General features: G+C 60.8%; 58 protein-coding genes and 2 pseudogenes (2 of these 60 cut by a window edge). 31 read left to right on the top strand and 29 right to left on the bottom strand.

Annotated features, from left to right (window positions below):
• A pseudogene (locus FHT76_RS10685) lies at positions 1-1,013 on the top strand (FAD-dependent monooxygenase); it begins 554 nt to the left of the window's first position.
• Between the two features lie 58 nt (positions 1,014-1,071).
• On the opposite strand, the gene FHT76_RS10680 reads toward FHT76_RS10685, so the two are convergent.
• Positions 1,072-1,572, bottom strand: a complete 501-nt coding sequence (locus FHT76_RS10680) for a GFA family protein (RefSeq protein ID WP_183859740.1) — start codon at positions 1,570-1,572, stop codon at positions 1,072-1,074.
• 233 nt (positions 1,573-1,805) lie between these two features.
• Here FHT76_RS10680 and FHT76_RS10675 point away from each other — a divergent pair, with 233 nt between their 5' ends.
• Positions 1,806-2,486, top strand: a complete 681-nt coding sequence (locus FHT76_RS10675) for a redoxin domain-containing protein (RefSeq protein WP_183859738.1) — start codon at positions 1,806-1,808, stop codon at positions 2,484-2,486.
• Between the two features lie 164 nt (positions 2,487-2,650).
• Here the strand turns inward: FHT76_RS10675 and ilvD are convergent, their stop codons facing one another.
• From ilvD to FHT76_RS10660, 3 genes are all read right to left on the bottom strand, one after another.
• Positions 2,651-4,324 carry a dihydroxy-acid dehydratase gene (gene ilvD / locus FHT76_RS10670; RefSeq protein ID WP_183859735.1) on the bottom strand — a complete coding sequence of 558 codons (1,674 nt, stop codon included), beginning with the start codon at positions 4,322-4,324 and terminating at the stop codon, positions 2,651-2,653.
• Positions 4,325-4,443: 119 nt separating this feature from the next.
• Positions 4,444-5,007 carry an AAA family ATPase gene (locus FHT76_RS10665; protein ID WP_183859734.1) on the bottom strand — a complete coding sequence of 188 codons (564 nt, stop codon included), beginning with the start codon at positions 5,005-5,007 and terminating at the stop codon, positions 4,444-4,446.
• 86 nt (positions 5,008-5,093) lie between these two features.
• A complete protein-coding gene (locus FHT76_RS10660; RefSeq protein ID WP_183859732.1) occupies positions 5,094-5,864 on the bottom strand; it encodes a 2-keto-4-pentenoate hydratase in 771 nt (256 codons plus the stop codon).
• On the opposite strand from FHT76_RS10660, the gene FHT76_RS10655 reads away from it, so the two are divergent.
• The 3 genes from FHT76_RS10655 to FHT76_RS10645 all read left to right on the top strand — a co-directional run bounded on the left by FHT76_RS10655 (position 5,848) and on the right by FHT76_RS10645 (position 8,481).
• Positions 5,848-6,252, top strand: coding sequence for a hypothetical protein (locus tag FHT76_RS10655; RefSeq protein ID WP_183859730.1), 405 nt, complete (start codon positions 5,848-5,850; stop codon positions 6,250-6,252). The genes FHT76_RS10660 and FHT76_RS10655 overlap by 17 nt on opposite strands.
• Positions 6,253-6,824: 572 nt before the next feature.
• The gene (locus tag FHT76_RS10650) at positions 6,825-7,094 is read left to right on the top strand and encodes a hypothetical protein (protein ID WP_183751975.1); all 270 of its coding nucleotides are present in this window, start codon (positions 6,825-6,827) and stop codon (positions 7,092-7,094) included.
• A 43-nt stretch (positions 7,095-7,137) separates the two neighbouring features.
• Complete coding sequence (locus FHT76_RS10645) at positions 7,138-8,481, top strand: hypothetical protein (protein WP_183859728.1); 1,344 nt, start codon at positions 7,138-7,140, stop codon at positions 8,479-8,481.
• Positions 8,482-8,581: 100 nt separating this feature from the next.
• Here the strand turns inward: FHT76_RS10645 and FHT76_RS10640 are convergent, their stop codons facing one another.
• From FHT76_RS10640 to FHT76_RS10625, 4 genes are all read right to left on the bottom strand, one after another.
• On the bottom strand, positions 8,582-9,382 hold the full coding sequence (locus tag FHT76_RS10640; protein WP_183859726.1) for an ATP-dependent Clp protease proteolytic subunit: 801 nt from the start codon (positions 9,380-9,382) through the stop codon (positions 8,582-8,584).
• A complete protein-coding gene (locus FHT76_RS10635) occupies positions 9,379-10,680 on the bottom strand; it encodes a hypothetical protein (protein WP_183859724.1) in 1,302 nt (433 codons plus the stop codon). Before FHT76_RS10635 ends, FHT76_RS10640 begins: the two co-directional genes overlap by 4 nt.
• Positions 10,681-10,871: 191 nt before the next feature.
• The gene (locus tag FHT76_RS10630) at positions 10,872-12,359 is read right to left on the bottom strand and encodes a hypothetical protein (RefSeq protein WP_259126736.1); all 1,488 of its coding nucleotides are present in this window, start codon (positions 12,357-12,359) and stop codon (positions 10,872-10,874) included.
• Between the two features lie 210 nt (positions 12,360-12,569).
• Positions 12,570-12,899, bottom strand: a complete 330-nt coding sequence (locus FHT76_RS10625; RefSeq protein ID WP_183859720.1) for a hypothetical protein — start codon at positions 12,897-12,899, stop codon at positions 12,570-12,572.
• A 200-nt stretch (positions 12,900-13,099) separates the two neighbouring features.
• Here FHT76_RS10625 and FHT76_RS10620 point away from each other — a divergent pair, with 200 nt between their 5' ends.
• From FHT76_RS10620 to FHT76_RS10610, 3 genes are all read left to right on the top strand, one after another.
• The gene (locus tag FHT76_RS10620) at positions 13,100-13,702 is read left to right on the top strand and encodes a superoxide dismutase (RefSeq protein WP_016553204.1); all 603 of its coding nucleotides are present in this window, start codon (positions 13,100-13,102) and stop codon (positions 13,700-13,702) included.
• Between the two features lie 104 nt (positions 13,703-13,806).
• Positions 13,807-14,661, top strand: coding sequence for a metallophosphoesterase (locus FHT76_RS10615; protein WP_183859718.1), 855 nt, complete (start codon positions 13,807-13,809; stop codon positions 14,659-14,661).
• Between the two features lie 80 nt (positions 14,662-14,741).
• On the top strand, positions 14,742-14,891 hold the full coding sequence (locus tag FHT76_RS10610; protein ID WP_016553206.1) for a hypothetical protein: 150 nt from the start codon (positions 14,742-14,744) through the stop codon (positions 14,889-14,891).
• Positions 14,892-14,942: 51 nt separating this feature from the next.
• Here the strand turns inward: FHT76_RS10610 and FHT76_RS10605 are convergent, their stop codons facing one another.
• From FHT76_RS10605 to FHT76_RS10595, 3 genes are all read right to left on the bottom strand, one after another.
• A complete protein-coding gene (locus FHT76_RS10605; protein ID WP_183751961.1) occupies positions 14,943-15,212 on the bottom strand; it encodes a cyclase in 270 nt (89 codons plus the stop codon).
• 186 nt (positions 15,213-15,398) lie between these two features.
• Positions 15,399-15,614, bottom strand: a complete 216-nt coding sequence (locus FHT76_RS10600; protein ID WP_183859716.1) for a hypothetical protein — start codon at positions 15,612-15,614, stop codon at positions 15,399-15,401.
• 186 nt (positions 15,615-15,800) lie between these two features.
• The gene (locus tag FHT76_RS10595; RefSeq protein ID WP_310503126.1) at positions 15,801-17,225 is read right to left on the bottom strand and encodes a DUF1254 domain-containing protein; all 1,425 of its coding nucleotides are present in this window, start codon (positions 17,223-17,225) and stop codon (positions 15,801-15,803) included.
• Between the two features lie 227 nt (positions 17,226-17,452).
• Here FHT76_RS10595 and xth point away from each other — a divergent pair, with 227 nt between their 5' ends.
• From xth to FHT76_RS10580, 3 genes are all read left to right on the top strand, one after another.
• Complete coding sequence (xth, locus tag FHT76_RS10590; RefSeq protein ID WP_183860729.1) at positions 17,453-18,253, top strand: exodeoxyribonuclease III; 801 nt, start codon at positions 17,453-17,455, stop codon at positions 18,251-18,253.
• A gap of 57 nt (positions 18,254-18,310) precedes the next feature.
• Positions 18,311-18,649 carry a putative quinol monooxygenase gene (locus FHT76_RS10585; protein ID WP_183859712.1) on the top strand — a complete coding sequence of 113 codons (339 nt, stop codon included), beginning with the start codon at positions 18,311-18,313 and terminating at the stop codon, positions 18,647-18,649.
• Between the two features lie 66 nt (positions 18,650-18,715).
• Entirely contained in the window at positions 18,716-18,931 is a 216-nt protein-coding gene (locus FHT76_RS10580) for a dodecin (protein WP_016553212.1), read from the top strand.
• A 56-nt stretch (positions 18,932-18,987) separates the two neighbouring features.
• Here FHT76_RS10580 and FHT76_RS10575 read toward each other — a convergent pair whose 3' ends face one another.
• Positions 18,988-19,896, bottom strand: coding sequence for an AraC family transcriptional regulator (locus FHT76_RS10575; RefSeq protein ID WP_183859710.1), 909 nt, complete (start codon positions 19,894-19,896; stop codon positions 18,988-18,990).
• A gap of 165 nt (positions 19,897-20,061) precedes the next feature.
• On the opposite strand from FHT76_RS10575, the gene FHT76_RS10570 reads away from it, so the two are divergent.
• A complete protein-coding gene (locus FHT76_RS10570; protein ID WP_259126742.1) occupies positions 20,062-20,841 on the top strand; it encodes an SDR family NAD(P)-dependent oxidoreductase in 780 nt (259 codons plus the stop codon).
• A gap of 5 nt (positions 20,842-20,846) precedes the next feature.
• On the opposite strand, the gene FHT76_RS10565 is transcribed toward FHT76_RS10570, so the two are convergent.
• Entirely contained in the window at positions 20,847-21,548 is a 702-nt protein-coding gene (locus FHT76_RS10565) for a YafY family protein (protein ID WP_183859708.1), read from the bottom strand.
• A 129-nt stretch (positions 21,549-21,677) separates the two neighbouring features.
• Between FHT76_RS10565 and FHT76_RS10560 the strand changes: the two genes are divergently transcribed.
• From FHT76_RS10560 to FHT76_RS10545, 4 genes are all read left to right on the top strand, one after another.
• Positions 21,678-22,316: a LysE family translocator gene (locus FHT76_RS10560; protein ID WP_183859706.1), complete on the top strand. Its 639-nt coding sequence runs from the start codon at positions 21,678-21,680 to the stop codon at positions 22,314-22,316.
• A gap of 146 nt (positions 22,317-22,462) precedes the next feature.
• Positions 22,463-22,915 carry a cytochrome c gene (locus FHT76_RS10555; RefSeq protein WP_183751944.1) on the top strand — a complete coding sequence of 151 codons (453 nt, stop codon included), beginning with the start codon at positions 22,463-22,465 and terminating at the stop codon, positions 22,913-22,915.
• Between the two features lie 96 nt (positions 22,916-23,011).
• Entirely contained in the window at positions 23,012-23,929 is a 918-nt protein-coding gene (locus tag FHT76_RS10550) for a cytochrome c (RefSeq protein ID WP_183859704.1), read from the top strand.
• Positions 23,930-24,057: 128 nt separating this feature from the next.
• Entirely contained in the window at positions 24,058-25,023 is a 966-nt protein-coding gene (locus FHT76_RS10545; protein WP_259126747.1) for a hypothetical protein, read from the top strand.
• Positions 25,024-25,035: 12 nt separating this feature from the next.
• Here FHT76_RS10545 and FHT76_RS10540 read toward each other — a convergent pair whose 3' ends face one another.
• Both FHT76_RS10540 and FHT76_RS10535 read right to left on the bottom strand, forming a co-directional pair.
• Complete coding sequence (locus tag FHT76_RS10540; protein ID WP_183751938.1) at positions 25,036-25,614, bottom strand: type 1 glutamine amidotransferase family protein; 579 nt, start codon at positions 25,612-25,614, stop codon at positions 25,036-25,038.
• A 40-nt stretch (positions 25,615-25,654) separates the two neighbouring features.
• The gene (locus FHT76_RS10535; protein WP_183751935.1) at positions 25,655-26,149 is read right to left on the bottom strand and encodes a GNAT family N-acetyltransferase; all 495 of its coding nucleotides are present in this window, start codon (positions 26,147-26,149) and stop codon (positions 25,655-25,657) included.
• Between the two features lie 420 nt (positions 26,150-26,569).
• Between FHT76_RS10535 and dmeR the strand changes: the two genes are divergently transcribed.
• The 3 genes from dmeR (at position 26,570) to bla (ending at position 28,817) form a co-directional block, all read left to right on the top strand.
• Entirely contained in the window at positions 26,570-26,842 is a 273-nt protein-coding gene (dmeR, locus tag FHT76_RS10530; protein ID WP_183859700.1) for a Ni(II)/Co(II)-sensing transcriptional repressor DmeR, read from the top strand.
• Between the two features lie 24 nt (positions 26,843-26,866).
• A complete protein-coding gene (dmeF, locus tag FHT76_RS10525) occupies positions 26,867-27,859 on the top strand; it encodes a CDF family Co(II)/Ni(II) efflux transporter DmeF (protein ID WP_183859698.1) in 993 nt (330 codons plus the stop codon).
• Between the two features lie 67 nt (positions 27,860-27,926).
• A complete protein-coding gene (bla, locus tag FHT76_RS10520; protein WP_183859696.1) occupies positions 27,927-28,817 on the top strand; it encodes a class A beta-lactamase in 891 nt (296 codons plus the stop codon).
• Between the two features lie 95 nt (positions 28,818-28,912).
• On the opposite strand, the gene FHT76_RS10515 is transcribed toward bla, so the two are convergent.
• The 3 genes from FHT76_RS10515 to FHT76_RS10505 form a co-directional block, all read right to left on the bottom strand.
• Positions 28,913-30,022 carry a sulfite oxidase gene (locus tag FHT76_RS10515; protein WP_183859694.1) on the bottom strand — a complete coding sequence of 370 codons (1,110 nt, stop codon included), beginning with the start codon at positions 30,020-30,022 and terminating at the stop codon, positions 28,913-28,915.
• Positions 30,023-30,428: 406 nt separating this feature from the next.
• Positions 30,429-31,256: a dienelactone hydrolase family protein gene (locus tag FHT76_RS10510; RefSeq protein ID WP_246712544.1), complete on the bottom strand. Its 828-nt coding sequence runs from the start codon at positions 31,254-31,256 to the stop codon at positions 30,429-30,431.
• A gap of 379 nt (positions 31,257-31,635) precedes the next feature.
• Positions 31,636-33,291, bottom strand: a complete 1,656-nt coding sequence (locus tag FHT76_RS10505) for a winged helix-turn-helix domain-containing protein (RefSeq protein WP_183859692.1) — start codon at positions 33,289-33,291, stop codon at positions 31,636-31,638.
• A gap of 69 nt (positions 33,292-33,360) precedes the next feature.
• On the opposite strand from FHT76_RS10505, the gene FHT76_RS10500 reads away from it, so the two are divergent.
• Complete coding sequence (locus FHT76_RS10500; RefSeq protein WP_183751925.1) at positions 33,361-33,804, top strand: cupin domain-containing protein; 444 nt, start codon at positions 33,361-33,363, stop codon at positions 33,802-33,804.
• A 128-nt stretch (positions 33,805-33,932) separates the two neighbouring features.
• Here FHT76_RS10500 and FHT76_RS10495 read toward each other — a convergent pair whose 3' ends face one another.
• Positions 33,933-35,489 (bottom strand): DUF1254 domain-containing protein, encoded by a 1,557-nt coding sequence (locus FHT76_RS10495; RefSeq protein ID WP_259126749.1) that lies wholly within the window; start codon positions 35,487-35,489, stop codon positions 33,933-33,935.
• A gap of 286 nt (positions 35,490-35,775) precedes the next feature.
• On the opposite strand from FHT76_RS10495, the gene FHT76_RS10490 reads away from it, so the two are divergent.
• Entirely contained in the window at positions 35,776-36,267 is a 492-nt protein-coding gene (locus FHT76_RS10490; protein ID WP_183859688.1) for a GNAT family N-acetyltransferase, read from the top strand.
• A gap of 253 nt (positions 36,268-36,520) precedes the next feature.
• Here the strand turns inward: FHT76_RS10490 and FHT76_RS10485 are convergent, their stop codons facing one another.
• The 3 genes and pseudogenes from FHT76_RS10485 to FHT76_RS10475 form a co-directional block, all read right to left on the bottom strand.
• Positions 36,521-36,976, bottom strand: coding sequence for a hypothetical protein (locus FHT76_RS10485; RefSeq protein ID WP_183859686.1), 456 nt, complete (start codon positions 36,974-36,976; stop codon positions 36,521-36,523).
• A 140-nt stretch (positions 36,977-37,116) separates the two neighbouring features.
• Positions 37,117-37,726 (bottom strand): annotated as a pseudogene (locus FHT76_RS10480) (membrane-bound PQQ-dependent dehydrogenase, glucose/quinate/shikimate family); the annotation flags it as partial.
• Between the two features lie 87 nt (positions 37,727-37,813).
• Positions 37,814-39,316 (bottom strand): YdiU family protein, encoded by a 1,503-nt coding sequence (locus tag FHT76_RS10475; protein ID WP_259126750.1) that lies wholly within the window; start codon positions 39,314-39,316, stop codon positions 37,814-37,816.
• A gap of 250 nt (positions 39,317-39,566) precedes the next feature.
• Between FHT76_RS10475 and FHT76_RS10470 the strand changes: the two genes are divergently transcribed.
• Entirely contained in the window at positions 39,567-41,018 is a 1,452-nt protein-coding gene (locus tag FHT76_RS10470) for a DHA2 family efflux MFS transporter permease subunit (RefSeq protein WP_183859682.1), read from the top strand.
• A gap of 3 nt (positions 41,019-41,021) precedes the next feature.
• Here the strand turns inward: FHT76_RS10470 and FHT76_RS10465 are convergent, their stop codons facing one another.
• The gene (locus FHT76_RS10465) at positions 41,022-41,978 is read right to left on the bottom strand and encodes a homocysteine S-methyltransferase family protein (RefSeq protein WP_259126752.1); all 957 of its coding nucleotides are present in this window, start codon (positions 41,976-41,978) and stop codon (positions 41,022-41,024) included.
• 216 nt (positions 41,979-42,194) lie between these two features.
• On the opposite strand from FHT76_RS10465, the gene FHT76_RS10460 reads away from it, so the two are divergent.
• Positions 42,195-42,818 (top strand): TetR/AcrR family transcriptional regulator, encoded by a 624-nt coding sequence (locus FHT76_RS10460; protein WP_183860725.1) that lies wholly within the window; start codon positions 42,195-42,197, stop codon positions 42,816-42,818.
• 7 nt (positions 42,819-42,825) lie between these two features.
• On the opposite strand, the gene FHT76_RS10455 is transcribed toward FHT76_RS10460, so the two are convergent.
• Both FHT76_RS10455 and FHT76_RS10450 read right to left on the bottom strand, forming a co-directional pair.
• Positions 42,826-43,350: a DUF1697 domain-containing protein gene (locus FHT76_RS10455; protein ID WP_183859678.1), complete on the bottom strand. Its 525-nt coding sequence runs from the start codon at positions 43,348-43,350 to the stop codon at positions 42,826-42,828.
• Positions 43,351-43,366: 16 nt separating this feature from the next.
• Entirely contained in the window at positions 43,367-45,475 is a 2,109-nt protein-coding gene (locus FHT76_RS10450; protein WP_259126754.1) for a S9 family peptidase, read from the bottom strand.
• Positions 45,476-45,711: 236 nt separating this feature from the next.
• On the opposite strand from FHT76_RS10450, the gene FHT76_RS10445 reads away from it, so the two are divergent.
• Positions 45,712-46,101: a DUF930 domain-containing protein gene (locus tag FHT76_RS10445; RefSeq protein WP_183751907.1), complete on the top strand. Its 390-nt coding sequence runs from the start codon at positions 45,712-45,714 to the stop codon at positions 46,099-46,101.
• Between the two features lie 184 nt (positions 46,102-46,285).
• Positions 46,286-47,095 carry a polysaccharide deacetylase family protein gene (locus tag FHT76_RS10440; protein ID WP_183859674.1) on the top strand — a complete coding sequence of 270 codons (810 nt, stop codon included), beginning with the start codon at positions 46,286-46,288 and terminating at the stop codon, positions 47,093-47,095.
• A 46-nt stretch (positions 47,096-47,141) separates the two neighbouring features.
• Here the strand turns inward: FHT76_RS10440 and FHT76_RS10435 are convergent, their stop codons facing one another.
• The 3 genes from FHT76_RS10435 to FHT76_RS10425 form a co-directional block, all read right to left on the bottom strand.
• Positions 47,142-48,434, bottom strand: coding sequence for an FAD-binding oxidoreductase (locus FHT76_RS10435; RefSeq protein WP_183859672.1), 1,293 nt, complete (start codon positions 48,432-48,434; stop codon positions 47,142-47,144).
• Positions 48,435-48,453: 19 nt separating this feature from the next.
• Positions 48,454-49,623: an AI-2E family transporter gene (locus tag FHT76_RS10430; protein ID WP_183859670.1), complete on the bottom strand. Its 1,170-nt coding sequence runs from the start codon at positions 49,621-49,623 to the stop codon at positions 48,454-48,456.
• Between the two features lie 195 nt (positions 49,624-49,818).
• Entirely contained in the window at positions 49,819-50,679 is an 861-nt protein-coding gene (locus FHT76_RS10425; protein ID WP_183859668.1) for a VOC family protein, read from the bottom strand.
• Between the two features lie 291 nt (positions 50,680-50,970).
• On the opposite strand from FHT76_RS10425, the gene FHT76_RS10420 reads away from it, so the two are divergent.
• The 5 genes from FHT76_RS10420 (at position 50,971) to FHT76_RS10400 (ending at position 53,738) form a co-directional block, all read left to right on the top strand.
• Positions 50,971-51,387 carry a universal stress protein gene (locus FHT76_RS10420; RefSeq protein ID WP_183751897.1) on the top strand — a complete coding sequence of 139 codons (417 nt, stop codon included), beginning with the start codon at positions 50,971-50,973 and terminating at the stop codon, positions 51,385-51,387.
• A gap of 36 nt (positions 51,388-51,423) precedes the next feature.
• Positions 51,424-51,741 (top strand): TraR/DksA family transcriptional regulator, encoded by a 318-nt coding sequence (locus FHT76_RS10415; RefSeq protein ID WP_016553248.1) that lies wholly within the window; start codon positions 51,424-51,426, stop codon positions 51,739-51,741.
• Positions 51,742-51,929: 188 nt separating this feature from the next.
• Entirely contained in the window at positions 51,930-52,598 is a 669-nt protein-coding gene (locus tag FHT76_RS10410) for a hemolysin III family protein (RefSeq protein ID WP_183751895.1), read from the top strand.
• Positions 52,599-52,740: 142 nt separating this feature from the next.
• Complete coding sequence (locus tag FHT76_RS10405) at positions 52,741-53,247, top strand: GNAT family N-acetyltransferase (protein ID WP_183859666.1); 507 nt, start codon at positions 52,741-52,743, stop codon at positions 53,245-53,247.
• Positions 53,244-53,738, top strand: coding sequence for an AAA family ATPase (locus FHT76_RS10400; RefSeq protein ID WP_183751891.1), 495 nt, complete (start codon positions 53,244-53,246; stop codon positions 53,736-53,738). Before FHT76_RS10405 ends, FHT76_RS10400 begins: the two co-directional genes overlap by 4 nt.
• A gap of 35 nt (positions 53,739-53,773) precedes the next feature.
• Here FHT76_RS10400 and msrB read toward each other — a convergent pair whose 3' ends face one another.
• Positions 53,774-54,184, bottom strand: a complete 411-nt coding sequence (gene msrB, locus FHT76_RS10395) for a peptide-methionine (R)-S-oxide reductase MsrB (protein WP_183753827.1) — start codon at positions 54,182-54,184, stop codon at positions 53,774-53,776.
• A 387-nt stretch (positions 54,185-54,571) separates the two neighbouring features.
• Between msrB and FHT76_RS10390 the strand changes: the two genes are divergently transcribed.
• Positions 54,572-54,620 carry the beginning of a putative monovalent cation/H+ antiporter subunit A gene (locus FHT76_RS10390; protein WP_183859664.1) on the top strand. The gene runs 2,330 nt beyond the window's last position, so the window shows 49 of its 2,379 coding nt (coding positions 1-49); it begins with the start codon at positions 54,572-54,574; its stop codon lies off the right edge, out of view.

The following is a 54,620-nucleotide window of genomic DNA, read 5'->3' as shown; positions in this document are numbered from 1 at the left end:
TCGTCGGTTGCGATGGTGGCCGCAGCACCGTGCGCAAGGCCGCCGGCTTTGAATTCGTCGGTACCGATCCCGAGTTCACGGGCTATTCCGTCGAGGTTGAAATGGCCGATCCGGACAAGCTCCAGCTCGGCCGTCACTATACGCGGACGGGCATGTACACGTACTCCCGCCCCGGGACGATCGCGATGGTCGAGTTTGACGGGGGCGCTTTCCACCGCACGCAACCGATTACGCTCGAGCATGTGCAGGCGGTTTTGCACCGGATCTCAGATGCCAACGTGACGATAACAGCACTCCAGCTTGCCACCACCTGGACGGATCGCGCCCATCAGGCGACAGAGTACCGCAACGGCCGAGTGCTGCTCGCCGGCGACGCAGCGCACGTCCATTCCCCCCTGGGCGGCCAAGGCCTCAACCTCGGGCTTGGCGACGCGATGAACCTCGGATGGAAGCTTGCCGCCACCATCCGCGGCGATGCGGCGGACGGCCTGCTCGACACCTATGCAAGCGAGCGGCACCCTGTCGGGGCTCAGGTCCTCGACTGGTCGCGCGCCCAGGTCGCGCTCATGCGGCCGAACCGCAGTTCGCGAGCGCTCGAAGCCATCATCCGTGATCTGATCGAAACTCGAGACGGGGCGACATATTTCGCGGAGCGGGTATCGGGCGTTTCTCTCCGCCAGGATCTAGGCGGCAGCCATCCGCTGGTCGGTCGTAGCGCGCCCGACTTCGAGCTCGCCGACGGGACGAAACTCGGCGAACGCCTCAGGCGTGGGCAAGGCCTGCTGCTGGACTTTGGCCCTGGCTCTCCCCTTCAAGCCTTGGCAAACGGTTGGAGTGAACGCATGACCTACGTCGCGGGCACCGCGAAAGACCGGCTGGGTTTGAGTGCTTTGCTCGTGCGCCCGGATGGAGTCGTCGCCTGGGCCTCGGACACTGCCCCTGATCTTGAGGACGCCGCACAGGCCGCCTCGCGATGGTTCGGCGAAGCAAAGCCGGTCGCTGAATCTGCCTGAAGCCTTGTTCTCTAACGCCGCGCCCGGCAGAGCCGCAATCGCTTGCAGCCGCCCGAACTCAGCGATCGCGCGCCCTCACTGCCCATGAGGTGGTATCGTGATCGGGATGCTGGTTGTTGCTCTCCTTGATTGCTGCGGCCCAGTCGGCGCCGTTGTTCTCGGTCACACCGGCGTTTTCGATGCCCGTGATCGTATCGAACCACGCCACCATGTTTTCGGTGCACGTATTGGCAAGCGGCGGGAATGCGTGCGGATCGTCAAGCGAACCTATCATCAGGTTGGTGCGACCGTTTTTAAGGTGGTGGAAAAACAATGGCGTTCCGCAATTGGCGCAGAAGCCGCGCTCGACAAGCTCCGAGCTCTTCCAGACGCTCGGCTTGCCGCGTGTCCAGGTGAGCGCATCGTCGGGTGCGGCGACGAGCGCGGCAAAGATGCTCCCCGAAGCTTTCTGGCACATGCGGCAATGGCAGAGATGCGAATTGTCGAGCATTGCTTTTGCGTGGTAGCGCACCGTACCGCATTGGCAGCCGCCGCTCACCTCCATGTCGATGCGTTTCATTTTCTCTCCTCTTCCAAGCGGCAGGTCAGGCCCGATTTAGGTTTTCGCCGCTATCTCGACTGTTCCGGGGACTTGCCCGTTGTCCGACCGCCCGTTTGCGCTGCAAGGCTCCTGAAGCTTCGCGCTCCAGCCGATTGCACCCGTGAACATAGCGAGTGGTGCCGTGGCGTGATAGGTGTTGCACTTGGATCAAGCACAGCAGCCAACTGAACTCCTAGCAAAGGACAGATGCCATGCGAGACCAGATGCGCCCGCTCCAACCAGGGGAATACGCACCCGCCTTCGCGCTTCCGTCGGCAAATCAAGAGGGAACGGTTTCTCTTGCCAGCCTTCACGGTCACCCGTTTCTGATCGCCTTCTTCCGCGGGTTGCACTGTCCGTTCTGCCGGCGTCAGGTCGGACAACTCGGTAGTCTACAGCCTGCCCTGCACGCCGCGGGGGTGGAAACGGTTGCCGTGATCAACACGCCGGTGCAGCGCGCCCGCGTATATTTCGACCACCGGCCGACGCCGGCCGTGCTGCTATGCGACCAGGATTGCTCCACGCACCGGGCCTTTGGTGTGCCGTACGGGGAGTTCCTGCCCGAGGGCAGCTCCGAGAAACCAGTATGGCCCTATCGGGCAAGCATGGAGCAATTCGAGGCCGCTCGCATCAACCCGACGGGCGAACTGCCGGACGCGCTTCATCCGATGGCGGCCAACGCCTTACTCAACGCCCAAGACGGCTTCGAGCTTACTGAGGTTGACCATGCCATCTTCGCAAGCCACCCCACACAGCTTGTCGGACACTTCCTCATCGACGGCGATGGCATCGTTCGCTGGGTGCAAATTGAAGCGCGCGACGGGCCTGACAGCCTCTGCACCTTTCCAAACGCGGCGGAAATGCTCGCCGCCGCCAGCAGCCTCCGACGTTGAAGGCATGGCATCTCCGACATTCGTCAAGCATGTTTGAGGTCATCGGGCGGGAAGGATTTGACCGCTGATGGCGGGGTTCAGTTTGAAGTTCAATCGGATCAGACGCTCGTGCGCTTGGGCCGACAATCGACATGCCGTTTTGCGCCAAACGCAGCCAGTTGAAACTATCCGGTTATCGCTCCTTCGTTAGCCGGTCTGGCGAGCGCTGCAAATTTTGCGAGCACCCCTTTGGTGTACCTGGGATTGGGTTGTCTCCAAAGCGCGCGCCGTCGCGCGATTTCATCCTCGCCCACCTCAAGCTGAAGCAGCTTACGATGCGCGTCGATGGTAATCATGTCGCCCTCTTGAACAAGCGCGATTGTCCCTCCGACAAATGCCTCAGGTGTAACGTGGCCAACGACCATTCCCCAGGTCCCACCCGAGAACCGGCCGTCGGTGATAAGCCCCACGCTGTCGCCAAGTCCACGACCGATGATCGCAGATGTCGGAGCCAGCATTTCAGGCATGCCGGGACCGCCCTTCGGACCGAGATAGCGCAAAACCAGTATGTCGCCCGGCCGAATGTTGTCAGCCAAAATGGCATCCATAGCCGATTGCTCATCTTCGAAAACACGCGCGGGGCCGGCAATTGCAAGCTTTTTCAAACCACTGATCTTTGCGACCGCCCCATCCTCGGCCAGATTGCCTTTGAGGATTGCAAGATGGCCCTCGCTATAAAGCGGGGCATTCAAGGTTCGAATGACAGATTGGTCCGCACGAGGTTGATCTGCCAACCCCTTGAGTTCTTCGGCAATAGTACGGCCGGTGACGGTGAGACAATCCCCGTGCAACAGGCCCGCATTGAGTAGAAGTTTCAGCACCTGAGGAATGCCTCCGGCTTGATGGAGATCAACCGCCATGTATCTTCCGGACGGCTTGAGATCGCAGATGACCGGTACTTTCCTGCGTATCCGCTCGAAATCGTCGAGGGACCATTCGACTTCTGCTGCGTGTGCGATCGCGAGATAGTGGAGGACGGCATTGGTGGAGCCACCTGTAGCCATAATCAGGGCGACCGCATTTTCGATAGCGTTGCGCGTAACGATATCGCGAGGTTTGATGCCTTTTTTGACGGCCTCGACCAGCGCGCTCGCGGATAGAGAGGCGCTATCGATCTTCTCTTGGTCGGTGTTTGCCATGTTGGAAGAATAGAGTAGCGACATACCCAGCGCCTCGAACGACGAACTCATGGTGTTCGCCGTGTACATTCCACCGCACGAACCAGTTGAGGGGCAGGCGTTGCGTTCGATCCCGACAAAATCTTCCTCGCTCATGTTTCCCGCCATGAACGCGCCTACGGCCTCAAAGGAGGAAACAATGGATAGCTCTTGCCCCTTCCATCTACCCGGTTTGATCGTCCCGCCGTAAACATAAATTGCAGGAACGTTTGCTCGAAGGATGCCGATCATTCCACCCGGCATATTCTTGTCGCAACCGCCGATGACGAGGACCCCGTCCATCCATTGCCCCTGGACCGCCGTCTCGATGCAATCTGCGATCACTTCGCGGGAAACCAGTGAGTATTTCATGCCCTCAGTGCCCATGGACATACCATCAGATATCGTCGGCGTTCCGAAGACTTGAGGGTTGGCACCCGCCGCCTTGATCGATGCGATCGCCGCATCCGCCAGCGGCTGTAGTCCTGCGTTGCAGGGCGTGATCGTCGAGTGCCCGTTTGCAATGCCGATCATTGGCTTGTCGAAGTCCGCTTTCTCATAACCGAGCGCGTAATACATCGCGCGATTGGGCGAGCGTGCCACCCCCTCGGTAATATGCTTTGACCTGTCGTTAAAGGGCATCGCACTCCTCCTGCTTCGGTTTGGAGAGGGGACTAAATGAAGTCATACCATAGATCGCAGGAAGCCGTTTTCCTTTCGGCTGTCCGAAGGACTGAAATGGACAAGCTGCAGCCGATACTTCAGGGCCGCACAGAACCAAAGGCAGCCATCACGGTTCTGGTCTCTCCGCACCTCGACAGGATATCGTCGATAACGGAGGCGAGCGGCGCGGTGGCGTCAATGGCGGTCGCGTTTCTGGGAACGTCTTCTTTCGTCGCATGCAGTCGCATGATCACCTCTTGTTCGGCGGGCTTTGCGCCAAACTCGCCTTCAGGTCTGCTGGCGAGCCGCCTCTTCAAGGTGTCCAAATCGACGTCGAGGACGAAGACTTCGTCAAACAGGTCGATGAATTGATGAAAATTCCTCGAACCGCCGCAGAAGAAAGAGATCGAGTGGCTTTGATCGGCCACCATAGATTTGACTTTGTCGATGTCCCAAAGATGGTGCTTGTGGCCGAAGGCGGCATCCAGAACGCTCCGCTTTAACGCTGAGCCATCCAGTGGTTCACCCGTCTCAGGGTCGCCTTGATAGGCGAGTTCACGATCACCGTGGATGACGTGATAGCCGCGCTGCTGCAATCCGGTGGCAATTGAGGTCTTGCCAGTGCCGGACACGCCTTCGATCAAAAAGTTCCTGATACCCATTCCGTCTCGCTTGATGAACCGCGTGCCCGTGGACATCACTTAGCATGCAGAGGCACCGTTTTCGAATGGGCCGCCCAAAGCCCGTATCAGGTGAAGACGCACTCGATTTGGCCAAGTGGACCGAAGTCGGCTGCCAGGTGCTGGCCCGCCCAGACCTGGAGAATTTTCGTGCATGAGCCAGTCGCGACGATGTCGTTCGGCTCGAGCCGTCGGCCCTTTGCCGCAAGCTCTGCCGCAAGCCAGGCGACGGCGTTCAGTGGATCACCCATGACCGACGTCGCCCTTCCCGAAAAAACGGTTTGCTTGAACAGAAAGGTCGTCACCTCGATCTTGGCGACTTCGCCAGGCCAGATGCGCGGAACCGGGTCGCCGCAGATCGTTGCAACATGTAGGCCGAAGTCGGCAATCGCCGCATGGTCGCCGACGAATGTCCGGCGAGTCCGGCGGCCGACGATCCCAATGGCCGGCCGGCAGCCCAGGATGGCGTCGCTGGCAGTCTTGGTGTCGATAGGCTCGCCATCCTCCGGATAGGACCGGCGCATCGTGAACACGAACTCGCATTGGACGCCGATCGTCTCCGGCGGAAGTCTGAACTCCTTGACGCCCTCAAGCAACGAAAAGGCGGGAATCTCGGAATAGACTGGCTTGGTCAAACCCAATGTCCGCAACGACTCGTCGCTTGTCCCGATAAGCGCATAGCCCCTTCGTGCGAAGCCCAGGGCGTCCTGCGCGATCGCCTGGATGTCGTAGGCCTCTTTTTCCGAGGCAATCAGGTTCAATGGAAGATCGCAGGGGTCCTCGCGGCGCCGGCTCTTGGCGAGGATGTCGGCGGTAGCGTCCTTGAGTTCGAAATACATCTTCGTGCTCCAATTCTCAAAAATCGGCTGTGGCAAGAAGATGGCTGCAGGCGTGTTAGGGTTCCAGACGAACGCGAGCGCGCGGAAATCAAAATCTCATAGTGGCGCTGCTTCTGAACGCGACGCTTATGCGACACTTATTTTTGGCGGCTCGTCACCGTATCGATTTCATACGCCGGACCATGCGACGCTCATTCCATTGATGTGTCTGATGGAGACAGGAATGTTCGGTCGATACGGAATCCATTATCTTACTAAAGAGCGCGACATCATTGCCGGACGCTATCAGAGGCGACAGGTAGGTCCGCAATTTCGTGAGGTCCTCGTAGCCACCGGGCTGGTCTTGGTGGCGCTGCTCGGATTGATTGCCGCACGTCTTGTCGCATAGGCTGGCATTCTCGCCAGTCCGTTCGGGGGCATGACCGTTATGACAGAGCCGATGCCCGCTTTGGGGGCTTATCGCCTTCCACTGATGCGTCGCATATCGACAACGCGCCCATCGTGTTGCCGCACGGCAATCTCGAAGCGGCTACCGCCTCTCCAGGCACGATAGACGAAGAAACGACTGCGGCAGTCGATCCTCCTGACATCCCTAAAACCGCGGTTGCGGAGCAGCCTCTCGCCCTCACTGCAGGTAATTCCCCGGCCTCTATTGAGATTGGTGCCGATGTTGATGGTTATATTGGTCTGTGCACTTGCTTCGGTCGGCACGGATATTGTTGGGACGCAGAGGCCGACAGCCAGCGCTAGCGACAGGAACAACGATCTAGGCAAGGCATCCTCCCTTTACAGAGCGTGCTCCGACGCACGACACTCGCTTATCCCGGCGAACTGTACAACCGTGGCGGTCGCAGCGATAGCAGCGAAAGCGGACATCATGCGCGATTGGGTTTTCAATTTCTGCTAGACTGTCTTGGCCGCGTGTTGTTGCGGAGCAAGTTAACCGAGGGAGGAAGATCGATGGTTAGCCGCCTTCCACTTTCGTTGGTCTTCGCCACCGCCGCTTTGCCAACGCTTGGCGCCGTCGCGATCGATCCGACCACGGTGACCTGCAAGGATTATAATGCAGCCAGCCACGACGGCATGGTCGAGATTGGTTCCACGGTGCGCCAGGCGCTAAAGAACGATCCCAAGCTGGGCAAACTCAGCCAGGGCAATCTGCTCGTGGCAATCAACAACGCCTGCGAGGCCCACAAAGACGCAAAGCTGATTGACGCCCTGCATATGTGACCGTCTCGAAGACCAACCAGTCTTGGTGGATGTGGAAAAGACCATGGTGGACACGCTATTCAGTCACCGCATTGCCGCAGGTCTTCGGCTGGCGCTCGCGGGACTCGTCGTATTCGGTGGCTCCCCGTCAGCCGCGCTCGCGGGCCAGACCGACATGCGGGACGTCATTGTGCGCGAGTTCGAGGCGTTCGACCCCAACTATCGAGAGCGTCGTCAGCAATACACGGAGCGTCTCGAGGCGCTCGCCGCCGGGATCGCCGCCGAACAAGCCGCCGGCAATACGCTGCAATGCTCGGAACAGCTCTATCTCGAGGCAAAATGGCTGCTTGGCTACACGGCAAACTGGAAGGCGCTGGAGGACAAGCTGGATCGCATAGAGCGGAGCCTGAAGGATAAGGATCAGAAGTTTGCCAGCGAGCAATCGGCGGTCGATGGCTTCTGGGGGCTTTGCTACGAGCAATGGTTCATGCGACTGGGGGCGACAGCGGCGGCGATCGGCCTTCTTACAAGCCAAGGGGAGCCGCCCCACTACCGTCTGCGCCCGAGGCTCCGCACCGGCCGGGAACTCATCAATTATCTGCAGAGCCTGCTCATCTCGGACATCGAAAACACGGGTGTCGACAACCGTGGCGAACTAAGCAGCGTGATGACCAGTTATTCAACGGCAGCCTACAAACGTGATCTGCAGGATATTCTTACCGGCTACGTAGCACTCGACGAGAGCATCGCCTGGGATGAACTGCGCGAAGCTGCCTGGTTTTTCATCCACGGCGCACAGGATACCGAAACGGGCTATTGGGGCGCCTGGTACGTGATCGATGGCAAGATACGCAAGACCGCCGATCTCAGCATGACATTTCATGTCGTGCGCTACAGCAAGGGCGACGTGGAGCATTGGCCGCAGATCATCAAGACGACGCTTGCCATCAAAGACGATCCATATCCTTTCGGGTGGCGCAGCGGCGGGAAGTTTACCAACCACAACCTCTATGATGTGGCTTCGATCTTCAAGTTCGGCTGGCCGCACATGAGCGAGGAAGAGCGCGGGATGGCCCGCGAGGAAATTCGCCAGATGTTGCGCTGGTCGCTCGAGAACACTCTGAACGCAGACGGCAGCTATCGGCATGACCCCGGCTACGGGGACTCTTATGCGGACGAATATTATTTCGGCGTGTCGCTGCTCGATGTTCTAGGCTACTGGAAGCCTGCAGAAAGGTTTTGGACCGATGATCCACTTGAGCCGGCCTTGACCGGTCGCGCCGACTGCTGCCTCATCAAGCAACGCGTTATCGAATATCGCTTTGAAGGATGGGCCGGTGCCGGCGCCCTGGAGAAGCTCGAGAGGAATTGCGGCGTGTGTCCCGCTCAAGCGGCGACGCAACCCTAAGCTACCAACGTCAGTCAAGCCGTGCTGCGAGCTTTAACCAGCAATTCTCTCAGCCCCTGCTGACTTGCCGGCAGCTCCGCGCAGCTTTCCGAACTTGCCACTATTTCGTCTTCTTAGCTACCGGGGCAGTCGGCGTAACCAGCGCGAAGTCCTTCATCTCGTCGGGCGAGAGATAGTAGAGCTGGTCGGGCGGCGTTTCCATCGCGTGAATCCAGAGGCCGGGCTTGATGCCCATCTCGTCGAGATGACGGGTGACGTCAGCGGTGGTGCGCTGCGCTTCCGACATGGCACGTTCCGGCGACAGCTTTTCGCTGGTGCCATTGAAAATCTGATGCACGCCGATGACGGAGTCCTTCTCCGCCATTCGCACGACGCCGCCCGCCATGACGATCGGGCAGGAGGAGACGCAAAGTGCGCCGCCAGCAACGCTGGTTGCGATCTTGCGTTCGCGGATAACCGTGGAGATGGCGATCGCGTCGCCGATCGACCCGCCCGGTGAGTCGAGCGAAATTGTTCTGACATACTCGCCACGAGCTTTGATCTCAGCCTCGAAACGCGCGGCCGCGCCCGGTTCGATCGTGCCTTGCGCGAGCAGCACGCCGTCAGGTTGCAGTTCGAAGCGGATCGCCTTCTTGAGGAGCTCGGGGTCTGTGGTGATCTCGGCCGGTGCGCTTTGTGGCTTGCCCTCGGTGAGAGCCGGCGGAAGCATGGGGAGGGCGCCCGGCATCGCCGGATCGAAGGCTGGCGTGTCGGTGTTGCCGGCGCTGATTTCATGCCAGTCGATGACCACGAAGATTGCGGCCATCGTCAGCAGCGCGTGGAAGGCATGCCGCATCAGCCTGCCGTCATCGGCGGAGAGCACGTAGTTCTTCAACTTCTGCCCCGCCGTTTCCAGTCTCATGCGGGCGGTCCCTTGCGCGGTCCCTTGCCCGACAGGTCGAAGTTCGCGACGTTTGATTGGTCCGCCGTTTCGGTGCGCTCCGCCGCGTCAACGGCGGTCTCGATGTTAACCCCGTGGCGCTGGATTTCACGCTGCACTTCCAGCGCCTGCAGAAGCTCGGCGGCGGTGATCCGCTCGGCGAAGGGCAGGCGCTGTTCCTGGCGGCGCAGCGTCGAATGGACGATCGACAGCATGAAGATCAGCACCGCCGGCAGGATGTCGATCGATATGGCGCCGGCCCAACTCGGAATGAAATCGCCGGCATAGCGCAGCACGGCCTCCGCCGAGGAGAGCGGCACAAACCGCCGTTCAGCCACCGGCTTGCGTTCGAGGATCTGATCGGCCGCCTGCGAGAGCACCTTGGATTGCGCCGCAACGGAGGATCGGATCGTCTCCATCACTTGGTCCTGGCGTGTCGCGAGATCCGCCTCGCGCCCATCCGCAACCGGCGCGATGAAGCCGAGCGACAGGTCTTCCGCCGCGCGCTTGACCGACGGTGCGATCGAGGTTTGCTCCAGCGAGGTGATGACGCCAGAAAGCCCGACGACTTCGGCCGCGAACTGGTCGGCACGTGGGTTGATCGCACCCGGCGCCGACACCAGCGTCCGCATTGTTTCGAGATGCTTGCGACCCTCGTCAAACAGCGTCGTCACCCGCTCGCGCGAGGCGTTGATTCCGTTTTCCAGTTCGGTCAGCTGCGAGGCCATTTGTGACAGAAGCTGCACGACGCTGCCGGCGCCCGTCGTTCCCGTCAGTGCGCCGGTTTCTCGCTCCTGATCGGCTAGCCGCTGAAACCGTTCCTGCGTACGCTGGATGTCGGGCAGCAGGCTCTGGGCGGCAAGCGCGTTCTGGTGCGCCTGGTCGAGGTCGGCCGTGTAGTCTTCCAGCGTTTCGGCGAGATGCTGTTCGAGTGCTGCGGAGCCCGCCAGCGCGGCCGCGTTCAGCCAGCTCGACATGGCGATGATCATCGCGCAGCCGAGCGCCATGACGCCGAGCATCGCTGCGCGGCCGCCTGCGCTGGTTACGTGCGGATAGAAGCGGGCCATGTAGGTCCAGAAGGCATAGATCGCCACCGAAACGGCGCTGGAATAGATAAGCGCCGCGAAGAAGACAGCCGTTGCCGATCCGTCGAGGATGCTTCGGACCCCGAGGTAGGTGTAAACGCCGGAGGCAAGCGCCAGGATCGCGAACGCGAAGCGGGTCATGCTCTCGACGGCTTCGATGCCATCCTGCAAGCGATGCGACGTGCCGAGCGCCATGGTCTCCTCCTGGCCAATGCATGCCTGCCGAAAGCGAGCCGCTTCGAGGCGAGGACATGCATAAGAACAAAGACCTAAGGCAGGTCGCGCAAGTCTTTGTTCACGCGATCCGCCTTAGCTCCTTAAGAAACCAATACAATACAGGCAAAAGCAAGACTTGGCATCAGGCCGTGGCCCGACGCCGTCAAGCCTCATTCGGCGGGCGTGCCATCGGTCGACGGTGCGCGCAGTGACTTCTCGGAGATGTCGATCATTGGCGTGAAGCTTGCCGCCGGCATGCGGACGTCGTCGTGTTCATCAAGAGGGGCGGCGGGGACAAGACCACCAGCCCGTTCGCTGCGCGCGACCTCGAGCTGGCCGGTCAGAATGGCGCGCTCCGCGCGCAGCTGCCGGATCTCCGACTTGGCGATCTCAAGGCTGGTGCGCAGCTGGCCGATTTCGTAGCGATCAGAATCCATGCGTGTGTCGATGTCGCGGCGCAGTGCGTCGGCATCCCGGTCGCGGCGCACGCGCAGGCTTTCGGCTTCACGCAACTTCAGGGTCAGCTCATTTGCCTGCGTCGCGAGTTCGCGGCGGGCGGCCTCGCTTTCAGCGCCGGTCGTGCGGGCGCGCTGCAGTTCTTCGGCAAGTCGCTCGGAGCGGGAGAGGGACGTGGCGAGTTCCGATTTGACGCGCTTCAGATCGGCGCGTGCCGCCTGCAGCTCCTCGTCGGTCATCTTGTTGCGGCCGTTCGCGGTGATGAGAAGCTTTTCCACGAGTTCGGCCTTGGAACCGATCGCCTCATGCTTCGTCGTCAGGTGCGCGATCTCCAGCGCCGAGGACGCCTGCAGCGTCTCATGCTCGACCTCGAGCCTCTTGTGGCGCTCCTCGACGAGCGAAAGGTCCTGCTTCAGATTGGCAACCGTCATCTGCAGGTTGCGCACCTGGGCTTCTTGTTCGATGAGGCTGGACTTCAGATGGCTGCGTTCCTCGTTGAGCCGGGCCATTTCGCGGGTCTGGACGCCGTTTTCGCGACGTGACGTTTCGATCAGCAGCTGGTGTGCCGTCGCTTCGTTGTCGAGCTTCTCACGGGTGGCCGAGAGTTCGCGGCTGCGCTGGTCGAGCTCGGTCTGGGCGCGCTTCAGCAGCGTCGAGGCTTCGTCGAACTGGATGGCGCGATCCGTCAGCTCTCGCTCGGCGTCAAGCAGCCGATTTTCGATGATCGTGAATTCTTCGCGAGCGACCTGATGCACGCCCTGCAGCTTCGTCAGCTCGTCACGAAACGCCTCGATCTCAGAGCGAAGCTGCGTGTTGTCGGCACGAAAATCCTTGTTTTCGGCGCCGAGGCGAAGGTTGTCCTGGTCGGCCTTCTGGCGCGCGTTGCTTTCGTAGTCGAGAAGCGAGCTGATTCGCGCGCATTCGGCGCGGAGCGCGCCGGTTTCGTTCAGCGACTGGCTGTGGGTGCCGAGCAGCGAGGAAACGCGTTCCTGCAGTGATGCGAGGCTCGACATGAGATCCTCCGACGTCCGCTGGTTTTCTTCCAGCGCCGAGCCGAAGGCTGCAAAGTCGTTGACGTCGGGAATGGCGTAACGCAGCGGCTCATCGGCCGGGCGCTCATCGGTAATTGATGCGGGTCGGTATCCTGTCGTCGACAGCGATTTGCCGCCGTCTTCTGCGCGACGAAAAAAGTTCATGACCATGACTTGTGCCCCAAAAGTACTTGCCAAAAACGCCGGCGAAATATGGATTTCAGCTAATTAAGCGACCGATCGAAAATTGCCGTGAGTCCGTAAACGCATGCTCCGCGTGCATCTAGAAACGGCTATGTGTCGGTGTCAAAATACGCAACATGACAATCAACAGGTTTGACGGGCGTACCTGTGATGTTTGTGCAACAACGGCAGACGACCTTATTCGTCGGGTAGAATCCGCATCTCGTCCGTCTCAATTTCGCTGCCCAACTCGACCTCTTTCGTCTGCTTGTCATAGACACAGAAATAGCTGACGAAGCCATTCGCACCCTTCGGCTTGCCGGTCACCAGCGCGATGCCGTAGTGCTCGCTGCCGAACGGGTCGACGACGGCATGCGGAAACTCGATCGAGGCTCGCGCCGCCTGTTTGCACTTTCCTTCAACCTCGGTCGCGAACTGCTGCCAGGCGTCGCCTGGGGAGGCGCGGGCGGTCCCCGCCGCAGCGATTGCGATGGCAAACATGCAAAAGCGGATTTTATTCCTCTGCATCTGAAGAGCCCCGTCTTCCTGCTGTTGCGAAACGCGCCCATGATCAGCGATTTAGGGCTGCAAAGCCAAGTGCTTGGCGAAGGCAATTTTTCCTCTCCGTCCGTCTTTTTTGATATTTCGCCGGTTGCCTCTCCATGCTTGCGCTCCTATGTTCCGCCTCACCTGCCGATTACGCAAACTATTGCCAAAGGAGACCCGCAATGGCTTTCGAATTGCCCGAACTTCCCTATGACTATGAAGCGCTTCAGCCCTTCATGTCGAAGGAAACCCTGGAATTCCATCACGACAAGCACCACAAGGCTTATGTCGACAACGGCAACAAGCTTGCGGCAGAGGCAGGCCTTTCCGATCTCTCCCTCGAAGACGTCGTGAAGAAGTCGTTCGGCACCAATGCCGGCCTCTTCAACAATGCTGCCCAGCACTACAACCACGTCCACTTCTGGAAGTGGATGAAGAAGGGCGGCGGCGGCAACAAGCTGCCGAGCAAGCTCGAAGCTGCGGTCAATTCCGATCTCGGCGGCTACGACAAGTTCAAGGCCGACTTCATTGCGGCCGGCACGACGCAGTTCGGCTCCGGCTGGGCTTGGGTTTCCGTCAAGAACGGCAAGCTCGAAATCTCCAAGACCCCGAACGGCGAAAACCCGCTCGTGCACGGCGCAACCCCGATCCTCGGTGTCGACGTGTGGGAACACTCCTACTACATCGACTACCGCAACGCGCGTCCGAAGTACCTCGAAGCCTTCGTCGACAGCCTGATCAACTGGGACTACGTCCTGGAGCGCTACGAAGCCGCTGCCAAGTAAGCGGTTCGACAGAACAGATGTCAGCACCCGGCGCCTCGAAACGCCGGGTGTTTTCGTTTCGAGACCGTCACAGGCGTGTCATGCGGCGCGCCTAAATCGCTGTCATGACGTCCTTTTCCGATTTTCCCGTTCTCCGCTTCGGCGTCGTCGCAGATCCCCAATATGCGGCGAGGGAGCCGCATGTCGGGATGGACCGCCATTATGCAAATAGCCTCGCCAAGCTGTCGGAGGCGATCGAAGTCTTCAATGGCGAAGAGCTGAGCTTCGTCATCACACTCGGCGACATCATCGACCGGGATTTCGAGAGCTTCGACGACATCTTGCCGGTCTACGACAGGCTGAAGCACGAAAACTACTTTCTGCTTGGCAATCATGATTTTGCGGTAGCCGCCGACCGGTTGGCCGATGTCGCCAGCCGCGTCGGTCTGGCGTCATCCTATTACAGCTTCGTCAGGCAGGGCTGGCGGTTCATTGCATTGAATGGCAACGAGGTCAGCACCTTTGCGCCGCCGGAGGGGCATGCCGATCGGGAGGTTGCCGCTCGCCGGCTGGCCGAACTCCGGGCCACCGGCGCCGCCAACGCACAGGACTGGAACGCCATGCCTGGTGACGAGCAGTTCGCCTGGCTTTCCGGCCAGATCGAGGACGCCGGTGCCGCGGGCGAGCGCGTCATCGTCATGAACCACTACCCAGTCTATCCGCCGAACGAGCATGACGGCTGGGACCGCGAACGGATGATCGCGCTACTGGCTGCGCACGGCCATGTGGCCGCCTATTTCAGTGGACATAACCACGCGGGCAATTCCGGCACGCTCGACGGATGCCATTTCCTGAATTTCAAGGGCATGGTTGATACCGAGAGCCAGAATACCTTCGCCATCGTCGAAATCCGGGCGGACCATATCGAGGTTCGTGGTTTCGGACGAGAGGACAGCCGGACGCTGAAGCTCCGTCGCTAGGGGTGTCATCTCTGCGCGCCGCCACCCCGCGTGGAACCGACATGCTCCCATGAGGATTATCAAGCTCATAGGAGGCCATCATGATTCGAAAACTAAAGTCCGGCGAATATCGTCTTTACTCGCGCAAGGTCGACCCCAAGACCCACAAGCGCAAAAACCTCGGCACGTTCAAATCACGCGAAGCGGCCGAGAAACACGAGCGCGAGGTACAGTACTTCAAGCACCACTAGGCGGTACTTGAGCGTCTGAGCCTGTCGGCGGATCGATTAATCCGGGTGGGTTCACGCCTTGTTGGTGAGCCAAACCGTTGGCGCGCCCAGAACGCCGCCAGTGCGCATCGCCGCCCTTAACTCTTCCAGCTTGCCGAAGGCCTGCGCGGCCTCGACCGTGGCAAACTCATGGGTGACGGTCACGTCGTTGGGATTGTCGGCGGCTTGGTAAACGGCCTCGGCGGTAACGCCGTTTGCCTTCTGCACGGCGGCAAACGCGTCGTAGACCTTGCGCCATGCAGCGTAGTCCGAAACCTCATGCCTTACGAACATTGTCGGCATCTGATCCTCCCACTTTTGGATTTACAGGCGAGGGCGTTCGGGTCGCCACCGTATCACCGAACGCGCCCGCGCGCCCGGGAAAAAACGGCAAGGTGCGGTATGGCAACCCGCCCATTGGGTTCGCCACATGCCCAACAGTTTCGGGGGCCGCCGGACACGCGCCGCTTTTCAATCCAAGGGGAAGAGTTACTCAACCTGCTCAGCAGGATCGCTTCGATCAATCGCGCTCAGGAGACGATCCTTTGTGTCGTAGCCATCCTGGAAGAGATCGAAGAATATCGAGGCTGCCCGGCAACCTTCGATGCTGATTGGATCTTTCTTGTGCAGGTGGCACCATTCCGAGAGTGCCTCGAATACGACGTCGACGTCTGTGAAGGAGATTAAGTTTGATAGGACGGTCATTTGGTTCGATGCTCCGCTCAGGCAGAAGCACAAAACTCCCAAGCGGCCGTTGCCATTAAATGCCGACCGATGATTGATTGTACCGCCCGCGACGAAGCACGGCTATTAACTAAGACATAGCCAGTCCAACGCCTGCCGCTCTGTGCCCTACATGCGCGCCTGCGATTACAATCTTATATTCCACCGTCATTGAACTTTTGTCATCGGCGGATGCTTCCATGTGCCGTCGAGGGCTTCCGGCTTTGGCCAATAAAGCCGCATCGCAACGACGAAAGGCCCCTTCGGTGCAGGAAGCCAGTTGGGCTCCCTGTCCTTCCCAGGCGATTCGTTTTGAACATAGAACGTCAGCCCGCCGTCGGCGTCCTTCACGAACTGCGGCAACATCGGTGAATTGAGCAGGTAACGGTCAATCGAGTTGGCGACGAGCAGGCTCTGGGGGAGTTCGTACATGGTCAGGGACCAAAAGGCGTTCACCGGTGGCAGCGTGCCGGGAGCGAAGTGGACCGTGTACCTGTTGGCGCCGTCGAGTTTCTTGCCGTCGGAATCAACGGCGTAAGCCGGGTATATCGCTTCCTGCTTCGAGTTGCCGTAGATACCGAGGACGGCAGCCGTCATTCGGTAGAGGTAGTTGTTCTTCAGATATTCACGTGTGCCGAACACGTCGCCGGAGGTCACTTCGCCGGTATCGAAGCGTTTCCGCATTGTCCCCATTTCCGCCCATGCGTCGGCCGTTCCCTGCTGGAAGGCAGTCTTCATCTCAGGCGACAGCTTGTTCGCGTCGAAGGTCTTGCCTCCGCCGATGCCGATCTTGGCAAAGCGCGCCATCAGTTCGGTTTCGGATGGATTGGTCGGGCAAAATTGCAGGACGAAATTGAGAATGCTGAAAAACTCGGGTGACGTCTTCTCTTCGTCTGGCGTGAGAGGCTTGACGAAATCGATCGCGCTCGCCGCGGCCGGGGCGGGCTGGCCGAGGAATTTGGACAGGGGCTCCGCTTTGTAGGCGGCCTGGATTTTCTTCACGTTGTCCAGATCGGCCGGATTGAAGAGCTGCGTCCGGTAGGCCGCAAGCGCAAGTTCGGTCTCCGACCGCATCACCTTCTTGATGCCTTTTGGCGTCTCGCCCTTCCAGCTCGGGCCGGCGATCAGAAAGCTCCCGCCGTCGTTGCCGGTCGCGCGACTGCCAATATAGTCGAAGTTGAAGGTATAGGCGTCGATCAGCTGGATACTGAAGTACCTGTCCTTCTCGATCGGCGGCACTGTCAGCACCATCGGTTCGGCTCGGAGATCCAGGCCGAGCATTGAATACGGCGTATCGGAGTTCGGAGTCTGCACCGCCGTGTCGGCCGGCGTATAGACACGTGGGATGTTGACCAACTGGTTCCAGGGGCCTTTGTACTCAGGGTCTTTGGTGTTGACGAAATAGGCGTATTGAATGCGGTAGCTGTCGACCATCGGGAAGCCATAGATGTAGGCTTCCTTGGCAATCGCGCGTGCCTCGGTCGCGCTGATGTCAGCGGAAATGCCCTTCGCCGGATAGAGGCTCGCGAAGCCGGTTGCCAGGATCAGTCCTTTGGTGAATTCACGTTTCGTGAGTTGCATGGCTGCCCCCATTGCTTTGATCCAAGACCGTTGATCTGCAAATCCACGAAGCAGCTTTGCGCAAAAATCGGCTCGCTGGAAGCACGTTACGGTAACATTGGTGTAAATGGCAGGCGGACGGCCGCCACGGGAGAATCCGATCGCTCTTTCAAGCCTCTAACGTCGCGGAGGTTCCTTGAACTTTATCAGGCGACGTCCATTTTCCTCCGATCGATACCCATCCAAGCGTGCTTCGTCTCTTGAAGATCGCGACCTACAACATCAACGGCGTGAACGGGCGCCTGGAAAATCTTCTTCGCTGGCTGAAGGAGGACAAGCCCGACGTCGTGTGCCTGCAGGAACTGAAAACGGAGGATGCCCGGTTTCCACGCGGCGCACTCGAGCGGGTGGGCTACGGCGCGATCTGGCATGGACAGAAGAGTTGGAACGGCGTCGCGATCCTCTCAAAAGGCTCGACGCCGATCCTGACGCGGCGCGGTCTTCCCGGCGATCCCGACGACACGCACAGCCGCTACATCGAGGCCGCCATCGAGGGTATTCTCATCGGATGCCTCTATCTTCCGAACGGAAATCCCGCGCCCGGCCCGAAATTCGACTACAAGCTCCGCTGGTTCCGACGGCTCCACGACTATGCCGCCGAACTGCACGCGCTTGACATTCCGACCCTCCTGGTCGGCGATTTCAACGTCATGCCGACGGATCTTGACGTCTACAAGCCGGAGCGATGGCGGGATGACGCCCTCTTTCGGCCGGAAGTCCGCAAGGCCTATGCCAACCTCGTCGCACAGGGCTGGACCGACGCCATAAGACATCTGCATCCGAACGAGCGAATCTATACCTTTTGGAAGTACTGGCGAAACTCGTTCGAACGCGATGCCGGCCTTCGGATCGACCACTTCCTGCTCAGCCCGATGGTCGCCCCATGGCTGAGATCGGCGAGCGTGCGCAGGAAGCCGAGGAGCTGGGAACACACGAGCGACCACGCTCCCGTGATGATCGAACTCGATATCCCCCGGCGCGAGGACGATGAGCAAGGATAACGGATGGTCTGCGAAGCAGCACCGCTCGGGGATGAAACAGACAATTCGAGGTGTCTGATGAAGTTCATAACGGGTTGGCTGACCTGCAGGCGGGGAACGCGCGAGGAGTTCCTCCTCGCCATGGAACCCCATGTCGCGTCCACGCTCAACGAGCCGGGCTGCGTATTTTTCGAGTATCATCGGCATAAGGATGACGAGGATGTGGTAGTTTTGATCGAAGGCTTTCGTGATGCCGAGGCGCACGAGTTCCATCGGCGGACACCGCACATGATCGCCATGCAGGCCGACGTTCGGCGGCTTCTCGCAAAGCTGAGTATTATTGAGACGAGTTCTGATGACGTCGCCCGTTATGATCTCGACTTTATTGCAAATCCGCCGGGCCCGTATTGTCCCTAGTCATGCCAGCGGACAGAAACCCTAGCAGGAAAGCCCACAGCCTAGGCAAAATTGGAGGAGGATAGGATGAGCGATCACGTCTACAAGAAAGTGGAACTCATTGGGAGTTCGAAGGTGTCTGTCACCGAGGCGATCGAGACCGCGGTCGCGCGAGCCTCGAAAACGATGCGCAATCTCGAATGGTTCGAAGTCGATCAAATCCGAGGCCATATCAAGGACGGCGCAGTCGCGCACTATCAGGTCGTGATGAAGGTCGGATTTCGAATCGACGACACGCCGTGACAGGCTGGGGAAGAAGAGGAGGCCGCGTGCCTTGCCTCGTCTCTGTCGGCATCCGCTCAGGCAGCCGTGACCATTGGCAGCTCTTTCCGCTCCATCGCGTCGCGCTTCGGCGGCGTGCCGAACATTCGGGAATATTCGCGGCTGAACTGCGAGGCGCTTTCATACCCAACCTGATAGGCGGCCGTCGCAACGCTTGCACCGTCCGACACCATCAGTCTCCGTGCCTCCAGCAGCCGCATGTTCTTCTGATACTGCAACGGCGTCATGGCGGTCACCTGCTTGAAATGCTGGTGGAAGGAAGACGGGCTCATGTGCGCGACGGACGCAAGCTGCTCGATCCGCACGGGCGTAGCAAAGTTCTCGCGCAGCAGATGGATGGCGTCGGTCATGCGCCTGATATGACTGCCGGGTAGCGCCAGCTTGCTGACCTCCGCCGCGTTCGGTCCTGTCAGCAGCCAGTAGCAGATTTCGCGCATGATCGCTGGATAGAGCACCGGAATGGCCTTCGGCGTGTCGGCGAGGCGCACAAGCCTCAGCACGCAATCGGCCAGCACGCCGTCGAAATTCTGCACGAAAACACCGGCCGCGCTATCGCTGGCCGGTCGTGGCGGCTGTTCCATTGCCTCCATCACTTGGCGCAGGATCGCCACATCGAAATCGATGTTGAGGCCGATATACGGCTCCTCCTTGCTGGCCTTCGTGATCTGCCCTAGGGCCGGCACCTCGAAGGTGACGATCAGCGATTGCATCTCCCCATACTTGAGGACACGGTCGCCGACCATGATTTCCTTTGCCCCCTGGACGACAATGCAGATCGTCGGCCGGTAGATCATGTGGTTCGGCATGACAGGCTGGGTAACCCGTGACACCGAGAGCGCCGGCACAGGCGTCTCAAAACGCCCGTCGGCGTCGCCGGCCGTTCGGTCGATATAGGTCTGGATGACTTGCTTCAGGGTATCGAGCATCGCCAGCGTCTCCTCGTCGTTCGGCGCCAGCTCAAGATAAGCGCCGTATCGCCTAGTCTGCAAGTTGCTTGGAGGATCAGGCAAGAAATTCGAGAGTTTCGGCATTCAACTTCGGGCACCGACGGGCGTACCGTAAGGGCATAAAATCCAGCAAAGGAAGCGACCATGCCCAACGAAACACAAGCAAATTCAGCATCTAAGGTAGCCGTCGTCACCGGCGGTAGCCGTGGACTCGGCCGCAATACGGCAATCAACCTTGCCCGTCGCGGCGTGAACGTCCTCTTCACGTATCGTGCAAATCGGGCAGAAGCGGAGACCGCTGTGGTGGAGATCAGATCACTCGGCGTCGAAGCCATCGCCCTGCAGCTGGACACCGGTCGCGTCGCCGAGTTCGAGGCCTTTGCGGGCAAGGTGAGAGATGCCTTGCAGGGTCTTGGAAAAACTCGGTTCGACTACCTCGTCAACAATGCCGGCAGCAGCTATCACGCAACAATTGCCGAAACGACGGAAGAGGCATTCGACGAACTCGTCAACGTGCATCTGAAGGGCGTCTTCTTCCTGACGCAGAAGCTGCTGCCCTTGATGGCCGATGGCGGACGCATCATCAACGTCTCGAGCGGCCTTGCCCGTTTCGCCGTCCCGGGTATCTCCGCCTATGCGTCGATGAAGGGGGCGATCGAAGTGTTCACCCGTTACCTCGCCAAGGAACTCGGCCCGCGCGGCATCACGGCCAATACGGTTGCACCAGGCGCAATCGCAACCGACTTCAGCGGCGGCATGGTGCGGGACAATCCGACCTACAACAAGATGGTCGCCGATGCGACGGCGCTCGGCCGTGCCGGCGTGCCGGACGATATCGGCCCGATGATTGCCTCGCTGCTTTCCGACGACAACCGCTGGGTCAACGGCCAGCGCATCGAAGTCTCCGGCGGCACGCACCTCTGATTGACTTAACCCGCCGCGGCAACCGGCGGGTTCGTCCACCCACTCGTCCAGAGTTGTCGCAGCCGGTCGCCGTCGCCCCGGAAATATGCGTCGGCGGTCTCGCAATGCTCGACGCGGTCGCTGCGGAAATTGCGGATCGCCTGGCGCAGCTCGCACCACGCGACGATGTTTGCGGTCTGCGAATAGTAGATGAGGGCGATCGGCTGGATCCTGCGCTCGGTCGCGCGGCCGAGTTCGTCGCGATAGTCGAGCAGCAGCTTCTGTTCGTCGCGGATGGCGCGGCGAACGAGACCAAGATCGAGCCCGACCGGGGATTGAGCCACCGATCCCCAGGCGTAAAGCGCCTTTCGTTCCATCGCCTGACGCAGCGGCGCCGGGACGGCGCCTGTTATCTTCTGGTTGACGCCCTTGGCCGCCCGCTTGAGTTCCTCGTCGCCGGTCCGGTCGAGCAACGCCAGCGACAAGACGATCGCCTCCATTTCCTCGACCGAGAACATCAGTGGCGGCAGGTCGAAGCCCGGCCGCATGATGTAGCCGATGCCGCGGCCGCCCTCGATAGGGACGCGCATCGCCTGCAAGGCGGCGATGTCGCGATAGATCGAGCGCACCGTCACCTCGAGCGTTTCCGCCATACGGGCCGCCGTCATCGGCTTGCTCGCCAGCCGCAGGATCTGGATGATCTCGAAAAGCCGTGAGGCCTTGCGCATTTTTCGGCTCCTTCAGCCTATGCTCCTGACAATACACTGTCAGTTGGGCCGTCGTATAGCACTCGCTATCGAATTGAAAATCAACCTGGTCTTTGAAATCGACCTTGAATTGGATAGCGGACAACTGACATGACCTACAGCGAAAATCTCTGGCTCTACTTCACGCTTCTCTTCGGCATCATCATCGTCCCTGGCATGGATATGCTATTCGTGCTGGCCAATTCGCTGACCGGCGGCAGGCGCACCGGCATCGCCGCGACCGCCGGCATCATGGCCGGCGGCGCCGTGCACTCGCTCTATGGCGCGGTCGGGGTCGGCGTGCTCGCCGTTCTCCTGCCGACCTTGTTCAATCCGCTGCTCTTTGCGGGGGCGGCCTACATGGCGTGGATCGGCTACACCCTGATCCGCAGTTCGATCACCGTCGATACGGTCGGGGCAGGCGGCTTGCATTCGGGTTGGCGGGCCTTTCGCCAGGGCGCAGCAACCTGCCTTATGAACCCAAAGGCGTACCTGTTCATGATCGCGGTTTACCCGCAATTCCTGAAGCCGATCTACGGTCCCATCTGGGCGCAGGGTCTTGTCATGGGCGTCATGACGATGGCGACGCAGGCCGCCGTCTACGGCACGCTGGCGCTGACGGCGGCGCGAAGCCGCACGCTGCTGGTGTCCAATCCGAAGGCGACGATCCTGGTCGGACGGATCGCCGGGGCGCTCCTCATCGCCGTTTCGATCCTCACCGCATGGCACGGCTGGCGCGTGCCGGCGTGAGGCGCGAATACGAAACGATTTAGGACTCTATTTTTCCTGAAATCTCACCCACTTGTTACTTTTTGGGGCGAAAAAATTTGCCATGATGCCGCCCGTCGGCGAGGCGCCGGGCTTCGCGGATCTTGTTATCAAAGAGGAGTGGAGACATGAGACTGAAAGCTATAGCCGCGGCAGTGCTTGTCGCCGGTCTGGGGGTCGTGGGCGTTGCCATTGCAGCGCAGGAGGATGGCACGCACGAAGCACGCTCTGCGCTGATGAAGAAGGTTGGCGGCGCGGCGGGTGCCATGGCGGCGATCGCCAAGGGCGAAAAGCCCTATGACGCCGAGGTAGTTAAGGCGTCGTTGATGACCATTGCGGAAACCGCCAAAGTTTTCCCTGATCAGTTCAAGCCTGGCACCGAAAAGGGTGACAAGGCGGCGAGCCCGAAGATCTGGGAAGATCATGCAGACTTCAAGGCCCGTGCGGCGAAGCTTTCGGATGACGCCGACAAGCTGCTCGCTCAGCTTCCGGCGGACCCGGCCGGTGTTGGCGCCGCCATGAAGGCGCTTGGCGCGAATTGCGGCGGCTGTCATGAGAAGTTCCGCATAAAGACCGAATAGCGATCCTGACCTTTCAGTCAAACGATCCGCGTCAGCCTTGCCGCTGGGGCGGATCGTTTTATGTTTGCAATGATGCGATTGGCACAGGAGCGGTGAATGGTCCGCAGGTTCGTCCGGTTTTTGCTCTGTCTTGTCGGAGTGTTCGTCATTGGCGGAGCGGTTTTCTATTTCATCACCGCACCGAATCCACTTCCTGAAAGTCACTGGGCCAACCTCGGCGAACCCGATCTGAAGAACGGCGAAATGGTCTTTTGGACCGGTGGCTGCGTCAGCTGTCATGCCGCTCCCGGATCGGAAGGCGACGCCAAGCTCACTCTGTCAGGCGGCTTGGCCTTGAAGAGCCCCTTCGGGACCTTCCATGTACCCAACATCTCGCCAGACGAGAAGGCGGGCATCGGCACATGGACGCTGGCGCAATTCGGCAATGCGATGAAGCGGGGCGTGGCGCCGAACGGCGAGCACCTCTACCCGTCCTTCCCCTACAACTCCTACGCCCGGATTAGCGACAAGGACGTCAACGATCTCTTCGGCTATCTGAAGACGCTGCCGAAAAGCGGCAATGTCGCCCCGCCGCACGAACTGCCGTTCCCCTTCAATATCCGGCTGGCGCTGGGCGGCTGGAAATTCCTCTATTTCAACGACGAGCCACGCGTCGCTCTTCCGGCCAATGCCGACGACAAGATCAAGCGCGGCCAATATCTGGTGGAAGGTGCTGGCCATTGCGGCGAATGCCATACGCCGCGTGATCGCCTTGGCGGATTTGAGGCAGACCAGTGGCTCGCGGGTGCGCCGAATCCGGAAGGGCAGGGCAGGATTCCCAACATCACGCCGGGCTCGAAAACCGTCGGTTCCTGGAGCCAGGAGGATATCGCCAACTATCTCGAGACCGGCTTTACGCCCGACTTCGATTCGGCCGGCGGCTCGATGGCGGAAGTGCAACGAAACCTTGCGCACCTGCCGAAGCCGGAGCTCGAGGCGATCGCTGCCTATTTGAAGGCGGTTCCCAACCGATAATATTAGCGATATCTCAAAAATGCCGCATTGCAGCACTCCACTTGACGCCGCGCACTGATAACCCTGTGGCGAACCCCGGTTCGCTTTCCGAATGACGCAACCAAAACGTCTTCCGAAAGGACAGCTGCATGCACAGCACGTCGATAGATCCTGCCGACGATCTCGAGACCGTTGCCCGCAAGGGCGGCAAATTGCGGCGCATGGCGGTGCGGATACCGACCTATATGGCTGATATCCGTGAAAACCCGGCTTGGCTGCCGATGTTCCTGTTGGCGCGAACGATACCGGCGCGCAAGGTGCATTGGCTGACCGCACGTCGCAGCAACGGCGCGATCGAGAAGTTGCCGACGCTCTTCAAGGGTGTGGATCACACAAGCGCAGTCGCGGCATTGAGGCGGGATGGGATATTTCCAGAGCTGACCCTGCCCGAAACGATCACCCGCGAAATCGCGAGCTTTGCCAGCGCCACCCCATGCTTCGGTAACTTCGATCGCAAGATCGAGTTTCAGGCGTCCGATCACCGCGCCGCCGAGCAGGAGTGGGGGAAGCCAATACTAAGCGGTCATCATTTCGAGCGAGCGCTCGATTGCCCGGCCGTTCGGACCGTCCAGCGCGACCCTGTTCTGTCGGAGATTGCCCGTTGCTATTTGGGGGCGCAGGCTCGCCTCATCACCACCCGCGTTTGGTGGAGCTTTCCGACGCGGGCGAGCGAAGCCGATCGCAGCCTTGCGTCGCTGGACAAGTTCCACTTCGATCTCGACGACTGGCGGATGCTGAAATTCTTCTTCTATCTCGTCGACGTCGACGAAGGTACCGGTCCGCATGTCTATGTCAGGGGCAGCCACAACAAGCGGCGCATCAAACATCAGCTGACCCTTCTGGTCGGCCATCCTGCCCACGAGATCCTGGATTTCTATGGCAAGGACAGCGTGACGACACTGACCGGAGCGGCAGGCTTCGGCTTCGTGGAAGATCCGTTCGGCTTTCATATGGGCACGGTTGCCACGACCAAGCCGCGCCTGATGATGGAGGTGGGCTTCGGCGTTTCCAAGCCCTCGCGCCGCCGCTTCCACGGCGAACCGGTGCTGCGATAAGCAGATGCCGCCTCAGGCCGCTTTGGGTTGATGCTCGGCGCCGAACATCAGGACGTATTGGTCCAACTCGTCGCCGGCATGCCCGAGGGCGCGGTAGATTTCCGCCGCAAAGGTCATCGGTGCCGAGCCCGGCGCGGTCACCAGCTTTCCATCACGCACGGCCTGCGGGCTGTCCTTGTAGCGTGCGTGGCCGGCATAGCCTGGCGCGCTGGCGATGAAATCGGCGGCGTTGCTGGTATGGTCGGTGGCATCAAGCACGCCGGCGCGGGCAAGCGCGAGTGTCGCCCCGCAAATTCCCGCGACGAGTTTGCCATGGGCGACGAAGTCGTCGATGACAGGCTTCAGATCGGGCGCTTTCTCCGTTTCCCAGATCGTTCCGCCGCAGAGCACGAGCCCGTCGAAGGCGTTGGCATGCAGGTTTTCCGCGGCGGTGTCGGAGGCGACGCGCATGCCGCCCATCGAGCGCACCTCAGCACCATCGGGCGTTGCGATCACCACGTCGAAGCCGAAATAGGAACGGGCAGAGGCCGTCAGTTGGGCGACCTCCCAGTCGGCGAATCCATCGGTTAGGACGATTGCAAGTCGGGTCATCCGTTTCTCCTTGCAGGCTGTCCGGGGCGGCCAATGCCGCTCATGCCAAAGCCTGCATATAGCGCATGCCGGTGACCGGGCGAGGAACGAAATCCATATTCTCGTAGAAGCGATGGGCCTGCACGTTGCCGGTGGCGGCGCTGACCGAGAGGTAGCCGCAGCCGGCATTGCGGGCGGTATCGCGGGCGCGGTTGACGAGATGCTGGCCGACGCCGTGGCCGCGATGGCCGTCACGCACGAAGAGGTGGTGCAAATCCATGCCGCGCGCGCCGTCCTGCGCCCTGTAAAGCGGCACGAGAATGGCGTAGCCGATCAGGCCCTCATCGCTTTCGGCAATCAGCGCGCTGATCCACGGCACCGGGCCGAACAGGTCGCGCTCGAGCTGCTCCGGGTTCGAGGCGGACGGATCGCCGTGATGTTTGGCGAGCAGGGCAATCATTTCGCTGAGTTCGGGGAGATCGCGCGGCTTGGCGGCGCGGATATTGATCACCGGCGGGCGGATCAATGAGAGTTCGCTATCTTCGATTTCAACCATGGTCTTCGCGTCCTTGTGTGGTGTTCTGCCGTCAGGACGCTGCCGATACAACAAAGCCGCCTGACGGCGGCTTGTTGACAATATGATCTGTCCGGCCGCCCCTTACAGGTACAGCCAAAAATACGAGCTGGTGATGTGCGCGTTCTTGATCATGTGCCGATAGATCATCCAGAACGCGCAGTTTGTCAATGGGGTTTACGCGCGGGCGCCGGGAAGCGCACAGCGTCGGCCGGTCAGCCGCCATCCCGTGCTTCGCCGTCGGTACTCGAAGCCGCTGTACCAGAAGAGGCCGCGCGTGCAGCGTCCGCCATGTCGTTCTCGACATCGAAAGCGCGAGCTGGCGGGCCGAACACGGCGAGGGGACTTTTCGCCAATGAGTTATTGATATAGGGTACCCCCCTATACTAAATGGATGAGGCCATGTCCCACACCACGCATCACAAGAAAAAGCTGATGGCTCGTGTCAGCCGTCTGAAAGGCCAACTGGAGGCCGTCGAGCGCGCCCTGGAGGCGGAGCAGCCTTGCGGAGAGATTCTGCAACTGCTGGCTTCGATCCGCGGCGCCCTCAACGGCCTGACCGGCGAGGTGCTGGACGATCATCTGCGCGAGCATGTCCTCCATGCCGCCGATGAGAAGGCCCGGGCGGAAGCAGTCGAAGAAATATCCGAAGTTCTGCGAACCTATATTCGCTGAGACAACCGACATGAGGAGCGTGCGATGAGCGCACAGACCGAAACACCTGAGCACGACCACGTTTTTCTGGGTGCCGATCATGACCGCAATGCTCGTCGCGTCTGGTTCGTCATTGCGCTGACAGCCGTCATGATGGTGGTCGAGATCGGTGCCGGAACCTACTACGGCTCGATGGCGCTGGTCGCTGATGGCTGGCACATGTCGACGCATGCGAGCGCGCTGCTGATCTCCGCCGTTGCCTATCTCTATGCCCGCCGCCAGGCACACAACCCGCGCTTCACCTTTGGCACCGGCAAGCTCGGTGACCTCGCCGGCTTCGCCAGCGCCATCATCCTGATGCTGATCGCCTTGCTGATGGCCTGGGAAAGCTTCCTGCGCATCACTCATCCGGTGCCGATCAGCTTCGCACAGGCGATCGGCGTTGCTGTCGTCGGTCTACTGGTCAACCTGGCAAGTGCCTGGCTCCTGAAGGATGACCATCATCACGGCCACAGCCACGGCCATTCTCACCATCACGACCACCATGATCACCACGACCACGGCGATCATGCCCACCATGGCGATCACGCGCATTCGGGACATTCCTCCGACAACAACATGCGCGCCGCCTATATCCACGTCATTGCCGACGCGCTGACCTCGGTGCTCGCCATCGCGGCACTGCTACTCGGCAGCCTGTATGGCTGGCTCTGGCTCGACCCGCTGATGGGCATCGTCGGCGGCCTTATAATCGCGCAGTGGTCCATTGGGCTGATGAGGTCGTCCGGTCGCGTGCTGCTCGATGTCGTGCCACGGGAGACGGACCTACAGGACGAGATCCGTTCGGCGCTGGAAACCGGCGGCGAGAGGATCACCGATCTGCACGTCTGGCAGGTCGGACCCGGCCATCATGCCGCAATCGTCGCTCTGGTGACGCCGCGGCCGGAAAGCCCCGCCTTCTATAAGGCGAAACTCGAACCGGTTGCCGGCCTCTCGCACGTCACCGTCGAGGTAACGCAGTCGGCTGCCGCCGCTTGACGCGACTCATCCGGGCCACAATCACTCTCTAGCCCTGTAGCCATTGATTTGAGGCAGAGGAATTTTCATGCGTGGCTTTTCGATCCGCCGCCGGACCCTTCTCGGTTCGGCATTGCTTTCACCTGCCCTGCTGCTGCCGCGCATGGCATGGTCGGAGGAGAGCGATGATGAAATCAACCGGCGGATGGAAGCGCTTGAGAAGGCGATCGGCGGTCGGATCGGTGTGTCGGCCATCGACACCGAGACCAACATTTCCTTCGGCTATCGCGAGACCGAGCGCTTTCCCCTCTGCAGCACGTTCAAGATCCTGGCTGCCGGCCTCGTGCTGGCGCGGGTCGACAAGGGACAGGAAACCCTCCAGCGCCGCGTCGTCTACGAACAGGACAACCTCGTCACCTATTCACCGGAAACGGAAAAGCACGTCGGTGGCGAGGGCATGAGTATTGGTGAGCTCTGCGAAGCCGCGATCACGCTCAGCGACAATACCGCCGGCAACCTGCTGCTGGAGAGCTTCGGCGGACCGGCCGAGCTGACCAAATGGCTGCGCACGCTCGGCGATCGCTCGACGCGGCTCGACCGCTGGGAAACGGCGCTCAACGAAGCCAAGGACGGCGACCCGCAGGATACCACCACGCCGGATGCAATGGTCGACACACTCGGCAACCTGACGCTGGGCTCGGCGCTGTCGGAGCCGTCGCGCGACAAGCTCGCAGCGTGGATGGTGTCGAATACGACAGGCGGCGCACGCCTGCGCGCCGGTCTGCCCGATACGTGGAAGATCGGCGACAAGACCGGCACCGGCAACAATGGCAGCGCCGCCGATATCGCCGTCCTCTGGCCGCCGGGCCATGGCGCGATCCTGGTTGCTGCTTACGTCACGCAGGCCAAAGCGCCGGTGTCGGAGATCAACCCTGTCTTCGCCGAAGTCGGGAAGATCGTGACCGATATGGTCGGATAGGTGTTTTCCGTCAAAGAGATGCGACGGAAACGTGAATCTCCGTCGCATCGATCTGAATCAGTTTGTGAAAGCCGGCATTTCGCCCATGCGGGTGATTAGATCACGAATTCCTCCGCGTATGTCTGTGGCTCGGGAACGACCGTAACCTCCACCGGAATGATCCAATTGGCCACGTAGCTCTCGCAGTCGGAACGCTGGAGGTCGGGCTGCATGCACCCCGCCCCGTCGGTCGCACGACATCGCAGTATATATTGCCCCACTTCTTCAGGGGTCCACATGTATTCCCACAAGCGCCATGCAAACGGACGGTCTGTTTCGAGGAGCCTTGCTTCGCGCCAGCCCCTGCCATCTCCGGTGCAGACCTGCACCTGCCGGATCGCAGCCTCTCCGCTCCAGGCGGCTCCAAAAATCCGGTACGGTTGGCCGACGATAAGACGCGCCCCCTGTACCGGACGCGCGATCTGCGCTTTGACCTCCATCTCCGCAAGGGGAACCAGCCTGGGTTCCCCGAGGCTGCGCTCCCAACGGAAATAGTCGCGCGCCTGCCAGTAGCCAAGGAACGGTTGCTCCACAACCGTGATATGCGTGATCCACTTGACCCAAGCCATGCCGAACCAGCCACCCACGACCGCGCGTAGCGGGTAGCCGTGATCGCGCGTCAACGGCTCCCCGTTCATCGAATAGGCAAGCATCGTGCTGTCAGCGATGGCCTTCTCAAGTGGTAAACTGCGTGCAAAAGCGATGGGGCCGGGAGAAGCCGTTTTCTTGTTCGCGTCGACGACGCCGCTGTCGGCGCCCGCGAGCAGAACCTCACACGCGGTTCGCTTGACGCCCGCCATTTCCAAAATCTCGCGCAGAAGAACACCTGTCCACGCGGCATTGCCGACGGCTCCATTCTGCCACTGCAACCCTTCCCTCGGAGGCACATAGTAGACGCGCCCGTTTCCTGCGCATTCGACGACGGCGGTGAAAGTCGTGCTCTGCATCGCCTTGATGGTATCGAGGTCAAGTTCGAGCGGCCGCTCCACCGCCCCGTCAACGCGCAATCTCCAGTCTCGCGCATCGAGGTCGGGCGACGGGAAATGGTTTCGCACGAAGAACAGCTCGGTTGGGATCAGCCAATCGGAGAGCGACGCAAACGGAAACTCGATGTTCTGTGGGGATTTCTGTCGAACTATTAGACTGGGTTGCTGTGGTGTCGGCATCGTCCTCGTCTCCTTCCAAGAGCACAACGTCGGCTCCTCGGTCGCGCGAATTGCGGTTCGATCACACTGGCCCTCGCAGTGCATGTGTCGCATTCCGTCTTCGGGCCCATTCTAGCACGCGGCACGTTCCTCGGGTCGTTCTCGAACGGCAGCAAAGGGCAGCAAACAGCAGTCCTTTTGTCATCTCTATCGCCATACTCACGCGATCACTGTCAGCAAAGAGATGCGACGGAAACGTGAAGTTCCGTCGCATCGATCTGAATCAGTTGGTGAAGCCTTTCGGGCGCAAAATGACCGGACCACGCCTTTTGCGGGCCTTTTGGAATAATGCCGGAGCGGCCCAACATGCGCAACACGGCCACGATCAATCGTCACGTTCGGCGAAATCCGACCAAGGTGCGGCGACCTAACCTAAAGTCGCCTTTAGGAACTCAATCGTGCGCGACCAGGCTAGCTTCGCTGCTTCGGCTGAGTAGTGCGCGCTGTTGCTGTCGTCATCAAAAGCGCGCTCCGTGTTCTCGTAGGTGAAAATCTCGGCCCTTACGCCAGTCTTTTTCACCACGTCGACAAACGCCGGAATCTCGGGATCTACGAAAGGGTCTTTGCCAGCCAGGTTGAGCAGGAGTGGCGTCTTGATAGGGCCCACATCGGCAACCGACGGCGGGTGCCCATAGAAGATAACCGCGCCACTGAGATCAGTCCCTTTGGTGACCAGGTCGTCTATCGCAGTCGCGCCCAATCCAAAACCGACTGCGCCAATCTTCCCGTTGCTCACGCCGTCGGATTTTAGCCAGACCAAGGCTACCTGGGTATCGGCAGCCATGTCTGATCTTGTCTCCATTCCCACCGTTTCGAGGGCAGGCCCGCCTTCGGCCGGCGTCCCACCAAAACGCGAAGCATAGTCAGGCGCCAATGCGACAAATCCCTCAAGGGCCAGGCGCCTTGTGACCTCCTCGAAATGCGGCGTCAGACCCAACTTGTCATGAACCACCACCACACCGGGGTGAAGCTTGGTGCTGTCCGGGCGGGCAAGATAGCATTCAAGTTTGCCCCAAGCCGTATCGAGAGCCACCCTTTCGGTGCGCAATCGCGGGTCGTCATTGGCGACTTGAGCCGCATTTGCATATTCGGACGCAAGGCACGCGGGCAGCGTTGCTACGGCTGCCACTCCGGCCAAGCATTCCACCGTATCAACAAGAAATACCCGACGCTTCATGTGTGCAAGGAAGTCCAACGACGTCGATCTCCGCTGGGGCAAGACATATTAGCGCAACTCTCCGAGTGCAGAAACCTGCAGCGGAGGGGTAGGGCTCGAACCTTGATCGAGCGAATTCGATTTCGCGAAATGGCCGCATAGGGACGCCGCGGTCTAAGGATTGTGCCGCCGCGGCCATCCGCGAGTTGAACTGGAGCCCGCGGTTTGGGTTCGACGAGGTGTTCACGCAACTGGATAGGCGAAGCCCGGGTGATGCCGTCGGGATCGCAGATGAACCGGAAGCCGGAATAGCCGGCCGCAGAATATCGTTAAGCGAGCCGGTTGCGTTGGTTGCGACGGGCAAGACAACAGTCTTGGCCGCTTCGCGCCAATTGCGGACAGCAGTATCTGGAACGGCCTAGTCGAGCGTCGGTTGCCGCAGCGCCTTTTGCGCGGCCCCTGTCGGAAGAGGGTTACTCGGGATTTGCGCCAACAATTCTGCCAATCGTTGCTGCCAATGCGGATTCCGCTGTCTCAGCGGCTCTAAAGCATCGCCTGGCGGGTTCTCCATTTCGCTCATCAATTCGCGCGATGTTCGAGCCTCTGTAAGACGCCCGACGGTCGCATAGCAGCAGGCCAGCGTTTCTTGGACCGGCCGCCATGCAGGGCGCACCTTTTGGGCTCTCACGGCGGCAGCTAGGGCGTTGGCTCCGTCGCCGGCAAACAAGTGGGCCAGCGCCAGAAAGTTCAGCCAAACGAAGTTCTGTGGGTCATTGGCATTCAACATGAGGCCGTGTTCCAGTGGCGCTATGGCACTGGATGCACTACCCCTAAAGAGCTCCGCCATTCCCAAGACAAGGTGGCCAAGGGCGAAACTCGGGCTGATCTCGATCGCCCTTTCGGCGGCAAGGACCGCCTGTTCGGGTGCATTCGCGTACGCGCTGCAGATCGCCAACGCGTAGTGTGTGTATGGGTTCTTTTCGTCGAGCCGAACTGCCGCCAAGGCGGCATCCAACCCTTCCCTGATGTCTTCGGAAGGACGCTCGCTCCATCCATAGGCGACGATGCCTGCGCTCACCCGACCAAGCCAGAGATGGGCTTCGGCAAGTTCGGGGTCGAGCCGGCACGCCTCCCTGAATAGCTCTCGTGCCATTAGGTGGGTCTCCTGGCCAACGCGGTGGAAATGCCAGGTCCCCTGCCGCACTATCTCCCACGCCGTCATATTTCCCGTGTGCCGCGCTGCCGCGGGAAGTGACGCCGTCTTCAGCAGTTCTGGCTCAATCGCACCCGCGATCCTCTCCGCGATGGCGTCTTGAACGGCGAATGCCTCTTCCAGTTCCACGTCATACCGTTCGGCCCAGACTTCACTGGCCGAAGTGGTCTCGACCAGTTGAGCGGAGACCCGAAGGCGACTGCCCGAGCGGCGCACACTTCCTTCGAGCACATAACCGACACCCAGTTCCTGGCCCACCTGCTTGGCGCTGACCGACTTGTCCCTGTAGACAAAACTTGAATTGCGCCCGATTACCCGAAACCATCGAAATCTCGTGAGCGCAGTGATCACATCTTCGGTGATGCCATCCACCAGATACGCCTGCTGCTTGTCATTGCTCAAATTGGCAAACGGTAGAACCACGATCGATGGTCTGCCGGGGTTCGCGGGCGAACCGGGCAACGCCGCGGGCGTATCAACGGCAGCAGGATGCAGGCTATTGACCCGGCCGGCAAAACGATACCCCACACGAGGCACGGTGGCGATCCACTCGTTCCCCTCTGGTTGGGGACCCAGCATCTTGCGTAAGGCCGAGATCTGAACCGAGAGATTGCTCTCCTCGATGATCGCGGTGGACCAGGCAGCTTCCATCAGTGCGGACTTGCTCACGACCTGCGTCGAGGCCCGCACGAGCGCGTGCAGCAGCAACAAGCCCTTATGGCCAATTGCCACCCGCCGTCCTTCGCAAGTCAGTGCGCCGCGCTGCATGTCGAGGATGAACGCCCCGAACGCGAACAGTTGCGGCACGACGCTAGCGGCCACGGTTTCTTCAGAAGAATTCGGGACTTTTTGGCCTCCCATTAAGGACTCCAGTCGGTCTTCTTGTGATGCTTTTGCCTAGGTCGCCAAGCTAGCACAGAGGAGATCAAAATGACGATTTCAAAAGAACGAACCGATGCAAGTCTGGGCTTCTCGCGGGGCAAGGCCTCGATATCCAAAGGGGACGCGGGATACCAAGCTGAACAGGGGCCTGATTACCTGCCCGGCATTAGTGCGGAGTCAGTTGGCTCAGCCGCATTGTGGCTCGGGATCGCTACGATCCCGCCTGGGAGACGCACCAAGGCGCATGTGCATGAGCGCCACGAGAGTGCTTTCTACATGTTGAGCGGTGAAGAGTTGGAGCTATGGAGTGGCGATGAACTACAGCATAGGGATCTGATGCACCCCGGAGATTATCTATACATCCCCGCCAACGTTTTGCACGTGGCCGTCAATCGGGGAGCCGAACCAGCCGTATTTGTCGGGGCGCGCAACGAACCAACTGCGCAGGAGAGCGTTGTTCTTTATCCTGAAATGGATTCCCGAGTGCCATGACAGACGGAAGACTGCTTGGGGCCGAAGGCCGACATTGGCGGACGGTGGCTAAGCGCCAAAAGCGGTCATTTGCGAAGCCTAAGGGGCAGGCACCAGTGGTACCCGCCACACCGCCTAAAGGCGGGCTATCAGGTCTTCACTGCTTCGATCTTTGGCGGTTGCCATGAACCGTCCAAAATGCCTTCCTTGCCCCAATAGGCGCGGATGTAGAGCGAGAACCTTCCGTCCGGTGCCGGGAGCCAGTTGGTTTCCTTGTCCTTGCCTGGAGACTTCGCACCAACGTGGAGCGTGAGCGAACCGTCGCTGTTTCGCTTAAGGTTCTTGTTCTTGGTGCCGAGAGAATGCCGCTTGAGATCATTTGCATGGAACAGATGCTTGTCGTTGTAGAGCGTCAGCGACCAGAAGCCATTGACCGGAGGTTCCTGTCCCTTCGCGAAGGTGACGGAATAACTGCCGTTCCCGGAGAGCTGTTTACCGGCAGCGTCATAGTCGGTGTAGAAATACTGCGTCTCGCTTGGCCGGTTGTCGAACATGTTCGACTTCGACGTTCCGGTCCTGTTGAAGTAGTCGAGACCGAATTGCGCATTGTTGGTCGAACGGTTCCATCCGTTGCCTGCCGGTCGGCCATTGTGCTTCCATTCGAAGAATGGGCCAATGACATTTTTCTCGGTCTCAACGGCTGTCTCCACGAGCAGTTTCTTTAGGTCCGCATCCTTGTCCGCTGTATCAAGCAGTAGCCGGAACTGGCCGTACATCGCCTCTTCGCCCGGAAGAGGATCGACCTTGGCAAGGACTTCGCCAAATTGATCGAAAAACTTTTCCGGAATGACCCATTTCGTCTCCCCACCACCGCCATCAGGGTCGGACGACTGCGGCACGGGAATTTCCTTGGCTGAGGCCCATTTGATCGTTTTCATCTCGCCGCTGAAGTCCTTCAGCGGATAGAATACGACCTGGTCGATTGCTGACTGGATCGCTTTCTTGTCCTCGGGCGTATCGTCCTGGAAGATACGCGGTATGGCGTTTGCCAGTGCTGTCGGGCAACGGATGATGTCAGTAATTCCATTCGGCTTCAGGCCGTTCCATCTAGGGCCGACCAGCAGATAAAATCCCGGTTTCGTTCCATATGGTTTGCCGACATGACCGAACTGGTCGGTGCGGTGGTCGTACAGGGCGTAGACCCAGAAGCGGTCTCCAAAGTCAGGTACCTGTGCGACCACCGGCTCATCGTCGAGCGAAAAGAAGCCGAGGCCATAGACGACATCCTGATTGGGGCACGTGACAAAGGTTTCGGACGGTTCGATGTAGTCGTGAAGCATGCCCACCTGTCCGCGCGGAGCGGCTGGCAGGATGCCGCCCAACAGGCCCGGATATGGAGCCTGCGTGATCTTGGCATTGCGGTTCAGCATGTTGACCATCGGCCAACCCCAGACATATGCCATCTGCGCAATGGTCTTGGCGTACCCCGGCTGCATCAGAACCCCGGTGGCTGGCATGGTGATATCGGGAGCCGCGCCAACCGACTGAGCTTGGACGCTTTCTGCTGTGGCGATGATGGGTGCTGCTGCGAAGGCCACCGGTGCTGCCACCCGCGTCCCCAGGGCAGCTAGTGCCGCCGCTCCAATACTGCTCTTCATGGCGTTTCGGCGGGTGACTTGTAGTAGGCTATCTGGTGTCCTGCTCATGATGGGCTCCGGTCAATTCGAAGGCGAACGGCAACAATGCTCGCCGACCGAGCACACCATTCCTTTCAAGCACCGGTAAGTACGTTACGGTAAATGTTACATCTGTTGCCGGCATATCGGCCCGGATTTCATGGCTCCTTTGGGCCGCCAGCTGCCCCTCTTCGCTCGACCGCCCTTGCGCCAGACGCGGACAAATACGAAGTGACTAGGCGCGCCCAAACGATACAATCATGATTTGCCTGCCTATATAATCGTGCGCAGCTGAACCGGTGGAAAAGGGCCCTGTATGTCTCCGCAGATCAAGACCGACGCGCGCGACGATGCTTTTGCGGTGCGACGCGCTGTCTTTATGGACGAGCAGGGCTATGAGAATGAGTTCGACGGCATCGACGACAGCCCCGCCTGCGTGCACGTGACGCTCTATATCGATGGCGAGCTTGCCGGCTGCTCACGCCTGTTCCCCGAGCAAGTGGAGCGAGCACTTGCGCCCGAGAGCCCGCAGTCGCCCACATGCATCCTCGACGAGGGCGTGACAGCAGGGGAGACGTACCTGCTGGGCCGCGTAGCCGTGATGCCGGCGTTTCGCCGCCGGGGCTTGGCGAGTGTCATCGTCGCTGCGAGCGACGAGGCGGCGCGCAAGGTCGGCGCCAAACTGGTGAAGCTGCATGCCCAGGAGTACGCGCACGATCTGTACGCCAAGCAGGGCTATACGCGGATCAGCGATGTCGATTACCAGGACGAGGGCCAGCCGCACCTTTGGATGGCCAAGCGGCTGTGATCGCGGACAGTTCCCTCAGCAGCGGTGCAGACATTCCGTGTCCCTCGTCCCCCCCGCGTCAACGTAAGGCACCTTGAATAGAGGGGATCCGGCGCCCAGATGGGCTTTGGGCTCGAAGTTGCAAGGCAACGTCTGCATCGGGCCAATGCCGCCTTCACGGCATGTGCCATCTGTGTTTTCGACAAGGCCGAAGCGATCGGCACAGGGAACTCGAAGCTACGTCCGAGTCGATCGCCTCTCGACCCTGAACGGTCTAGGCGCTGACAATTGTATCGGCGCTCGGCTTGTCCTTGCTGTCATCGCCGGTCAGCTGCCGCTTCAGCTCATCGGCAATCTGCTTTTCGATGGCCTCGCGCTGTTCCGGCGGCATTGACGCCAGCTCATCTTCGGTGATCCCAAGACTCTTGAGAATGCTGTCGCGGATCCGCTCCGCCGGAGTCTTGTTGGCGAGATCGGTAAACTCGGAGACAACAGCGTCATGGCGTGCCTTCGCGGGATCTTCCGTGCCGTCCATGGTCACGGTGCCGCTTGCCTGCAGCGCCCACATCGTGCTGGAGATCGAGGTCGGCGTGCTGCTTGGCTGCAGCGCCGCGCCGCTTTGGCGAACGCTGACCTCGGTATCACTGGTCTGTTGCTTGTTGCGCTGGCCCGACTGGGAAAAGAGGTTGCTCAGTCCGTAGGTGCTGGAAATGCTGCTGCCGATCTTCATGAAAATTTCTCCTTTAAACAATGCGCAGGAGAATGGCGCAGCAGTCCTGCCTGGAGCTTGCGGAAGCGGGACTGGGATGGCCGTCGTCAACGGCGGCCATCCGGCAGGGCTTCAGGGAAGCGCGTAGCCGATCACATAGCAGCGGCGCCGAGGAAGGCGACGCCGCCCTTGGTCAGCATCGGGCCGCCGATGCCGGGCACGCCGACCTTGAAGGGCAGCGGCAGCGGCGTCATGTCATGCACCGTGCCGTTCTTCAGCTTGTAGACCGTCTTGCTGGTGAGGAGATCGACGCCGGCGACATAGCCCCAAGGCGGTGCCTGGCAGGGGATCTTCAGCGGTCCGAGGAACGGTCCCATGAACACGCCGTAGGGAGCGCCGTCGTTGCGGTTGAGGCCCTGTTCGCTGCCCTTCTCATCCTTGCTCTTCGGCGGGGTACGGCCGGAACCAGTCGCGAGGCGAAGGCGAGATAGGTCTGCATGCCGAACATGATCTGCCGCTCGGGATCGACCACGAGGCTGCCCCAGTTGAAGGTGCCGAAATTACCGGGATATATGATCGACCCCACCAGTGACGGCGGCGTGTAGCAGCCCTCGTACTTGTATCGATGGAAATCGATGCGGCAGGCGAGCTGGTCGAGCAGCGTCAGCCCCACATGTCCTTCTCCTGCAGCGGCGGTGGCGAGAAAGTGAGGTCGGAGATCGGCTGCGTCGGTGCCGTGCGATCCTCGGGGATTGCGCCCGATGGTGCCGGGAAAACGCTGCTAATCAGCGAGATAGAGCGACCGCAGTCAGCGTCAACTGCGACCATAGGTGTCAGGCTTGGGAGGGTTTCACCCGATCACGTGCCGCAGAAGGTCTGCAGCACACGTTCCTCCGGCTTCGGCGGCTCCATGTACGCCGCAAATGCGGGCTGGTCCTCATAGGGCTTGGCGAGAACCGCAAGGAGTGCCTCGAAGAGCGAAAAATCCGCTTCCTCGACGGCCGCGCTGATCGCCTGCTCGATGCGATGGTTGCGTGGAACGAAGGCGGGATTGACCGCGCGCATCGCCGCTCTACGGTCGGGTTCGGTCCGGCCCTCATCGCGGGTCAGGCGGTCGCGCCAGCGGCCAAGCCATTCGCGCGCGCCATCCGGTTCGCGGAAGGCCGAGAGGAACAAAGCCTCGCCATCACCGGCAATGACAGCGTCGGAAAGACGGCGGAAGGCGAGGGTGAAGTCGGCCTGTTGCGCCTGCATCGCGGCAAGCAGCGACTGGATGAGCTCCAGATCGCCATCCTCGACGGTCGCGAGGCCGATCTTCTCGCGCATGCCGCGCAGCCAATGGATCTGGAAACGCTCGCCATACTGCTGGATCACCGCGTTGGCGAGTTCGAGCGCCTTTTCGGCATCCGTATCGAACAGCGGCAGCAGCGTTTCGCCGAGCCGCGCCAGGTTCCATTGGCCGATGCCGGGCTGATTGGCATAGGCATAGCGGCCACCCTGGTCGATCGAGGAAAAGACGGTGCCGGGATGGTATTCATCAATGAAGGCGCAGGGGCCGAAATCGATCGTCTCGCCCGAAATGGTCATGTTGTCGGTGTTCATGACGCCGTGGATGAAGCCGATGTGCAGCCACCTGGCGATCAACGCCGCCTGTCGCTCGCAGACGGCCTCGTAGAGCGCGAGGTAGGGATTGTCTCTGTCCCTAAGTTCCGGATAGTGCCGGTTGATCACATAGTCGGCTAGTGCCCGCACGCCGTCGGTATCACCGCGCGCAGCAAAGAACTGGAAGGTGCCGACACGGATATGGCTTGCGGCAACACGGGTAAACACAGCGCCGGGCAGAATGTTTTCGCGATAGACGGGTTGCCCGGTCGAAACCGCAGCAAGCGCCCGGGTCGCCGGGATGCCGAGCGCATACATTGCCTCGCTGACGATATACTCCCGAAGCACCGGACCAAGCGCGGCGCGGCCGTCGCCGCGGCGGGAATAGGCCGTCTGGCCGGCACCCTTTAACTGGATGTCGCGACGCTGGCCGTTGCGATCGATCACCTCGCCGAGCAGGATCGCCCGCCCGTCGCCGAGCAACGGCACGAAGGAGCCGAACTGGTGCCCGGCATAGGCCATCGCCAAGGGATCGGCGCCTTCAGGCACGAGGTTGCCCGAGAAGATCGCCGCGCCGTCACGCTTCATCGCCTCGACATCAAGGCCGAGTTCTTCCGCAAGCGGCTCGTTCAGCTTGATCAGCCACGGCTCGGCGGCCTGCGAGGGAGCCTGGCGCGTAAAGAACTGTTGCGGCAGCCGCGCATAGCTGTTGTCGAAGGAGAAGGGCCGGGAGCTGGAGGCGTTCGAAGCTAAGGTCATAAGCTTTAGGTAGGGCTCGGGCGCGCATGACGCAAGCTGAGGCCGCTTGCCCGTGAGCCTTTCGGCTGGTCGTGTGGCGCTCCAGTACCGCAGCCATTCCCTGGCGGCACGGCTGCCCTGCCATATCAGCATAACGACGCCACATTTGCGGGCGTATACAAAGATCTCTAATCCCCTTTTGGCATTACGCCATACCATACCGCGGCCATCGCTTCCGCGCCGGCCACGCCACTGCGAGTGATCCCTGACGATGTCGGATCAGATCTACCAGGCGGCTGCCATCGGGCGCGCCAAGCCGAACTTCCGCGTGATAGCGATGATCGTCGCGAGCGCCATGTTCATGGAGCAACTCGACGCCACCGTCCTGGCAACGGCGCTGCCGACCATGGCGCGGGATTTCGGCGTCAGCGCCCCGTCGATGAGTATCACGCTGACTTCGTATCTCCTCAGTCTCGCGATCTTCATTCCCGCAAGCGGCCTGATTGCCGATCGCTTCGGCTCGCGCACCGTCTTCCGCTCGGCGATCGCTGTCTTCGTCACGGGTTCCATCTTCTGCGCGCTGTCACCGAACCTCCTCTGTCTCGTGCTGGCGCGACTGCTGCAGGGGCTAGGCGGCGCGATGATGCTGCCGGTCGGGCGCCTCGTGCTGCTCCGCAGCGTCTCCCGCAAGGACATGGTCAACGCCATGTCGTGGCTGCTGGTGCCGGCGCTGATCGGCCCGATCCTTGGCCCTCCGGTCGGCGGTCTGATCGTCACCTATCTCGACTGGCGCTGGATCTTCTACATCAACGTACCGATCGGCATCATCGGCTTCACGCTGGTCTCGATCTTCATCGAAGACTTCAAAGGCGAGGCGAAGCGCCGGTTTGATACGATTGGTTTCATCCTCTCCGGTATTGCGCTCGGCTCCCTGCTGTTCGGTTTCGAAAGCTCCAGCCGACCGGGCGAGGGCGCGTTCTCGCTGTTCCTGATCGCCGTCGGTCTGCTCTTCGGCGTCGCCTATCTCAGGCACGCCCGTCGCCATCCGTCGCCGATCATGGATTTCTCGCTGATGAAGGTGCCGAGCTTCGGCACATCGGTCATCGCCGGTTCGCTGACCCGCATCACACAGGGCGCGCAGCCCTTCCTGCTGCCGCTCTATTTCCAGCTTGGCTTCGGCCTGTCCGCGGCCAAGGCCGGTCAGCTCGTCACCGCCGCAGCCCTCGGCTCGATGGCGATGAAAGCCGTAGCGCCCCGGGTGCTGCGCCGCTTCGGCTTCCGCAGCAGCTTGGTCGCGAACGGCATCATCGCCACCTTCGGCTATGCCCTCTGTGCCGCCTTCCGGCCCGACTGGCCGCTCGGCCTGATCTTCGCGATCCTCGTCATGTGCGGCTTCTTCATGTCGTTCCAGTTCACGGCCTACAACACCGTCGCCTACGACGAGATCGACCGCGACCGCATGAGCTCGGCCACCAGCTTCTACACGACGTTCCAACAGCTGATGCTGTCGCTCGGCATCTGCGTCGGTGCGCTGGCGCTGCACACGTCGATGACGCTCAACGGCAGCGAGACGCCACAGCTGCGCGATTTCTCCGCCGCCTTCCTCTTTGTCACCGCGATCTCGATCACCGCGACGTTCTGGAACCTGCGCTTCTCCAGAAGCGCCGGCGCCGATATCAGCGGCCATGATGCCGGCAAGGCCGCGCACGCTTCCGAGCACTGACCGTCAGGCGGCACTCGGAAGTGCCGGCAGGCAGGCGTCGCAGATCGCGGCCACATGCCGATGATCGGTGCCGCAGCAGCCGCCGACGATCCTGATCTGCGGCATCTTGCACATCAGCTGCCGGTAGCGTTGTCCGAGATCGACGGGATCGCCCGCATCCAGTGTCTCGCTCTCGTCGAGCTCTGCATGGCTCATGCTTGAGGCATTCGCGCGTAGTCCATGGATGCGTTTCGTCCACTCGGCGTGGTGATCGAGCGCCTCGGCAAAGTGCGTCGGATGCGCGCAATTGATCATGTAATAAGCCACCGAGCCGCCGGTCGCCGCATCCGTCGTCTCGATCGCCTCCTGCATGCTGCGGCCGGTCACCAGCTTGCCGTCGGTCTCGACAGTGAAGGAGATCGCGCAGGGCATATCCCGGGCAGCGGCGGCCCGCGCGACGCCGATGGCCTCGTCGATGTTGTTCAGCGTGACGGCGGATATCATGTCCGCATCGCTCTCGGCAAAGCTGCCGATCTGGACGCTGTGATAGTCCTCGGCCTCAGTCGCATTCATCCGGCCGGCCTTGTACCCATCGCCGCGTGGCCCCATGGCGCCGCTGAGCACGATCGGCCGCCCCGGCTCCTCGTGCCGCTCGCGCAGGCCTGCAAGCAGGGCAATGCTTTGAACGTTTGCGTCATGCAGCGCCTCCGGCGTGTAGCCGAGCTTTTCCGCCCAATCCGGGCTCGCCCGCCATGTCGGGCTGTCGAGAATGAAGCCGGCGCCATGCTTGCGGGCAATGTCGAGGTAGCGGCGGTAGTAGGCGCGCAGCCGGTCGCGGCCCTCTTCGGACGCCATCATCACGAAGGACGCGAAATGCTGAAGCTGCAGTCCGTCGTGAAAGATGAAGGTCGTTTCCATGCCGCCGTCGGTGACGAATGTGCCGCCCTTGAGCTGCGGCAGGCTATGTCTGTACTTGGCCATGACGATCCCCCTGTTTCGGGGCCCTCTATTTGCGAGCAATTCTCATGAACAAGTTCTCCGCTTCCGGGCTGCGAAACTAGCCGACTTGCGGTATAGTTCGGCATCGCATGATGTTTGCCTTTGTTTTCAACCGCTTCCGTGGAGCGGTTGATGAGACGGCCTCCATCGAGATCAGAGCGGGCGGACGAAAACCGTACCGGCGGTACAGGGGATCTAATGCGCAAGGGAGAGGAGACAAGAACCCGCATCCTGGATGTGGCCGAAGCCGCCGTCCTGCAGAAGGGCTTCGGCGGCACCTCGATCGAAGAGCTGATCGCCGAGACAGGCATCACCAAGAGCGGCTTCTTCTACCATTTCCGGGACAAGAACGCGCTCGCCAAGGCGCTGCTCGAGCGCTACATCGAAAACGACGAACGCATCTACGACGAGATCTTCAGCCGCGCCCACCAACTCGCCGACGATCCGCTGCAATCCTTCCTGCTCGGCCTGAAGCTGCTCGCAGAACTGTTGTCAGACCTTCCGAACGGCCACCCCGGCTGCCTCGTCGCCACCGTCTGCTACTATGAGCGCCTGTTCGACCGCGACATCCAGGAAACCAACAAGCAGGCAGTGCTCGCCTGGCGCCGGCGCTTCCGCGGCATGTTCGAGGAGATCATGGTGGTCTACGCTCCGCGCGAACCGATCGAGATCGACCAGCTGGCCGACATGGTCTCGACGGTGCTGGAAGGCGGCATCGTGCTATCCAAGGCGCTGAAGGAACCGCAGGGGCTCGCCGATCAGGTCCTTGTGCTGCGCAGCTTTGTGAAGCTCCTGTTTCAGCCGCCGATCGTCCGCCAGTGATCAGCCGCTAGCCCCCATCCTCCATTGCTCCAGCCATTTCGGCGAGCTTGCGCACCGTGTTGAGGTTGCGCGTCGTTCCCGGCTTCAAAGCCGGCAGCTTGAGCTTAGATTTGCCGGAACCGATAGGGAAGTGGACGTAGATTTCGCGCCCGGCGACAACCGCCTCTTCGCCATCGGGCGCGACCATCCTGTCCAGAGCGTCATCGGGCGCTGCTTCCGGCAGGAAGCTTACGAGGAGATAGTTGGGCTTTGCGTCAGGGAAGGGCGCGTTGGCGGCGATCGCTTCCAGTTCCTTGCGGCTGCGCAGCATCACGCCGGGTTCCTTGCCGAGCAACTTTCCGAGTGCGTCGTCCAGCTTTTGCTCGACGTCGGCTTCCGCTTCGTCGGCGCGAAACAGCACGTTGCCGCTCTGGATGTAGGTCTTCACATCGCTGAAGCCGAGCCCTTCGCAGACCGCCTTCAGCTCCGCCATGGGCAGCTTGCCCGTGCCGCCGACATTGATCGCCCTCAGGAGCGCCACATAGACCGTCACGGGCTCCTCCCAACCGTTACATCTTGCCCGCGACCTTGATCGCGAAGGCATATTCGAAGGCGATCTCCTCGAGACGCTGGAAGCGTCCCGAGGCGCCGCCGTGGCCGGCATCCATGTTGGTCTTCAACAGGATCGGCGCGGAGCCCGTCGTCTTTTCGCGCAGCCGTGCAACCCACTTTGCCGGCTCCCAATAGGTGACGCGCGGATCGGTGAGGCCACCGAGCGCCAGGATCGGCGGATAGGCTTTCGCGCCGACATTGTCGTAAGGCGAATAGGCGGCGATGTGGTCGTAGTCTTCCTTGCTCTCGATCGGGTTGCCCCATTCCGGCCATTCCGGCGGAGTCAGCGGCAGCGTGTCGTCGAGCATGGTGTTCAGCACATCCACGAAAGGAACGGCGGCGATCAGGCCGGCGAATTTTTCTGGCGCCATGTTGGCAACGGCGCCCATCAGCATGCCGCCTGCCGAGCCGCCCTCTGCGATGATGTTGGCATAGGAGGTGAACTTCTGCTGATTCAGATAGTCAGCGGCTGATATGAAGTCCTTGAAGGTGTTGGTCTTCTTTTCCATCTTGCCGTCTTCGTACCAGGCAAAGCCCTTGTCCTTGCCGCCGCGGATATGGGCGATGGCATAGACGAAGCCGCGATCGGCAAGCGACAAGCAGTTGGTGTTGAAGCCGGCCGGAATGGTGATGCCGTAGGCGCCATAGCCGTAGAGCAAGCAGGGCGCGGAACCGTCGAGCGGCGTGTCCTTGCGATAGAGCAGGGTCACCGGCACCTCAACGCCGTCCCAGCCGGGCGCGAAGACGCGGCGGGTGACGTAGTCATCCGGATTGTGGCCGGAAGGCACTTCCTGGGTCTTCAACAGCGTGCGCTCGCGCGTCACCATGTTGTAGTCATAAAGCTGGCTCGGTGTCGTCATCGAGGAGTAGGAGAAGCGGATGATGTCGCTCTCGTATTCCGCGGCACCCTGCAGGCCGAGCGAATAGGCTTCCTCGGCAAAGGCGATCGCGTGTTCCTCGCCGGTCTTGCGGTCGCGGATCATGATCTGCGGCAGGCCGTCCTTGCGCTCCAGCCACAGCAGGTGGCGGGCATAGGCCATGTGGCTGATGATGAGTGTGCCCGGCTTGTGCGGCACGACCTCGCGCCAGTACGCCTTGCCCGGGTTTTCAACCGGCGCTTCCATGATCTTGAAATCCTTGGCGTCGCCGTCGTTCGTCAGGATGTAGAAGACGTCGCCGCCTTCCGTCATCGAGTATTCGATGCCTTCCTCGCGCTCGGCCACCAGTTTGGGCTCGGCCGTCAGGTCCTTGGTAGAGAGCAGGCGGTATTCCGAGGTCTCGTGATCGTGGATGTCGATGTAGATGAAGTCGTCGAGCAGCGAACCCCCGACGCCCATGAAGAAGCCCGCATCCTTCTCCTCATAGACCAACCGGTCTTGCCCTTGCGGCGTGCCGAGAATGTGGTGGAACACCTTCGAGGGGCGGTGGTTCTCGTCGAGCGCCGAGTAGAAGAAGCTCTTGCCGTCGGGCGCCCAGACACCGCCACCGCCGGTGTTCTCGATCACGTCGGCCATATCCTCGCTGGTCGCCAGATCGCGCACGCGCAGCGTATAGAACTCGGAGCCCTTGTCGTCGTAGCCCCAGATGCCGCGGCTGTGGTCGGTCGAGTGGTCGAGGCCGGCAAGCCGGAAATAGGCCTTGCCGGCGGCCTCCTTGTCGCCGTCGAGCAGGACGGTGCGGATCGTCTCGTCCTTGACGTCGCCATTGCGCGGAATGCGGAAATAACGAGGCTGTTCGCCTCCGGTGACGAAGAAGGTGCCGTAGGCGTAATCGCCGTCCTTCATCGGCACGGAGCTGTCGTCTTCCTTGATGCGCCCACGCATCTCCGAAAACAGCGTCTTCTGCAGCGCCTTGGTGTCTTCCATCGCCGCGTTCATGTAGACGTTTTCGGCTTCCAGATGTTGCCGGATCGCGGGGTCGAGGATCGACGGATCCTTGAACATCGCCTGCCAGTTGTCGGCGCGCAGCCAGGCGTAGTCATCGGTGCGCGTGATGCCGTGGCGCGTATCCGAGATCGGCTTCTTGGCGGCGACGGGCGGGTTCGGCAGGTTCTTGAAGACGGTCAAGGAAGGCTCCGGAAACGTGATGTCAGGTCGGCAAGAGATAGAGGCGCGCATGCGCCGGATCAAGCGCCGAAGACAGCTCTGCGGCAAAACCGAAGGAATACTCACGTTGCCTTGATGTCACCATATTGTTTAAGAAAGTCCGCTACGTCGCCCGGAATTTGCACCTTGTTCGACCGTCAAAACCTCGGTTCTTCACAGGTGATTCCGGAATGAGAATGCAAAGGAATCCCACCGTAATGCCAAAACGTCTCGTGTTGCTTCTGTCCGCATTTAGCCTTGCTGTTCCGGCCTTCGCAGTTGATCCCGCCATTAAGAAGCAACTCGAAAAGCTCGATCCCGCGACCCGTCTCGAACAGAGCTGCGACACCGAGGCGATGAGCCGAATCAACAAGGACGCGACCGGTTACAAGCCCGACAAAGTCATTGCCTACACGTTCAAGGATCCGGTTCCCAGCGATGACAAGCTGGAGGCGCCAGGCGCGGTGTTCCGCAGCAAGGGCGACTGGTATCACCTTTCCTATACCTGCATTACCGGTCCGCAGCACATGAATGTCCGCGAGCTTTCCTACAAGATCGGCGACAAGGTCCCGCGTGAAAAGTGGGAAAAATACTATCTCTATGATTGATCCGAGGCCAAGCCGGCAGGGGTTGCAGGCGTTGCCTTTGTGAGGCCTTAGTCCTCGGGCATCAGCTCTGTGGGTGAAGCCGACGGCGAATCGCAGAAGCGGCCGCAAGCGGCATCAAACCACATGGCGTCCGAACGCCACGTGCATTATGCAGCGCTTGAACCACGAACGGCTTCTCTTTGGTATGAATCGTCTTTTTCTCGTTCCGGCGTTGCTGATCGCCTCTGCCTCTCTAGCCGCAGCTGCGGCGCTTCCGCTTGAGGATGCTCCGGCCACCACGCCCTCGAAGGTTGTGCAGGCACCAGGGACGGCGGCCGGACCGAGGCTGGTGGAGCCGCATCTGCGCATCGCCAGTTCGGGCCTCAAGGGTCATCCACGCGTGGCGCTGACCTTCGATGCCTGCATGGGCAAGGCCGACGACCGCATTCTCTCGGTGCTGGTGCGCGAGCGGATTCCGGCGACGATCTTCGTTACCGCCCGCTGGTTGAAGCACAATCCGCAGGCACTGCAGGTCTTCCTGCAGAATCCCGATCTCTTCGAACTCGAGAACCACGGCCAGAACCATGTTCCCGCGGTCGATAAGCCGGTATCGATTTACGGCATTCCGTCAGCCGGCTCGCCGGAGGCCGTTCGCCAGGAAGTGCAGGGCGGCGCCGACGCAATGGTCGCGGCCGGCATTGCTCCACCGCATTGGTTCCGCGGCTCGACAGCCAAATACGACCGTTCCTCGATCGTGCAGATTCGGGAAATGGGATACCGCATAGCCGGCTACTCGGTGAACGGCGACGGTGGCTCGCTACTCGGCGCTAACGTCACGGAAAAGCGGATAGCGTCGGCCAAGGACGGCGACGTGGTCATCTCCCACATCAACCAGCCGACCCACGCGGCCGGCGAGGGCGTCGCCAAGGCGATCCTCGACCTGAAGGCCAAGGGCGTCGAATTCGTCCGGCTGCAGGATGTCGAGGACATGGGCGACGACCAGACAACGCAGTAAGTCGGGCGGGACAAAGCTCCGGCGAGGGCTTGCGGGACAGAACGAATTAATTCACGGCACTTTGCCGGCGCTCGTCGGTCTTGATCGGACGTTCAAGGAACGCCGGTGCGTCGCGATCGAGGGCGAAATCATCGAACCAGTCGCGGTATACGCCGCCGATCATTGCACCGATGACCTGGGCTGCAAGATAGGAGAAGGTGATACCGTTGCCGCCGTAGCCATAGGCGGCATAGACCTGCGGCATGGAGGGAACCGGACCGATCAGCGGCAGTCCGTCCGACGTCTCGCCGAAGGTGCCGCACCATGCCGTCGCAACGCTCGTATCGGCCCTCGACCAGAGCCGTTTCATCTTTTCCCGGATCGTCATGACCTTTGCGGCAAGCTTGGCGTCGCGGGTGGCTGGATCGACGGTGTCGTCATCCTCGCCGCCGGCGATGATCCGCCCATCAGGCGTCGTCCGCATGTAGAGATAGGGGTGGCTGTCTTCCCAGATCAGCACTTGGTCGCGCCAGAGTGCTGCCGGATCTTGTGGGATCGTCGCCAGAGCCCAGCTCGACGTCGTCCGGTGCAGTTTCGGCATGTCGATGCCCGGCATGGCGTAGCCGGTGGCAAGCACTGCCGTTTCCGCTTCGATGACGAACGGGCCTTTGGTCTCGGCCGTCACATGCCCGCCTTCGCAATGGAGCTTAGTCGCCGAGGCTCCGATGAGACGTGCGCCCTGCTTCACGGCAATGTCCAGCAACCCCCAGGTCAGGAGCAGCGGATCGGCCTCCGCGGAGCCGCGCGACAGGATGCCCGCATCGCGATCGAGCTCGAACTCGGTGAAGAGATCGCAGTGCTCCAGATATCGGCTTGGCAGGCCCGCCCGGCGACGAAGCTCGACTTCCCGGAGCAGATCACCAGCGCCTTCTTGGTTGCTGGTCAGAAACAGCGATTGCCGCGGCAGCAAATTGCAGGCGATTCGGTTGGCGACGATCAGTTTGGAGAGACCGGCGACCGAGGCGGCACTGCGCCTGTAGATACCGACGGCGCGCTCGAAGCCATAGAAGTGCTCGAGTTCGCCCAGCGTCCGGTCGGTTTCCCATTGCAGCATGGCCGTGCTCGCAACCGTACTGCCGAGACCGGGCGTCTCGCGGTCGACGATGACCACGGACAGGCCGCGTTCCGAAAGGAGCTGGCCCATCAACGCACCGGTAATCCCGCCGCCGATCACCATGGCGTCGACTTTGAGATTGTCCTGAAGTGGTTGGTAGGTGGGTTTCGGCCCGGCGTGGCTCCAAGGGGGGATGCCGCTCTTCAGCCGGTTCTGGCGGGACTCTGCAAGATCGATTTCTGCCATCTGACGCGTCTTACCTCAATTATTTCGGCAATTGCGGTTGCAGTCTCTCTTCGATGAAAAGTTCATCGATGATGGTCATGACAATCAGCGATAGTGGTAGCGCCAGCATAGCACCAACCGCGCCCCACATCCAAGTCCAGAACAGAATTGCGAGGAACACGACGAAGGGATTGATTTCCAATCGTTTTCCCATCACCGCCGGGAAAATCAGGTTTTCCATGACGAGGTGCACGATAAAGAAGGCCGCAGCCGGCATCAGGCCAAATACAAGGCTGTCGTGTGTGATGATGCCGGCGATCGCGACGGCCAGCGTCATCATCGTGATGCCGAGATAGGGGACAAAACTGGACAGGAAGGCGAAGAAGCCCCAAAGCACGGGAGCCGACAGGCCCCCCACGTATGCGATGATCATCATCGTGATGCCAAGGCAGGCGTAGATCAACGATGCCGTCGCAAAGTAGAAGCCGAGCACCTGTTCCACGCCGTTGATCACGCGGATGGCCGCCAGTCGCTGCGACCGCGACCGGAATACCATGATGATCGATTTGCGCAGGGTGATGCGCCCGGCCAGAAAGAGCAGAAGCGCGGCAAAAAAGATCAGCGCTTGTACAAGCGCGGGGGTCAGATTGGCGCTGACCAGGTGCAGCACGTTGCCGGTATTCTCCAGGAGTTTGTCGGTCGACATCGGCCCGCTCTGGAAGGTTTCGGGCGTGATGTGCAGCCATTTGATCCGCTCGAGGTACGGCATCAGGCGACTGAAGGTCTTTTCGACGAAGGCCGGCCCTTCGTTGACGAGCGTCGCTACCGGCCCGGAAAGTGAATTGGCAACGAGGGCGATGACGAGCGCGACACCGGTAGACAGGATCACCGCGTTGGTGACGCGCGGCACGCCGAGCTTGCTGAGCTTTTCCGCGAGCAGGCCGAGGATCATGCCGACGACGATGGCAAGCGTTACCGGAATGAGGATCAGCGACATCATGTAAATGGCCGAAAAGGCGAGCACGCCGAAGATGCCGATCACGGCCCAGGCCATGCTGATATCAAGACCGTCCTTTTCGAGGCGGCGGACCGGCGCTTGCGGTGGCAGCTCTTCTGTCGCCTGCGTCAGTTTCTCGGCCCAAGCGCTGACATGGCGCTCGCCCATTGCGATCTTGCTTGCCTTCTTGCGGATGCCGTTGGCAATTCCCATGGAAATACGATCCCCCGGAAGCCCTGATGCTTCGCGCAAACAACGCACAAGAGGCGATTGAGGTTCCGTAGGGCAGCCCTTGGCCTTGCATCTTGGGGGATGTTCGGCGGGGAGGCAGGGCCGCTTCTCGGATCGCTTGCGGCGGGCTCCGTTGCGGCCCTGTCGGTCGGCTTAATTCCAGCTGCTGTTCGCGCGTCAGGCTGACAGTGTCAGACCGATGCCCCAGGGATCGTGCAGGAAGGTCCCGCCATTGCGCTTCTCGCTCTTGATCTCGAGTTCGTCGAGCTTTGCGACGGCCTTGTCGAGCGAGGCTTTGTCGTTGAAGCGAAGCGTATAGTCCGAAAGCCCGGTCATGCGGTCGGCGCGCGTTCCGGCGCCGCGGCTGTTCCAGATGTTGGCAGCGACGTGGTGGTGATAGTCGCCCGTCGCAAAGAAGCTGGCGCCGGGATAACGCGCCATCAGCTTCAGCCCGAGCACATCCCGGTAGAAGGCGTCCGCTTCCGGAATGTCGCCGACCTGCAGGTGGATGTGGCCGATTGCGGTGCCGTCAGCCATGCCGTTCCAGGCATCATCGGGCGCGCTGTTGTAAAGCGCCTGCAAATCCAGTCGATGCGTCGCCATTTCCACTTGGCCATCCGGGTGGAACTTCCACTCGTCGTGCGGTCGGTCGGCATAGATCTCGATGCCGTTGCCCTCGGGGTCGGAGAGGTAGATTGCCTCGCTGACGAGGTGATCGGATGCACCTTCCAGGACGACGTTGTGGTGTGCAGCGTGGCGTAGCCAGCGTGCAAGCTCGGTGCGGCTGGGCATCAGGAAGGCCGTATGGAAGAGGCCCGCGGCATTGCGGGGCGCGACGCGGACACCCTTGCCCGTCGTCAGCGTCAGAAGCGGCGTGCCATCGACGCCGAGGACTTCGCCGCTGGCACTCTTCTCGATGACATCAAGGCCGAGCATGGACTGATAGAAGCTGGAAACCAGCGGCAGGTCGGTGACGACGAGATGCGACTGGTCGACATAGGCAGGGCGTGTCAGGGCGTAGGACGTTTCGGTGGTCATGTGTCTATCTCCTGCCGTGGATGGGCGAGGCGTACCGGCGGTGGCGGCAAGAGCGCCGCCCGTAGCGAAACCAAGGAATTTGCGCCGGTCCATTTTCCTCAGAAGTCCCCCCGGTCGCTGTACTTGAATTCTATATGGCGGATTCCAATTGTTCACAGAAGTCCTTATTTTGGCGATTCAGCGTTCGACGATTGTTGACGAAATCCGCGGCGATCTTGATCTTGATCAAAGCGCCTTATTTATCTCCTGAGAGGATGTGGCCGTTGAAAACGGTTATGCTGGAGGGCCTGAATGTACAAGAAAATCATCGTTCCGATCGAAATAGGCGCGTTGGACAGTGGCGAGCGGGCTTTCCGCAAGGCATCCACGCTCCTTGATACGGGCGGCGAGATCGTTTTGCTCAACGTCGTCGAGGACGTTCCCACCTATGTTGCGATCGATTTGCCCGCTGAACTGATCCAGAACGCGATCGATGATGCCGAGGAAAAGCTTGGCATGTTGATCCGCACCAGCGGCATACCTGCATCCATCGAAATCGGTCATGGCCGCCCGGCGCACAGCATCCTCGCCGCCGCAGAAGCGCATGATGCGGATCTCATCATCGTCGCTTCGCATATCCCCGACTTCAGCAACTACTTCATCGGCGCCACCGCCGACCGTGTCGTCAGGCATGCCAAATGCTCTGTGCTGGTCGACAGGCAGCGCTAAGGAGAAAGATGGCACAGGACCGATGGAGGAATTTCCATGACTGACACGCAGACCTACGAGACGATCCTACGCGACCGCCAGCGCGAGCTTGAATCGCGGCTGACCCGCATCGACGTCGATCTCGGACGCACCAAGGAGCAGGACAGCGACGACCGCGCGACCGAGAGCGAGAACGACGAAGTGCTGGAAGGGCTTGGGCAGGCCGGCCAGGAAGAGCTGCGCGCCATCGGCGCCGCCCTCGATCGGATCGCGAAAGGCACGTATGGCATCTGCGTTCGCTGCGGCGAGCCGATTTCCAAACAGCGTCTCGGCGCGGTGCCGTACGCCCCTCTTTGCGAGGATTGCATGAGCTGATTTGTCTGCCACGTCGTCAAGGGATGGCCGTCTTTGGGACTACCTTTTTCCTTCGCGTCTGTATATCTCCGCATTGAAACCGGAAGGCGTCGGAAGCTCACGAAGATTTAACGGCGTGCCATCGCTGTTGTGTTGCCCGGAGACCGGTTCAGTGCGACGATCTGGTGGAGAGGTGAGGGGTTCCCGGCATGGCAGAGTTCAACGGCATCCGCTGGGCTTACGACAAGTACGAACTGATCGCCGACGGCGTCGTTCACGGTGTCGGCTTGGCGTTCGCGCTTATCGGTGCAACCGTTCTGATCTTTTACGCCACGGTCTGGAGTTCCCATGGCGAACTCGCCGCCGCGTGGATCTACAGCGTCGGACTTGTTCTGACCATCGGTATCTCCTTCTCCTACAATGCTTGGCCTGTTTCACGCACCAAGTGGTACCTTCGCCGCCTCGATCATTCGTCGATTTTCATCCTGATTGCCGCCACCTACACTCCTTTCCTGGAGCGCGGCGCCGATAGTCCGCTTCTGTTCGGGATGCTGATCGGGATCTGGGTGACCGCGGCGCTTGGCATCCTCCTGAAATGCGCCTTTCCCGGTCGTTTCGACAAGCTTACCATCCTGCTTTATCTCGGGATGGGGTGGAGCGGCATCTTCGTGGCCGGACCGGTGGCCGAGCGTATCCCGTTCGTATCGATGCTGCTGATCGTCGTTGGTGGTGTTATCTACTCTCTCGGCGTTATCTTTCACGTCTGGGAAAAGCTGCGCTTCCAGAACGCCATCTGGCACGGTTTCGTGGTGGCCGCGGCGGCCGTGCACTATTCGGCCGTGCTTACCTGCTTCAGCATGGCGAACGCCGGGCTCTGAGCCAATATCAACGGGTTTCCCCTGACAGCGGCGCCTCACTCCGGTCGGGAGGGATGGTTTCGGTCGCACGATTTCGTCGGTTTACAACGCCGATTGCGGGGCGTATGCCGCTTGGCGGAACCGAACTGAAACTGGACCTGATATGACCGACGCCGTTCTCGTGCGCGACGCCACCGAAGCCGATCTCCCTGTCATCCGCGATATCTACAATCACGCCGTCGAGCACACGACGGCGATCTGGAACGAGATGCTGGTTGACCTTGACAACCGCGTCGAGTGGTTCAAGGCGCGAAAGGCAAGAGGCTTTCCGGTCATCGTAGCGGAGAGGGATGGCAAGGTCGCAGGCTATGCCTCCTATGGCGATTGGCGGACCTTCGACGGCTACCGCCACACGGTCGAGCACTCGGTCTACGTCGACAAGGATTGCCGCGGTGCCGGCATCGGCGAAATGCTGATGCGGGGGCTGATCGAGCGGGCGGCCGGGGCCAACATCCACGTGATGATCGCCGGCATCGAGGCTGAGAACGCCGCTTCCATCAAGCTGCATGAAAAGCTGGGATTCCGCGTTGCCGGAACCTTTTTGGAGGTGGGCACGAAGTTCGGCCGCTGGCTGGATCTGACCTGCATGGAGCTTAGGGTCACGAAGTGAGCCTCATCGTTCTCACAGGCGCTTCCGGATCGGGCAAAACGGCGATCTCCAAGGCGGTCGCCGACCGGGGTGAGATCGACGTCTACCATTTTGATGACATCGGCGTCCCCCCGCTCTCCCGGATGACGGCCGACTACGGCTCGCCGGCGGGCTGGCAGCGGGCCATGACCTTCAAGTGGTTTGAGAGCCTCGCGGAGGCACAGCACGCCGGCCGCAATCAACTGCTCGAAGGCCAGATGCGCCTTGCATTTCTGGAAGAGGCGGCGACGGCAACGGGCATTGCCTATTTGCCCCTGCTTATCGATTGCGATGACGAAACAAGAACGCATCGCCTGTCAGTCGAGCGCCGGCAGCCGGAGCTTGCCAACGCCGAAATGATGATCTGGGCGACCTTCCTCCGCCGCGAGGCCTTGGCGAAAAAATGCGCGATATTGGATACATCGCGCCTGTCGCTAGATGAAAGCGTCCGCGCGGTCGTCGAACGCTTCTAGGAGGATCAGTGGAGGCAGACCCTCGGGCCTGCGCCTTATTTGTCCGGCTCGAACACCATCGCGTGGCCGTTGATGCAGTACCGCAGGCCGGTCGGCGGCGGGCCGTCGGGAAATACGTGGCCCAGATGGGCATCGCAGGTGCCGCAGCGGATTTCCGTGCGGACCATCCCGTAGGTCGTGTCGCGATGTTCGGTTACAGCGTCGGGCGAGACCGCCTCGAAATAGCTTGGCCAGCCGCAACCGGCGTCAAATTTCGTATCGGAGCGGAACAGCGGTGAATTGCAACCAACGCAGCGATAGAGCCCGGTTTCGAACGAATCCCAATAGGGCCCGGTGAAGGCACGTTCGGTACCGTGCTGCCGGGTGATCCGGTATTGCTCGGGCGTCAGCTGTTCCTTCCACTCCGCGTCGGTCTTGTGAACTTTGGCGATTGTCGTATCGGCCATGGTTTGATCCTTTCGCGCCTGGGGGACGGCATGTTTTTTCGCCAGCAATGTGGTGCGGAATGCCGGCTGGATCAAGGGGATGCGGATCACGGTAAAGCGGCACCCGGCCTAGCGAAACGGCAATCCCTTTGTTGCTTTTAAGAGGGCCGGTCGTGCGCGAAGGCCTAAAGCGTCCTGTGCCGCCCAGCGTGAAATCGCTTCAAGAAATGCCTCGAGGACGCTGCAAGCGATGTCTATGGACACGGATGAGCGGTTCCCTGTGAGTATCCACCGCTGGTGGCGGCTCTCGGTCGAACAAGACTTGTGACCGCGCCGCTGTTCTCGTACACCTGACGGGACTTCCGGCGTTTGCCGGCTCCACGAAGCGTTGCCAGCAGGGGAGGGCACATGGCCGGTGTCACGGCTTTGACATTTGCGGCCTTGTGTCTGCCACTTC

The sequence above is a fragment of the Rhizobium sp. BK176 genome (genome assembly GCF_024808055.1).
Note: the sequence above shows the minus strand (reverse complement) of the source record. Positions and strands in the feature narration are given on the sequence as shown.

Bases quoted from the DNA above. Each gene is read 5' to 3' on its own strand.
- FHT76_RS10680 (WP_183859740.1), bottom strand. From the start codon at position 1,572: ATGAAACGCATCGACATGGAGGTGAGCGGCGGCTGCCAATGCGGTACG.
- FHT76_RS10675 (WP_183859738.1), top strand. From the start codon at position 1,806: ATGCGAGACCAGATGCGCCCGCTCCAACCAGGGGAATACGCACCCGCC.
- ilvD (WP_183859735.1), bottom strand. From the start codon at position 4,324: ATGCCCTTTAACGACAGGTCAAAGCATATTACCGAGGGGGTGGCACGC.
- FHT76_RS10665 (WP_183859734.1), bottom strand. From the start codon at position 5,007: ATGGGTATCAGGAACTTTTTGATCGAAGGCGTGTCCGGCACTGGCAAG.
- FHT76_RS10660 (WP_183859732.1), bottom strand. From the start codon at position 5,864: ATGTATTTCGAACTCAAGGACGCTACCGCCGACATCCTCGCCAAGAGC.
- FHT76_RS10650 (WP_183751975.1), top strand. From the start codon at position 6,825: ATGGTTAGCCGCCTTCCACTTTCGTTGGTCTTCGCCACCGCCGCTTTG.
- FHT76_RS10645 (WP_183859728.1), top strand. From the start codon at position 7,138: ATGGTGGACACGCTATTCAGTCACCGCATTGCCGCAGGTCTTCGGCTG.
- FHT76_RS10640 (WP_183859726.1), bottom strand. From the start codon at position 9,382: ATGAGACTGGAAACGGCGGGGCAGAAGTTGAAGAACTACGTGCTCTCC.
- FHT76_RS10635 (WP_183859724.1), bottom strand. From the start codon at position 10,680: ATGGCGCTCGGCACGTCGCATCGCTTGCAGGATGGCATCGAAGCCGTC.
- FHT76_RS10630 (WP_259126736.1), bottom strand. From the start codon at position 12,359: ATGGTCATGAACTTTTTTCGTCGCGCAGAAGACGGCGGCAAATCGCTG.
- FHT76_RS10625 (WP_183859720.1), bottom strand. From the start codon at position 12,899: ATGCAGAGGAATAAAATCCGCTTTTGCATGTTTGCCATCGCAATCGCT.
- FHT76_RS10620 (WP_016553204.1), top strand. From the start codon at position 13,100: ATGGCTTTCGAATTGCCCGAACTTCCCTATGACTATGAAGCGCTTCAG.
- FHT76_RS10615 (WP_183859718.1), top strand. From the start codon at position 13,807: ATGACGTCCTTTTCCGATTTTCCCGTTCTCCGCTTCGGCGTCGTCGCA.
- FHT76_RS10610 (WP_016553206.1), top strand. From the start codon at position 14,742: ATGATTCGAAAACTAAAGTCCGGCGAATATCGTCTTTACTCGCGCAAG.
- FHT76_RS10605 (WP_183751961.1), bottom strand. From the start codon at position 15,212: ATGCCGACAATGTTCGTAAGGCATGAGGTTTCGGACTACGCTGCATGG.
- FHT76_RS10600 (WP_183859716.1), bottom strand. From the start codon at position 15,614: ATGACCGTCCTATCAAACTTAATCTCCTTCACAGACGTCGACGTCGTA.
- FHT76_RS10595 (WP_310503126.1), bottom strand. From the start codon at position 17,225: ATGGGGGCAGCCATGCAACTCACGAAACGTGAATTCACCAAAGGACTG.
- FHT76_RS10585 (WP_183859712.1), top strand. From the start codon at position 18,311: ATGAAGTTCATAACGGGTTGGCTGACCTGCAGGCGGGGAACGCGCGAG.
- FHT76_RS10580 (WP_016553212.1), top strand. From the start codon at position 18,716: ATGAGCGATCACGTCTACAAGAAAGTGGAACTCATTGGGAGTTCGAAG.
- FHT76_RS10575 (WP_183859710.1), bottom strand. From the start codon at position 19,896: ATGCTCGATACCCTGAAGCAAGTCATCCAGACCTATATCGACCGAACG.
- FHT76_RS10570 (WP_259126742.1), top strand. From the start codon at position 20,062: ATGCCCAACGAAACACAAGCAAATTCAGCATCTAAGGTAGCCGTCGTC.
- FHT76_RS10565 (WP_183859708.1), bottom strand. From the start codon at position 21,548: ATGCGCAAGGCCTCACGGCTTTTCGAGATCATCCAGATCCTGCGGCTG.
- FHT76_RS10560 (WP_183859706.1), top strand. From the start codon at position 21,678: ATGACCTACAGCGAAAATCTCTGGCTCTACTTCACGCTTCTCTTCGGC.
- FHT76_RS10555 (WP_183751944.1), top strand. From the start codon at position 22,463: ATGAGACTGAAAGCTATAGCCGCGGCAGTGCTTGTCGCCGGTCTGGGG.
- FHT76_RS10550 (WP_183859704.1), top strand. From the start codon at position 23,012: ATGGTCCGCAGGTTCGTCCGGTTTTTGCTCTGTCTTGTCGGAGTGTTC.
- FHT76_RS10545 (WP_259126747.1), top strand. From the start codon at position 24,058: ATGCACAGCACGTCGATAGATCCTGCCGACGATCTCGAGACCGTTGCC.
- FHT76_RS10540 (WP_183751938.1), bottom strand. From the start codon at position 25,614: ATGACCCGACTTGCAATCGTCCTAACCGATGGATTCGCCGACTGGGAG.
- FHT76_RS10535 (WP_183751935.1), bottom strand. From the start codon at position 26,149: ATGGTTGAAATCGAAGATAGCGAACTCTCATTGATCCGCCCGCCGGTG.
- dmeR (WP_183859700.1), top strand. From the start codon at position 26,570: ATGTCCCACACCACGCATCACAAGAAAAAGCTGATGGCTCGTGTCAGC.
- dmeF (WP_183859698.1), top strand. From the start codon at position 26,867: ATGAGCGCACAGACCGAAACACCTGAGCACGACCACGTTTTTCTGGGT.
- bla (WP_183859696.1), top strand. From the start codon at position 27,927: ATGCGTGGCTTTTCGATCCGCCGCCGGACCCTTCTCGGTTCGGCATTG.
- FHT76_RS10515 (WP_183859694.1), bottom strand. From the start codon at position 30,022: ATGCCGACACCACAGCAACCCAGTCTAATAGTTCGACAGAAATCCCCA.
- FHT76_RS10505 (WP_183859692.1), bottom strand. From the start codon at position 33,291: ATGGGAGGCCAAAAAGTCCCGAATTCTTCTGAAGAAACCGTGGCCGCT.
- FHT76_RS10500 (WP_183751925.1), top strand. From the start codon at position 33,361: ATGACGATTTCAAAAGAACGAACCGATGCAAGTCTGGGCTTCTCGCGG.
- FHT76_RS10495 (WP_259126749.1), bottom strand. From the start codon at position 35,489: ATGAGCAGGACACCAGATAGCCTACTACAAGTCACCCGCCGAAACGCC.
- FHT76_RS10490 (WP_183859688.1), top strand. From the start codon at position 35,776: ATGTCTCCGCAGATCAAGACCGACGCGCGCGACGATGCTTTTGCGGTG.
- FHT76_RS10485 (WP_183859686.1), bottom strand. From the start codon at position 36,976: ATGAAGATCGGCAGCAGCATTTCCAGCACCTACGGACTGAGCAACCTC.
- FHT76_RS10475 (WP_259126750.1), bottom strand. From the start codon at position 39,316: ATGACCTTAGCTTCGAACGCCTCCAGCTCCCGGCCCTTCTCCTTCGAC.
- FHT76_RS10470 (WP_183859682.1), top strand. From the start codon at position 39,567: ATGTCGGATCAGATCTACCAGGCGGCTGCCATCGGGCGCGCCAAGCCG.
- FHT76_RS10465 (WP_259126752.1), bottom strand. From the start codon at position 41,978: ATGGCCAAGTACAGACATAGCCTGCCGCAGCTCAAGGGCGGCACATTC.
- FHT76_RS10460 (WP_183860725.1), top strand. From the start codon at position 42,195: ATGCGCAAGGGAGAGGAGACAAGAACCCGCATCCTGGATGTGGCCGAA.
- FHT76_RS10445 (WP_183751907.1), top strand. From the start codon at position 45,712: ATGCCAAAACGTCTCGTGTTGCTTCTGTCCGCATTTAGCCTTGCTGTT.
- FHT76_RS10440 (WP_183859674.1), top strand. From the start codon at position 46,286: ATGAATCGTCTTTTTCTCGTTCCGGCGTTGCTGATCGCCTCTGCCTCT.
- FHT76_RS10435 (WP_183859672.1), bottom strand. From the start codon at position 48,434: ATGGCAGAAATCGATCTTGCAGAGTCCCGCCAGAACCGGCTGAAGAGC.
- FHT76_RS10430 (WP_183859670.1), bottom strand. From the start codon at position 49,623: ATGGGAATTGCCAACGGCATCCGCAAGAAGGCAAGCAAGATCGCAATG.
- FHT76_RS10425 (WP_183859668.1), bottom strand. From the start codon at position 50,679: ATGACCACCGAAACGTCCTACGCCCTGACACGCCCTGCCTATGTCGAC.
- FHT76_RS10420 (WP_183751897.1), top strand. From the start codon at position 50,971: ATGTACAAGAAAATCATCGTTCCGATCGAAATAGGCGCGTTGGACAGT.
- FHT76_RS10415 (WP_016553248.1), top strand. From the start codon at position 51,424: ATGACTGACACGCAGACCTACGAGACGATCCTACGCGACCGCCAGCGC.
- FHT76_RS10410 (WP_183751895.1), top strand. From the start codon at position 51,930: ATGGCAGAGTTCAACGGCATCCGCTGGGCTTACGACAAGTACGAACTG.
- FHT76_RS10405 (WP_183859666.1), top strand. From the start codon at position 52,741: ATGACCGACGCCGTTCTCGTGCGCGACGCCACCGAAGCCGATCTCCCT.
- msrB (WP_183753827.1), bottom strand. From the start codon at position 54,184: ATGGCCGATACGACAATCGCCAAAGTTCACAAGACCGACGCGGAGTGG.